The following is a 57,671-nucleotide window of genomic DNA, read 5'->3' as shown; positions in this document are numbered from 1 at the left end:
GCGGCGGCCGTCGGTGACGAGGTCCTCGCGCTGCTGTTCGCCACCTGCCACCCCGCTGTGGCGCGCGAGTCCCGGGTGGCGCTGACCCTGCGGCTGTTCGGCGGCCTGACCACCGACGAGATCGCCCACGCGTTCCTCGTCCCGTCGCCGACGATTGGGCAGCGCATCTCCCGCGCCAAGAAGCGCCTGGCCGGGGTGGGCCCGGAGGCCCTCGCGGTCCCGGTCGGCGACGAGCTGACCGCGCGCCTCGGCGCCGTGCTCGAGGTGATCTACCTCGTGTTCAACGAGGGCTACGCGGCGACGACCGGCGTCGACTGGACCCGCCCGACCCTGTGTGTGGAGGCGATGCGGCTCGGGCGGGTGCTCGCCGCGCGCAGCCCCGGCGAGGCCGAGGTGCACGGCCTCGTCGCGCTGATGGAGCTGCAGGCCTCGCGGCTGCGGGCGCGCGTCGGCCCGTCGGGCGAGCCGGTGCTGCTCGGCGACCAGGACCGCGCGCAGTGGGACCGGATGCTCATCGGCCGGGGGCTCGCCGCGCTCGCGCGGGCCGAGGAGACGATGCCGCGCGGCCGGTACACGCTGCAGGCCGCGATCGCCGCGTGCCACGCTCGCGCGCGGTCCACCGACGACACCGACTGGGCCGCGATCGCCGGGCTCTACGCCGAGCTCGCGGCGCTGGCCCCGTCGCCGGTGGTGGAGCTGAACCGGGCGGTGGCGGTGGCGCGCGCCGAGGGGCCGGAGGCGGGGCTCGCGGTGCTGGCGCCGCTGGCGGACGAGCCGGCGCTCGCGGGCTACCACCTGCTGCCCGCGGTGCGCGCCGACATGCTCACGACCCTGGGTCGCGTCGACGAGGCCGTCGCCGAGCTGGACCGGGCCCTCGAGCTCGTCCGGACGGTGGCCGAGCGGGAGCTGCTGGAGCGGCGGCGCTCGGCGCTCGCGGGCACCTGAGCGGCCACGGCTACGATCGCGCGCCGTGACCATCGACCTGCTCCCTGCCGTGGACGTCGTGGACGGCCAGGCGGTCCGCCTCGTCCAGGGCGTGGCCGGCACCGAGACCGGCTACGGCGACCCCCTCGACGCGGCGCGCGCCTGGGCCGCCGAGGGTGCGCAGTGGCTGCACCTCGTCGACCTCGACGCCGCGTTCGGCCGCGGCTCGAACGCCGAGCTGTTGGCCTCGGTGGTCGAGCAGGTCGACATCAAGGTCGAGCTCTCCGGCGGCATCCGGGACGACGCCTCGCTGCGCCGGGCGCTCGACACCGGCTGCGAGCGCGTGAACATCGGCACCGCGGCGCTCGAGGACCCGGCGTGGTGCGCGCGGGCGATCGCCGAGTTCTCCGACCGCGTGGCGGTCGGGCTCGACGTCAAGATCACCGAGGGGCGGCACCGGCTCGCGGCGCGCGGGTGGGTGTCCGACGGCGGCGACCTGTGGAGCGTGCTCGCCCGCCTCGACGCCGAGGGCTGCGCGCGCTACGTCGTCACCGACGTCGGGCGCGACGGCACGCTGACGGGCCCGAACATCGAGCTGCTCGAGGCCGTGTGCGCCCGCACCGACCGTCCCGTGGTGGCATCGGGCGGGGTGTCGTCGCTCGACGACCTGCGCGCGCTCGACGCCCTGGCCCCGATCGGTGTCGAGGGCGCGATCGTCGGCAAGGCCCTCTACCACGGCAACTTCACCCTCGCCGACGCCCTGGCCCTGACCCGTACGTGAGTACTTTCGTCGGCTATAGGCGACGAAAGTACTCACACAGGACGCGGTTAGGCTGGATGCCATGGGTGTGGCCGTCCGCGTGATCCCCTGCCTGGACGTCGACGCCGGCAGGGTCGTCAAGGGCGTCAACTTCGTGGACCTGCGCGATGCCGGCGACCCCGTCGAGATGGCGCGGCTCTACGACGCCGAGGGCGCCGACGAGCTGACCTTCCTCGACGTCAGCGCCTCGTCCGGGGAGCGCGAGACCACCTACGACGTCGTCCGGCGCACCGCCGAGCAGGTCTTCATCCCGCTCACGGTCGGCGGCGGGGTGCGCACCAACGACGACATCGACAAGCTGCTGCGCGCCGGCGCGGACAAGGTCGGCATCAACACCGCCGCCATCGCCCGCCCCGAGTTCCTCGGCGAGGCCAGCCGCCGGTACGGCTCGCAGTGCATCGTCCTGTCCGTCGACGCCCGCCGCGTGCCCGCCGATGCTCTCCCGCCCTCCCGGCCGACGCCGTCGGGCTTCGAGGTCACCACCCACGGCGGGCGGCGCGGCACCGGCATCGACGCCCTCGAGTGGGCCCAGCGCGGCCAGGAGCTCGGGGTCGGGGAGATCCTGCTCAACTCCATGGACGCCGACGGCACGAAGGCCGGCTTCGACCTGGAGATGCTCGCGAAGGTGCGCGCGCTCGTCGACGTCCCGGTGATCGCCAGCGGCGGTGCGGGCGCGGTCGAGCACTTCGCGCCGGCGGTCGCGGCGGGGGCGGACGCGGTGCTCGCGGCCAGTGTGTTCCACTTCGGGATCATGCGGATCGGCGAGGTCAAGGACGCGCTGCGCGCCGACGGGGTGGAGGTCCGGTGACGCTCGACCCGGCCGTGGCCGACCGTCTCAAGCGCACCCCCGACGGCCTGGTCTGCGCCGTGGTCCAGCAGTACGACACCCGCGAGGTCCTCATGGTCGCGTGGATGTCCGACGAGGCCCTGGCCCGCACGATCGCCACGCGGGAGGGCACGTACTGGTCGCGGTCCCGCGGCGAGCTCTGGATCAAGGGCGCGACGTCGGGGCACGTGCAGAAGGTCGTCGAGGTCCGCCTGGACTGCGACGGCGACACGGTGCTGGTGCTCGTGGACCAGTCCGGCGCCGCCTGCCACACCGGCGACCACACCTGCTTCGACGCCGACGTGCTGCTGCCCGCCGAGGCCTGACTCCTCGCCGTCGGCCCGGGCCTCACGTCGTGAGGGCCCGCCTCCCGCCGTGACGGACGAGGGGCCGACGGGCCTCGGGAGTCCCACGGAGGCAGCACATGAACGGCACACTCACGACCGTGCCTCGCGCACCCATCGCCGTGTCCCGCGCCCGGGCCGCGCCGGACTGGCGGGCGGCGGCCGTGCTGCTCGACGAGTACCGGCGGTGGCTGGCGGACGCCGTCGCCATCGACCTGACGGTCGCGCAGCCGCGGGCGAGCACGGAGTTCTCCGACCTGGAGCGGTACTACCGGCCACCGGAGGGCGTGCTGGTCGTGGCGTCCGTCGGCGGACGGCCGGCGGGGATGGCCGGCGTGCACCGGCTCGCCGGTGCCGTCGGTGAGCTCAAGCGGATGTACGTCCGGCCCAGCGCGCGGGGCCGGGGCGTCGGACGGGCCCTGCTCGTCGAGGCGATCGCCGCAGCGCGTGATCTCGGCTTCGTCGAGCTCCGGCTGCAGACCAAGCCGACGGTCATGGCCGTTGCGGACCGGCTGTACCGCGAGCACGGTTTCGTCGACATCGAGCCGTACGCGGACCTCGGCGTCGAGGGCGTGGCGGACCTCGCCCTCGCCCTGCGTGCCGACGCCACGGGTCGGTGACCACCCCCCGCCTCGCGCGGCGGGCGGTGCAGGGCACGTCGTGGTTGCTCGTCGGCGTGGCCTCGCTCGCGACGGCTTCGGCACTGGGGACGGTCACCGCTCTCGGCGCCCTGGCCGGAGGGATCACCGCCGGGTTCGGATCGGCCGCGGGCACAGGTCACGCGGTGTTCGCCCTCGCCGTCTCGACGTCGTTGCTGGCGGGCGCCGTGACGGGGCCACTCGCCCAGCGGCGCGGGGCACGTCCGTTGCTCGCCGCCGGCGCGGTGCTGCTCCCGGCCGGCCTCCTCGCCGTCGCCGCCGCACCCACGCTGCCGGTCGCCGTCGTGGCGGCCGTCCTGGGCGTCGGCGGCGGCGCCGGCTGCGTGCTCGTGCCGATGCTGACCGTCGTCGGGATCGGACCCGCCCCCGGCCGGGCGTCCGCGATCGCCCTGGTGTCCGCGGGCGGCGCGGCCGGCAGCGCGGTGCTCGTGCCGGCCGCGACGTGGGTGGCCGACGGGTACGGGCCGACGGCCGGCCTGCTGGCGTTGGGCGGTGTCACGGCGGCGGTGCTCGGCGCCGGGGCGGCCGTCGTGCCCGCGACCGGGTCCACCCGAGCCGCACGGCCGGCGGTGGTGACGGCGCTGGTGGCGGCGGTGGAGCCGGCGGCGGCGCCGGCCGGTGCCATCCGCTGGTACCTCAGCAGCGCGGCGGTCTCGGCGGCGGTGTTCGTCCCCTTCGCACACCTGCCCGCGTACGCGTCGGCGCACGGCTCGGGGCTCTCGTCCGCCGCGGCGATGGTCTCGGTGATGAGCGTGGCGAGCCTGGCGGGACGGCTGCTCTTCGCCGCTGTCGCGCTCCGGGTCGGCACCTCCGCGGCCCTGCGAGCGAGCGCGCTCGGGTTGGGCGCGGCGCTGGCCTGGTGGCTGGTGGCCGGACCGCGGCCGCTCGCCGTCCTCGTGTTCGCGGCCGCCTTCGGGACGTGCCACGGCGGGTACGTCGCGTCGCTCCCCGCGGCCCTCGCCGAGCGGTACGGCCCGGCCGGGCTCGGCGGCCGGTTCGGCGCGCTCTACACCGCGACGGCCGTGGGCGCGCTGCTCGGCCCCGGCCTCGCCGGGGCCGTGACGGTGTGGACCGGGCACCCGGCGCCGGCCATCGCGGTCGCCGCCGGTGCGGCGCTCGGCGGGTGCGCCCTGCTGCCCGGGACCCATCAGCCCACGCGCCAGGCGACGTCGTCCTCGGGGGCGTAGCAGCACCACGTCCCGGTGCGGACCGCGCTGCGCAGGTGGCGGCCGAGCTGCGGGTGCACCTCCTCGAGCCGTCGCAGCGCGGCCCGGATCCGCCAGGTCACCGCCGAGCGCGCCCGCTCGCCGGTCCCGCCCGGTCGCCGGGCACGCCCGTGCAGGCCGGTCGCGGCGGTCAGCTGGTCGACGAGCAGGTCGAGCTCCAGCCGCGCCGCCTCGGCCCGCCCGCGGTCGCCGGCGTGCTCGGCCTCGTCGAGGTCGTCCTGCAGCCGGCGGATGCGCGCCTCGTAATCGCGGCGGGCCCGGGCGTCGAGGACCTCGCCGCCGGCGGGCTGCTCGACCGCGGCGCCGATGAGCTCGGTGCTGTGCACCTCCCGGCCCGGGCGGGCGAGCAGGGCCGCCAGGTCGTGCATCCCCTTCGCGTCGGGGAGACGGACGGTCTGCCCGGCGTACGACACCGTCCAGACCGCGCCGTCGAGCCGGAAGCGGTTCGGTCCCCGCGGCGGCGTCGCGTCGCCCTCCGGCGGGACGTCGGCGGTCTCCGGCGCCGCCGGGCCGCGCAGCGCGTCGAGCTCCCGCCTGGCCAGGGCGACGGCCTCGCGGAGAGGCGGCGCCACGACGTCGCCCTCCGTCGGCTCCTCGGCGACGAGATCGGACCACGGCCACTCGTAGAGGGTGAGCGTGTGGGCGTCGCCGGCGGCGGCGCGCAGGGCCGCGGCCGCCTCGGCGCGCCCGGCCGTGCCGACCAGCACGGCCACCCACCGCAGCGTCACCCGCAACGGGAGGGTGTGCCCGATGCGCACGAACAGCTCCAGCGCCGCGGCCAGCCGGTCCGCGGCCTGCGCCGGGCCGTCGTCCCGCAGCGCGATGCGGGCCAGCGACCAGGAGCACGGTCCCTCCACCAGCGGGTGGCCGCCGTCGCGCGACCGCTGGGCCACCCCGAGCAGCAGCTTCCGGGCGAGCGCGGGCTCGGTGGGCACGAGGAGGTTGGCGCGGATCAGCGCCGCGAGGACCTCCGGGAACCCGCCGCCGGCGGCCACGGCCTGCGCGTGGGCCTCGTCGGCCTGCCGCGCCGCGTCCCCGAACCGGCCCAGGGCGACGAGGGCACTCGCCCGGTAGGTCCGCATCTCGCTCGCCCACGCGGGGGCGCCGCGGGTGTCGGCGGCGGCGACCGCGCGATCGGTCCAGGCGAGGGCCCGCTCGGGCCGGCCGGCCACCACCTCGTGGAACGACAGGGTGCGCAGCGCGAGGACCTCGGCGAACGGGCTCGGGTCGGCGGACAGGGCCGCCCCGGCGACCTCGGCGGCGCGGTCGGTGCTGCGGACGGCCATGTGAGCGAACGCGGTCACCGCGGCGAACTCCGCCCACGCCGGGACCCGCCGATCGCGCCAGCGCTCGAGCAGGGCCTCGCCGAGCTCGGCGACGGGCTCCGGCCGCGCGCGGTACACGACCCGCACGAGCTGGCGGACCAGGACGACGGCGCGGGCCGGCCCGTCGTCACGGTCGAGGCACCAGCGCACCGCGTTCAGCACGTCGGTCGGGGTCCCGAGCCCGTGAGGGCCGAGCGGTGCCGCGTCCGGGCCCCCGGACAGTGCCTCGTCCCACCGCGTCGCCCCGGCCGGCTCGACCAGCCGGTCGACCCGGCGGTCCCGGACGGCCTCGAGCTCCCCGCGCTCGGCCAGCCGCGCGCGGGCGAAGGCGCGCAGCGTGTCGAGCAGGCCGTACCAGCTGCGGTCGGCCTGCTGGCGCACGGTCAGCATCGACCGGGAGACGAGGTGGTCGAGCTGCTCGACGACCTCCAGGACGTCCGCCCCCGGAGCCCCGGCCACCGCGCGGGCCTCCTGCGCGGTGAAGCGGCCGTCGAACACCCCGAGCCGGTCGAAGAACCGGGCGGTGGGGCCGGGCAGGCGGGCGTAGGACCAGGCGATCGCGGTCTCCAGGCTCCGGTGCCGTGACGGGCCCCGGTCGCGGGACCGGCTCAGCAGGTCCAGCCGCTCGTCGAGGTGGGTGAGGATCTCGGCGGGCGTGAGGCTGCGGGTCCGGGCCGCGGCCAGCTCCAACGCGAGCGGGAGGCCGTCGAGCCGTCGGCACAGCGCCGCGACCGCCGGCGCGGAGTCGATGTCGAGGGTGACGTCACTGCCCGCGTCGCGCGCCCGCGACAGCAGCAGCGCCGCCGCGGGCGAGTCCCGCAGGTGCTCGGGGTCGTCGTCGTCCGGCAGGGCCAGGGGCGACAACGGGACCACCCGCTCGCCGGGCAGTTCCAAGGGCTCGCGGCTGGTGGCCAGTACCGAGATCCCCGGGGACGTCGCCAGCAACCGGCGGGCGGCGTCCGCGGCCGCGTCGAGCACGTGCTCGGCGTTGTCCAGCACGACGAGCATGCGGACGCCGCTGAGCCCGACGACCGCGGCGTCCAGCGACGGGAAGCCGAGGGCCTCGCCGACGGCGACGGCGACGTCCTCGGCGCGCGTGACGGCCGCGAGCTCGCACACCGCCGTGCGTCCCGACCCCTCGGCTGCGACCGCCAGCGCGAGCGCCGTCTTGCCGACCCCGCCGACGCCGGTCACCGTCACCAGGCGGGACGCCGCCAGGTGCGCGCGCAGCGCCGCCAGGTCGGCGTCACGCCCCAGCAGCACCCGTGCATCGTGGCGCGGGGCGCCGCCGGACCGGTAGGTCCGCGGCGGCTGCCACTCAGCCGCCCGGTGGCGGGGACCTGCGGTCCCACACGGCGATGCACCACAGCTCCGCGCCGTCGTGGTAGCTGCTGATCACCTCGAACCCCGCTCTCCGGTGGGCCTTCAGCGACACCGCGTTGCGCGCGGCGATCTCGGTGACGCACAGCTCGACGCCGCGCGGCGCCCGGTCCACGGTCTCCCGGTAGAGCCGCCCGAGCAGGCCCCGTCCGCGGAAGGCGCGGTCCACGCAGACCTGGCCACCCACCACGAACTCGTACGTCGACAGCGGTCGGCCCCGGTAGACCGTCCGGTCGAACTCGTCGAACATCGGCACCAGCTGGGGCATGGTGTCGCGCAGGGCGACCGACATCGCCAGGTTGTAGCCCACGACGACGCCGCCGCTCGTGGCGATCACCTGCGGCAGCGCGGCCGCCATCGTCCGCAGGAGCGGGACCGTGTGCTCGGCGAAGACGAACCCGTGCGTCGCCTGCTCGTCGGCAGCGACCCGGTCGCGCAGGTTGCGCCGCTGCAGCTCCACGATCTGCTCGAGGTGGCGGTCGCTCGACGCGACGTCGACGGCGATCGTCGCGAGCGGTCCCGCACCCGGGTGACGGTCCACGGTCATCTCGTCCTCCTCGTCCCGCGGGCGCTCCGCCCGCACCCCTGCCCGCGTGGGGAACGCCCTCCCGCCGCGAGGCGGCACCTCACCCGGCCTCCGGCAGCCCGTCCCGCTCGGCCGCGACGGCACGGAACGCGTCGACGGCCGCGCGGACGGCCGCGGTGCCGCGGTCGGTGCGCCAGACGGCGTCGATGCTGCGGCGCAGGCACGGGTCGGTGGCGACGACGGCGACGCTCGCCGGCAGCGGCGGTCGCGCGAGGCGGGGGACCAGTGCCGCGACGCCGATGCCCGCGACGAGCTCGATGTGCATCCCGAAGCCCCGCACGCGGCACGTCACCCGCGGCTCGAGCCCGGCCGCGCGCAGCGTGTGCACCAGCCAGGCGCCGGCGCGGTTGTCGTCGCCGTCGGCCACCCAGTCGAGGTCGTCGACGTCGCCGAGGTCCACCGGTCCCCGGCCCGCCAGCCGGTGGTCGGCGGGCAGCAGCAGGTCGATGACGTCCTCGCACAGGCGCGCCCGCGAGGTGCCGGGCGGGATCGGCGCGGGCAGGCCCTCCCAGTTCTCGACGACCGCGAGGTCCAGGTCGCCGGCGAGCACCGCCGGCAGCGTCTCCTCGGCCTCCCCGTCGGCGAGGGCCACGCGCAGGTCCGGGTGCGCCGCGCGCAGCCGGGAGAGCGTGGGCGGGGCGAGCGCGTGCACCGAGGTCGGGATCGCGCCGATCCGCAGCTCGCCGACCACCTCGTCGCGCAGCCGGTCGAGGTCGAGCCGGGCGGCGGCGACCCGGGCGAGGATCTCCGTGGCGTGCTCGGCGAGCATCCGCCCGGCGGGCGTGAGCCGCAGTCCCCGCCCGGCGGGCTCGGTCAGCGGCGCGCCGGCGTCGCGCTCGAGCTTGGCGAGCTGCTGGGACACCGCCGACGGCGTGAGGTGCAGCGCGCCCGCGGCGCCGGCGATCGAGCCGTGACGCGCCAGCGCGTCGAGGGCGCGGAGACGGTCGAGCGCGAACACATCAGCGAACGTAACGGGTCGGGGCCAGGAAACCTCGCTGGTCGGCAACGGTCGCGCCCCCGACCATCGAGGACGTGACCCGCTCCCTCGCCCGCCCCGACGCCCACCCCGTCCCCGCCCCGCGGGTCGACGCGCGGCTCGTCGCGGTGGCCGGGAGCCTCTGCATCGCGTTCTCGCCGATCTTCATCGCGCTCGCGGGCACGAGCCCGGGGACCGCCACCTTCTTCCGCTGCGCGCTGGCCCTGCCGCTGCTCGTGCCCCTGGCGGTCCTGGAGCGGCGCCGCCGGCGGCGCCGCGCGGCGTCGACCGGGAACCGCCCGTTCGTGCTGCTGCTCGGCGGGGTGCTCCTCGGGCTGGACATGACGCTGTGGGCGGAGTCGGTGCGCACGGTCGGCGCCGGGGTGTCGACGGTCGTCGTCAACGCGCAGGTCGTGATCCTGCCGCTGCTCGCGTTCCTGGTCCTCGGCGAGCGGGTGCGGCGCACGTTCGTGCTCGCGGTGCCCGTGATGCTCGTCGGCGTCGCGCTCGCGGGCGGGCTGGTCGGCGGGAGCGAGGCGGTGGTGGGGTCCGCGCCGGTCCGCGGCACGGTCACCGCGCTCGTCGCCGCCGTCGCGTACGCCGGCTACCTGCTGTTCGTGCGGCTCGGGGCCGGGCCGGGCCAGCGCTTCACCCCGGTCGCGATCGCCACCGTCGGCGCGGGCGCCACGTCCTTCGTCGTCGGCTCGTTCTGGCAGGGCGTCGACCTCGCCCCCGGCTGGCCCGCGATCGGGTGGCTCGTCGCGCTCGCGGTCGTCGGGCAGGTGACCGGCTGGGTGCTCATCGCGTCCGCGCTGCCCCGGCTGCCGTCCTCGACCGGCGCCTCGATCCTGCTGCTCCAGCCCGTCGGCGCGGTCCTGCTCGGCGCCGTGATCCTCGGCGAGCGCCCCGGCGTGCTGCAGCTGCTGGGCTGCGCGGTGGTGCTCGGCGCGGTGGCCGTCGCCGCCCGGGTCCGCGCGGCGCCGCCGCCGGAGCCCGCGGGGGAGCCGGCGGTGGAGGCGACCGGAGAGGCGGGGCGCGCCTGATCAGGGGCGACCTGGTGCCCGTGGTGGGCGGTCCCGGGGTGCGTGGTGTGCTCGTGATCTCCGGGGGCCCCCGATCGGCACGTCCGGCAGGCGACGGAGCCCGATGACCACGCGCGTGGCGCCGGACCCGGTTGCCGGGGGCTGTCGGGGGAGGGGGCCACAATGAGGTCCGTGTCCGCGTCCGCCCCCTCCGCCGCCCCTCTCGGCGTGGTCGCGCCCGACCGGGCGGGGTTCCACGCGCTGGCCGCGCACCACCGCGTCATCCCGGTGACGCGGCGGCTCCTGGCCGACGGGGAGACGCCGGTCGGGCTCTACCGCAAGCTCGCCGGGCGGCGCCCCGGCACGTTCCTGCTCGAGTCGGCGGCCCACGGCGAGTCGTGGTCGCGGTGGAGCTTCGTCGGCGCCCGCAGCGCCGCGACGCTCACCGAGACCGACGGGCGGGCCACCTGGACCGGCCAGGTGCCGGTGGGCCTGCCCGGCGGCCCGGACGACGAGGAGGGATGGGACGACCCGCTGGCCGTCCTGCGCGAGACGCTGCAGCGCCTGCGCACCGACCCGCTGCCCGGGCTGCCGCCGCTCACCGGCGGGCTCGTCGGCTACGTCGGTTACGACGCGGTGCGCCGCCTCGAGCGGGTGCCGGAGCACGCGCAGGACGATCTGCACATCCCCGAGACGGTCATGCTGCTCGCCACCGACGTGGCCGCGCTCGACCACCACGAGGGCACGGTCACGCTCATCGCCAACGCGGTGAACTGGGACGACAGCCCCGAGCGTGCCGACGCGGCGTACGACGACGCGATCGCCCGGCTCGACCGCATGGCCGCCGAGCTCGCCGCGCCCGCCCCGTCGACGGTGGCGACGGTGTCCGCGGCCGCGCGCCCGGGCCCCGACGTCGTGCGCCGCCGCCGCTCGCCGGAGGAGCACCACGCGGCCATCGAGGTCGCCAAGGAGCGCATCCGCGCCGGCGACGCGTTCCAGGTGGTCCTCTCCCAGCGCTTCGAGGCCGACACGGCGGCCGACGCGCTGGAGATCTACCGGGTGCTGCGGATGACCAACCCCAGCCCGTACATGTACCTGCTGCGCCTCGAGGACGGCCAGGGCCGGCCGTTCGAGATCGTCGGGTCGAGCCCCGAGGCGCTGGTGACGGTCCGGGACGGCGTCGCCACCACCCACCCCATCGCCGGCACGCGCTGGCGCGGCGTCGACGCCGAGGAGGACACCCTCCTCGCGAAGGACCTCCTCGCCGACGAGAAGGAGCGCGCCGAGCACCTCATGCTCGTCGACCTCGGGCGCAACGACCTCGGTCGCGTCTGCGTGCCGGGCACGGTGACGGTGCGCCGGTTCTTCGAGATCGAGCGCTACAGCCACGTGATGCACCTGGTCAGCACGGTCACCGGGCGGCTCGCGCCGGGGCGCACGGCGTTCGACGCGGTGGCCGCCTGCTTCCCGGCCGGCACGCTGTCCGGCGCGCCGAAGCCCAAGGCCCTCGAGATCATCGAGGAGCTCGAGCCCACGCGCCGCGGTCTCTACGGCGGCATCGTCGGTTACCTCGACTTCGCCGGCGACGCCGACACCGCCATCGCGATCCGCACCGGCCTGCTGCGCGACGGCGTGGCCTACGTGCAGTCGGGCGGGGGCATCGTCGCCGACTCCGACCCGGTGGCCGAGGACGCCGAGTGCGTCAACAAGGCCCGCGCGGTGCTCGCCGCCGTCGCGGCGGCCGGCACCGTCGCCGCGCCGCAGACCGCCGCCTCGGCCACGGCGGAGGCCGGTGCCGGTGACGGCGCCGGTGCTCCTGCCGACCGCGTCGGCGATCCCGAGCCGGCCGTGCCGTGACCGTCCCGCGCCGCCCCTCCGCCCCGCCCGGGCGCCTGCTCGGGATGCTCGCGGTGCTGCTCGCCGTGGCCGCGGCGGTGCTGTGGGGGGCGTCGCGGCTGACGTGGGTCAGCCAGGTCGTCGAGGGCGTCCCGGGGCCGCGCACCAGCACGGCCGACGGCGCGACCGCCGAGCCGATCCTCGTGCCCTGGGCGCTGCTGTGCCTGGCCGCCGTCGGCGGGCTCGTCGCGACGGCGGGCTGGGGGCGCCGGGTCGTCGGCACGCTCGTGGCCGTCGCCGGGCTCTGGGCGGTGCTGCGCGCCGCCACCGGGCTGGTCGCCCCCGCGACCGAGGCGCTGCCCGTCGGTGTGCGCCCGGGTGACCGGCCGCTGCCGGCCGAGGCCGTCGTCGGCGGCCCGCTGCTCGCGCTGCTCGGGGGGCTGCTCATGCTCGCCGCGGGCCTGCTGACGATCCGCTGGGCCGCGGTCCTGCCGCGGATGGGCGCGCAGTACGACGCGCCCGGCGCGGCGGGCGGGCGGCCCCGTCCCGCCGACCCGGACCGCGCGCTGTGGGAGGCCCTCGACGAGGGACGTGACCCCACCGGGGAGCCCACGCACGGACCGACGAGCCACCCCACCCACGAGGCGGAGTCACCGCCGCCGGACGGCACGCGATCCGGACGCTCCGACGGGGTGGCAGGACCTCCGGGAGGGGCGGGTTAACATGGAGCGAACTCGGACGGGGGAAAGGGGCAGACCCGGCGTGAGCGTCCTGGAGCAGATCCTCGAAGGGGTCCGAGCCGACCTCGCCGCCCGGGAAGCCGCCGTCCCCTTCGACGTCATCAAGGACAAGGCGGCCTCCGCGCCGCCCGCGCGCGACGCGCTCGCCGCCCTCCAGGGCCCCGGCATCGGGGTCATCGCGGAGGTCAAGCGCGCGAGCCCCTCCAAGGGTCACATGGCCGACATCCCGGACCCGGCGTGGCTCGCCGGCCGCTACGTCGACGGCGGCGCGCGGGTCATCAGCGTGCTCACCGAGCAGCGGTTCTTCGGCGGCTCGCTCGACGACCTCGACGCGGTGCGCGCGACGGTCGACGTCCCGGTGCTGCGCAAGGACTTCGTGGTCGGCACCTACCAGGTGCACGAGGCGCGGGCCCACGGCGCGGACCTCGTGCTGCTCATGTGCTCGGTGCTCGAGCAGAACGCCCTCGACGCGCTCGTCGACCGGGTCGAGTCCCTCGGGATGACGGCCCTGGTCGAGGTGCACAACGAGGAGGAGGCCGACATGGCGCTGCGGGCCGGCGCCAAGCTCGTCGGCATCAACGCCCGCGACCTCCACACCCTCGAGGTCGACCGCTCGGTGTTCAGCCGCATCGCCCCGGGCCTGCCCGGCGAGGTGATCCGGGTGGCCGAGTCCGGCGTCCGCGGGCCGGGCGACCTCATGACCTACGCCGGCCACGGCGCCGACGCGGTCCTGGTCGGCGAGTCGATGGCGACGGCCGAGGACCCGCGCGCCGCGGTGCGTCAGCTGGTCACCGCCGGGTCGCACCCGGCGTGCCCGAAGCCCGCGCGCTGACGCTGCGCCGTATCCCCCTCGCCGGCCCTCGTAGCATCACCGGCGTCCCCTCCGCCGCGCAGGAAGAAGCACCACGATGACGTCGGCCAGCTCGGGTCTCGCCGGGACCACGCACGAACCCGACGAGGCGGGGCACTTCGGCCCCTACGGCGGCCGGTACATGCCCGAGGCCCTCATCGCCGCGGTCGACGAGGTCGCCGCGGAGTACGAGAAGGCGCGCCGCGACCCCGAGTTCCTCGCCGAGCTCGACCGCCTCCAGCGCGACTACGCCGGGCGCCCGTCCCCGGTCACCGACGCGCGGCGCCTCTCGGAGCACGCGGGCGGAGCGCGCATCCTGCTCAAGCGCGAGGACCTCAACCACACCGGCTCGCACAAGATCAACAACGTGCTGGGCCAGGCCCTGCTGACCCGGCGCATGGGCAAGACCCGCGTCATCGCCGAGACCGGCGCCGGCCAGCACGGGGTGGCGACGGCGACGGCCGCGGCGCTCATGGGCCTGGAGTGCGTGGTCTACATGGGCGAGGTCGACACCGAGCGCCAGGCGCTCAACGTCGCGCGGATGCGGCTGCTCGGCGCCGAGGTCGTCCCGGTGACCACCGGCTCGCGCACCCTCAAGGACGCGCTCAACGAGGCGTACCGCGACTGGGTGGCGAGCGTCGAGCACACCCACTACATCCTCGGCACCGCCGCCGGCCCGCACCCGTTCCCGCGGATGGTCCGCGACTTCCACCGCGTCATCGGCCTCGAGGCCCGCGAGCAGGTGCTCGCCGCGTACGGCCGGCTGCCCGACGCCGTCGCGGCGTGCGTGGGCGGCGGCTCCAACGCCATCGGGATCTTCCACCCGTTCCTCGACGACGAGGGCGTCCGGCTCGTCGGCTTCGAGGCCGCGGGCGACGGCGTGGAGACCGGCCGGCACGCCGCGTCGATCACCGGCGGCTCGCCCGGCGCGCTGCACGGGGCGATGTCCTACCTGCTGCAGGACGAGGACGGGCAGACGCTCGAGACGCACTCGATCTCGGCGGGCCTCGACTACCCGGGCGTCGGCCCCGAGCACGCCTTCCTCGCCGACTCCGGCCGCGCGACCTACGAGCCGGTCACCGACGCCGAGGCCATGGAGGCCTTCCGCCTGCTGTGCCGCACCGAGGGCATCATCCCGGCGATCGAGTCCGCCCACGCGATCGCGGGCGCGCTGCGCCTCGGTCCGCAGCTGGTCGCGGAACTCGGTCCCGACGCGACGATCCTCGTCAACCTCTCCGGCCGCGGCGACAAGGACGTCGACACCGCCGCGCGGTGGTTCGGCGTCGTCGACCCGGAGTCGCTGCCGACCGAGCCCCCGCCCGGGCCCGTCGACGCCGACGGCGCCGTGGCGAGCGGGGAGCGGGAGCTGTGACCGCCTCGCTCACCGGTGTCGACCGCCTCGGCGAGGTCTTCGCCGCCGCGAAGGCCGAGGACCGCGCCGCCCTCATCGGCTACCTGCCCGCCGGCTACCCGACGGTGAAGGGCTCGCTGGGCCTGCTCACGCAGGTGCTGGACGCCGGCGCGGACCTCGTCGAGGTCGGGCTGCCGTACTCCGACCCGGTGCTCGACGGCCCCGTGGTCCAGCACGCCGTGGAGACCGCGCTGCGGGCCGGGGTCCGGGTGCGCGACACGCTCGGGGTCGTGGAGCAGCTCGCCGCCCGCGGTGGCCGCGCGGTGGTCATGACGTACTGGAACCCGGTGCTGCGCTACGGCAGCGGGCGGGAGGGCGGGGGAGGCCCGGCCGCCTTCGCCCGCGACCTGGCGAACGCCGGCGGGCTCGGCGTCATCACCCCGGACCTCGTGCCCGACGAGGCCTCGGGACCGACGGGCTGGCTCGCCGCCGCCGACCGCGAGGGCATCGCCCCGATCTTCCTCGTCGCGCCGTCGTCCACCGACGAGCGCATCGCCGCCACCACCGCGGCCACGCGGGGCTTCCTCTACGCCGCCTCGACGATGGGCGTGACGGGCGCCCGCGACGCGGTGTCCGGCACGGCGTCCACCCTCGTCGCCCGCGCCCGCGCGCACACGGACCTCCCGATCGGCGTCGGTCTCGGTGTGCGCAACGGCGCCCAGGCCGGCGAGGTGGCGGGCTTCGCCGACGGCGTCATCGTCGGCTCGGCGCTCGTCAGCGCGGCCGAGCACGGGCGCGCGGCCGTCGCGCGGCTGACCACCGAGCTCGCCGCCGGGGTGCGGGGCCAGCACACGGGGCGCTGACCGTCGGGCGATAGCGTGGCGGCCGTGCTCCCAGCGGTGCAGACAGCGGCCACGGCTCTGCCCATGTCTCTGCCCACGTCTCTGCCCACCTACCTGCCCACCTACCTGCCCAGCCCGCCCCAGGGCGTCTGGCAGCTCGGGCCGGTGCCGCTGCGCGCGTACGCGCTCTGCATCATCGTCGGGATCGTCGTGGCGATCCTCTGGACCGAGCGCCGCTTCGTCGCCCGCGGCGGCGAGCCCGGCACCGTCACCGACATCGCCGTGTTCGCGGTGCCGTTCGGGCTGACCGGTGGGCGGCTCTACCACGTCGCCACCGACTGGCCGACCTACTTCGGGCCTGGCGGCGACCCGGTGGCCGCGCTGTACATCTGGCAGGGCGGGCTCGGCATCTGGGGCGCGATCGCGCTGGGCGGCGTGGGCGCCTGGATCGGGTGCCGGCGCCGCGGGGTGCCGCTGACGGCGTTCGCGGACGCCGCCGCGCCCGGCATCGTCACCGCGCAGGCCATCGGCCGGCTGGGCAACTGGTTCAACCAGGAGCTCTACGGCGCCCCGACGACGCTGCCGTGGGGCCTCGAGCTCTACCGCCGCGTCGACCCCTCGACGGGCCTGCCCGACAACCTCGCCGGCGTCGCGCTCGACACGACGCCCGTGGCGGTCGTGCACCCGACGTTCCTCTACGAGCTGCTCTGGAACCTCGCCGTCGCCGCCCTCGTGGTGTGGGCCGACCGGCGCTTCCGGCTCTCCCACGGCCGCGCGTTCGCGCTCTACGTCGCGGGCTACACGGCCGGCCGCTTCGTCATCGAGCTGATGCGCACCGACCCCGCGACCCGCGTGTTCGGCGACGTCCGGATCAACGTCGTGGTCTCCGCGCTGGTGTTCGCGGGGGCGGTGGCCTACCTCGTGTGGATGCGCGGCCGTCCGCGGGAGGTCTTCGGGCGCGCGGCGGACCAGGGCCCCGACCCGCACGGCACCGGCGAGGCCCCCGGCGACACCACCTCCGATGCCGGTTCGGGCGACGACGGCCCGGGTACGTCGAATCCCGTGACACGCAACGGAAGTACCGGGGACCCGGACGAGGACCAGCGCTCCGAGAACGAGGCGCAGGTGCGGTACTCGGAGCGGACGCCCGCGGCGGCGCCCGGCGGCAAGGGCGGGTCGGCCGACAGCAGCAGCGTCGACGCGGAGCCCGCCGACCCGGAGCAGGAGGAGGACGCGCCGGCGGAGCCCCCGTCGGCCGCCAAGAGCTAGCCGCATCACACGGGCGCCGGCCGTTCACCGGCGCGCCACACGGTCGTCCACGGACTACCATCGATCGCGCACCGCGCAGGACGTCGGGGTCCCGCGCCGCCGGTCCGTGCCCGTCCCCGGACGACGACCTCCGTCGAATTCTCCGGGACCTCCACGGACCCGCTGCGCATCCGTCCTGGGCCATCGTCGTCCCCGGGTCACCCACCACCCGTCCCGTGACGACGAGGAGGCACCGATGGCCGTACTGCCTGGCGCATCGACACCGGGTCGGCAGGGGCTGTACGACCCGGCCCACGAGCACGACGCCTGCGGTGTCGGCGCGGTCGCGCACGCCCGCGGCGTGGCGAGTCACGACATCGTGCGCGACGCCCTGACGGTGCTGCACAACCTCGACCACCGCGGCGCGGCCGGCAGCGAGCCGACCAGCGGCGACGGCGCCGGGATCATGATCCAGGTGCCGGACGGGCTGCTGCGCGCCACCGTCGACTTCGACCTGCCCGAGCCCCAGCCCTCGCCCGACGGCGGGGCGCCCGTCCTCGCCTACGCCACCGGGCTCGCGTTCCTGCCCGCGGACGCGGACGACCGGGTCAAGGCGGTGTCGCTGCTCGAGCGCATCGCCGCCGAGGAGGGGCTCGACGTCCTGGGTTGGCGGGACGTGCCCGTCGACCCCGAGGGCGCCGACGTCGGGTCGGTGGCGCGCGGGGCGATGCCGCACTTCGCGCAGCTGGTCGTCGCGACGCCCGATCGGTCGGCGAGCGGCCTCGCGCTCGACCGCCTCGCCTGGATCCTGCGCAAGCGCGTCGAGCGCCAGTCGCAGGAGGAGGGCTGCGGGGTCTACATCGCCTCGCTGTCGAGCCGCACCATGACCTACAAGGGCATGCTGACCACCGACCAGCTGCCCCTGTTCTTCCCCGACCTGCGCGACGACCGGCTGGTCAGCGCCATCGCCGTCGTGCACAGCCGGTTCTCGACCAACACCTTCCCGAGCTGGCCGCTGGCGCACCCGTACCGGTGCATGGCGCACAACGGTGAGATCAACACCATCCGCGGCAACCGCAACCGCATGCGGGCCCGCGAGGCGCTGCTCGCGACCGACCTCTTCCCGGGCGACCTGCAGCGCGCGATGCCGGTGTCACCGGAGGCGGTGTCCGACTCGGCGAGCTTCGACGAGGTGCTCGAGCTCCTCGTGCTCGGCGGCCGTGCGATGCCGCACGCGGTGATGATGATGATCCCCGAGGCGTGGGAGAACCACGCCGAGATGCCCGCCGACCAGCGCGACTTCTACCGGTTCCACGCCACGCTGATGGAGCCGTGGGACGGTCCGGCGGCCGTCGTGTTCACCGACGGCACGCTGATGGGGGCCACCCTCGACCGCAACGGCCTGCGTCCGGCGCGCTGGTGGCACCTCGACGACGACCGGGTCGTGCTCGCGAGCGAGTCCGGCGTCCTGGAGGTCGACCCGGAGCACGTGCTGGCCAAGGGCCGGCTGCGGCCGGGGCGGATGTTCCTGGTGGACACCCGCTCCGGGGCGAGCGCAGCGACGGGGGAACAGGGCGTGGGGATCGTCGACGACGACGCCTACAAGAGCGCGCTGGCCGCCGAGGCGCCGTACGGCGAGTGGCTGCACGCGGGCCTCATCCGGCTCGACGAGCTGCCGGCGCGCGAGCACGTCGTGCACACCCACGAGTCCGTGATGCGCCGTCAGCAGACGTTCGGTTACACCGAGGAGGAGCAGCGCATCCTCCTCGCGCCGATGGCGACGACGGGCGCCGAGCCGCTGGGGTCGATGGGCACGGACACGCCCACCGCGGCCCTCTCGTCACGGGCCCGGATGCTCTACGACTACTTCGTCCAGCTGTTCGCCCAGGTCACCAACCCGCCGTTGGACGCCATCCGCGAGGAGCTCGTGACCTCGATGGCGCGAGCGATCGGTCCCGAGCAGAACCTCTTCCACCCGGGGCCCGCGTCCTGCCGCCAGGTCGTGCTGCCCGACCCGGTCATCGACAACGACGACCTGGCCAAGCTCATCCACATCAACGACGACGGCGACATGCCCGGCTTCGCCGCCACCGTCATCAGCGGCCTCTACGAGGTGGACGGCGGCGAGCAGGCGCTGCGCGAGGCGCTGGACCGCGTGCGGCGCGAGTCGTCGGAGGCCATCGCCGCCGGCAAGCGCATCCTCGTGCTCTCCGACCGCGACTCCGACGCGCAGTGGGCGCCGATCCCGGCCCTGCTGCTGGTCTCCGCGGTGCACCACCACCTCGTCGGCACCCGGGAGCGCACCCAGGTGGCGCTCGTCGCCGAGTGCGGCGACGCCCGCGAGGTGCACCACGTCGCGCTGCTGCTGGGCTACGGCGCGGCGGCGGTCAACCCGTACCTGGCCTTCGAGTCCATCGAAGACATGATCAACAACGGGTGGCTGCAGGGCGTCGACTGCGAGCAGGCCGTCCGGAACTTCATCAACGCGCTGGTCAAGGGCGTGCGCAAGGTGATGTCGAAGATGGGCATCTCCACGGTCTCGGGCTACACCGCGGCGCAGGCGTTCGAGGCGCTCGGGCTCTCGCAGGAGTTCGTCGACGAGTTCTTCTGGGGCACGTCGTCGAAGCTCGGCGGCGGCGGGCTGGACCTCGTCGCCCGCGAGGCCGCCGAGCGCCACCGTCGCGCGTACCCGGACAACCCGGGGGAGCGCAAGCACCGCAAGCTCGAGGTCGGCGGCGAGTACGCCTACCGGCGCGAGGGCGAGCTGCACCTGTTCAGCCCCGAGACCGTCTTCCTGCTGCAGCACTCCACGCGCACCAGGCAGTGGGACGTGTTCAAGAAGTACACGGCCGAGGTCAACCGGCTGCTCGAGTCGGGCGGCGCGCTGCGCGGGATGTTCCGGCTGAAGACGGAGGAGCGGACGCCGATCCCGCTCGAGGAGGTCGAGCCGGCGACCGAGATCGTCAAGCGCTTCGCGACGGGCGCGATGTCCTACGGCTCGATCTCGGCCGAGGCGCACACCGACCTCGCGATCGCCATGAACAACATCGGCGGCAAGTCGAACACCGGCGAGGGCGGCGAGGACCCGGTCCGGCTCTACGACCCGTCGAAGCGGTCGTCGATCAAGCAGGTCGCGTCCGGCCGCTTCGGCGTGACCAGCGAGTACCTGGTGAACTGCACCGACATCCAGATCAAGATGGCGCAGGGGGCCAAGCCGGGGGAGGGCGGCCAGCTCGCGGGCCAGAAGGTCTACCCGTGGATCGCCGAGGTGCGGTACTCGACGCCGGGCGTCGGACTCATCTCACCGCCGCCGCACCACGACATCTACTCGATCGAGGACCTCAAGCAGCTCATCCACGACCTCAAGAACGCCAACGAGCACGCCCGCATCCACGTGAAGCTGGTGGCCTCGGTCGGCGTCGGCACGGTCGCGGCGGGGGTGGCCAAGGCGCACAGCGACGTCGTGCTGATCTCGGGCTACGAGGGCGGCACGGGCGCCGCGCCGCTGACCTCGCTCAAGCACGCCGGCGCGCCGTGGGAGATCGGCCTGGCCGACACCCAGCAGACGCTGATGATCAACGGTCTGCGCGATCGCATCACCGTGCAGGTCGACGGCCAGATGAAGACCGGCCGCGACGTCATCATCGGCGCGCTGCTCGGCGCCGAGGAGTACGGCTTCTCGACCGCCCCGCTCGTCGTCAACGGCTGCATCATGATGCGCGTCTGCCACCTCGACACCTGCCCGGTCGGCGTCGCGACCCAGAACCCGGAGCTGCGCAAGCGCTACACCGGCCGGCCGGAGTTCGTCGAGAACTTCTTCTGGTTCGTCGCCGAGGAGGTCCGCGAGCACCTCGCCGAGCTGGGCTTCCGCTCGCTCGACGAGGCCATCGGGCACGCCGAGCTGATCGACGGCCGCGAGGCGATCGACAACTGGAAGGCCCGCGGCATCGACCTGACGCCGCTGTTCACGGTGCCCGACGTGCCCGAGGGCGCGTCGACCGACCGTATCCGCACCCGGGAGCAGGACCACGGCCTGGACCGGGCGCTCGACCGCACGTTGATGCAGCTCGCCGAGGGCGCCCTGGCCGACGCGACGCCGGTGCGCCTGGAGATGCCGGTCCGCAACGTCAACCGCACCGTCGGCACCCTCACCGGCGCCGAGGTGACGCGCCGCCACGGCCGCGACGGGCTGCCCGACGACACGATCCACGTCGAGCTCCACGGGTCGGCGGGCCAGTCGTTCGGCGCGTTCCTGCCGCCGGGGATGACGCTCGACCTCGTCGGCGACGCCAACGACTACCTGGCCAAGGGGCTGTCCGGCGGGCGGGTGATCGTGCGGCCCGACGACCGGGCCCCGTTCGCGGGCACCGCCGAGGAGCGCCACGTCATCGCCGGCAACGTCATCGCCTACGGCGCGACCGGCGGCGAGGTGTTCCTGCGCGGGCAGGTCGGCGAGCGGTTCTGCGTGCGCAACTCCGGCGCGCTCGCCGTCGTCGAGGGCACCGGTGACCACGCCTGCGAGTACATGACGGGCGGGCGCGTCGTCGTGCTCGGCACCACGGGCCGCAACCTCGGCGCGGGCATGTCCGGGGGCATCGCCTACGTGCTCGACCTGCCCGAGAGCCGGGTGAACAGCGAGATGGTCTCGCTCGACGCGGTCGACGACGAGGACGCCGACTGGCTGCACGGCATCGTGGTGCGCCACCAGGAGCTCACCGGGTCGCCGCGGGCGGCGGCCCTGCTCGCCGCGTGGGACGACACCGTCCGCCGGTTCACCAAGGTGATGCCCGACGACTTCCGCCGCGTCCTCGACGCGACGCAGCGCGCCCAGGCCGAGGGGCGCGACCCCGACGAGGTGATCATGGAGGTGGCGGCCGGTGGCTGACCCGCGCGGGTTCCTCAAGTACGAGCGGCAGGACAACCCCAAGCGTCCGGTCGAGCAGCGCCGCACCGACTGGCACGAGCTCTACGCCCCGCTGACCGACCCGGAGGTCCGCGCGGGCACGCAGACGCAGGCCGCGCGCTGCATGGACTGCGGCATCCCGTTCTGCCACTCCGGCGGGGCGGGCTGTCCGCTCGGCAACCTCATCCCCGAGTGGAACGACCACGTGCGGCGGGGGGAGTGGGCGCGCGCGACCGAACGACTGCACGCGACGAACAACTTCCCCGAGTTCACGGGCGCGCTGTGCCCCGCGCCGTGCGAGGCGGCGTGCGTCCTGTCGATCACGAGCCAGCCCGGCGCGGTGGCGATCAAGCGCGTCGAGTGGTCGATCGCGGAGAACGGCTGGCTCGACGGCCACGTCACGCCGCAGCCGCCCGCGATCAGCACGGGCAAGCGGGTCGCCGTGGTCGGATCCGGGCCGGCGGGTCTCGCCGCGGCCCAGCAGCTCACGCGCGCCGGCCACGACGTCACCGTCTACGAGCGCGACGACCGCCTCGGCGGGCTCATGCGCTACGGCATCCCGGAGTTCAAGTTCGAGAAGTGGGAGGTCGACCGGCGCCTCGAGCAGATGCGCACCGAGGGCACCCGCTTCGTGACGAACTGCGAGGTCGGGGGCGACGACATGCCGGTCGAGCGCCTGCGCGCCGACCACGACGCGGTGGTGCTCGCGGTCGGGGCGCTGGCCGGGCGCGACGACCGGACGATCGAGGGCCGCGACCTCGAGGGCATCCACCTGGCGATGGAGTACCTGGTCCCGGCCAACCGCGAGTGCGAGGGCGACGGGCCCTCGCCGATCAACGCGCGCGGCAAGAACGTCGTCATCATCGGCGGCGGCGACACCGGCGCCGACTGCTACGGCACCGCCACCCGCCAGGGCGCGATCGGCGTGCACCAGCTCGACCAGTACCCGCCGCCGCCGAAGACCCGCGAGGAGTCGTCGTCGCCCTGGCCGACCTGGCCGTACGTGTTCCGCACCCCGCCGGCGCTCGAGGAGGGCGGCGAGCGCCTGTTCGCGACGGCCGTGCGCCGCTTCGTCGGCGACGACCGCGGCCACGTGCGGGCCGTCGAGCTGTCGTCGGTGGAGGTGCGCCGCGACGCCGACGGGCGCCGCGAGGTCGTGCCGACCAGCGAGGAGGTGCACGAGATGCCGTGCGACCTCGTGCTGTTCTCCATCGGCTTCACCGGCCCCGACGACATGCCGCTCATCCCGGGCCTCGGCCTCGAGCGGACGCCGAAGGGCTCGATCGGCTGCGGCTCGGACTGGCAGACCGACGCCCCGGGCGTGTTCGTCTGCGGCGACGCCCACCGCGGCGCCTCGCTCATCGTCTGGGCCATCGCCGAGGGCCGCTCCGCCGCCGCCGCCGTCGACCGCTACCTCGACCCCGACGGCGCCACCGACCTCCCCGCGCCCCTGCACCCCAACGCCGTCCCCCTGAGCCCCGCCGGCTGAGGTGGTGCCAGCGAAGTGCCGTCGCGGACACTCAACGTCCGTATCGGTACTTCGATCACTCCTGGACCGGCGTGATGTGCGTCAGCACGCACCGCCAGCCCGCGGGGCGTCGGACGAACACGTCGCTCGTCCACTCGTCGGCGGGGATGTCCTGTCCGCCGTACTGGGCGGTGGACAGGACCCGCACGCTCAGCACGGCGGTGTCGCCGTACACGCGCACCCGGCGCTCGCCGACCCCCTCCATGCGTGTGTGCCCGAGGGCCCCCGAGCGGACGAAGGACAAGAAGTCCTCGCGGCTCGTCACGCCCGTCCACGAGACGATGGCCCAGTCGTCGTCCATGAACGCGGCGATGCGGTCGGCGTCGTCGGAGCAGATCGCCGCGGCCCAGTCGTCGACGAGGGCGATCAGCTCCTGAGCGGTGGTGTCGGTCGTCGCCATGCACCGACGGTAGGGCCCGCCCGCACGAGGCGTCTTGGACGAACCGGACCTACGCCCGGACCGCCGCCACCTCGTCCACGAACGCCGCGACGGCGTCGTGCACGGCGTCGCGGTCGTGCTCGTTGAGGACGTCGTGGAGGTCGCCGGGGAACGTGACCACGCGGGCGTCGGGCAGCTGGTCCGCGGTCAGACGGGAGTGCTCGACCGGCACGACCGGGTCCGCCTCGCCGTGCACGAGCAGCACCGGTACTCCCGGCCGGCCGGCGGCCAGCCCGTCGGCGACCTCCGGCCAGGTGTCGGTGACCGCCTGCAACGTCTCCCGCCGGAAGCCGCCGTGGTGGGTCAGCGGGTCGTGGAGCAGGGCGTCGACGTACTCGGGGTGCGTGCTCAGCCCCTCGCGCGGGTCCTCGGCCGGGGTCTCCGGCTCGCCGAGCGCGAGCCACTCGTGGATCCAGTCCTGCGACCGCATCGGCGCCGCCGAGAGCACCACGGCGTCCGCCACCCCGGGCGAGCGCTGCGCCAGCAGGACCGCGGCGAGCGCCCCGCCGGAGTGGCCGACGAGCGTCAGCGGCACCTGCGGGTGGTCGGCACGGGCGATCTCGGCAAGGGTGCGGGCGTCGTCGACCAGCAGGTCCCACGACGCGATGAGCGCCCGCTCGCCCTCGCTGCGTCCGTGGCCGACCGCGTCGAGGGCGTACACGGCCTGGCCCTGCGCCGTGAGCCGCCGCGCCAGGGCGTCGTAGAGACCGAGGTGCTCGCCGTAGCCGTGCAGCAGCACCACGGTGCCGCGGACCGGGGTCTGCGGCGACCAGCGGTCGTGGAAGACGGTGCCGGCGGAGCCGGGGAACGTGGGCATGGCGGGTCCTCCCGTCGGGTCCCGCGCCGGGGGGTCCGGCGCGGTGTCCCGACGGTGGCGCCCCGCGCTGTCAGGACGCTGCCGGAACGCTGCCGGACTACGGCGCGGGCGGTGCCGCCACCACGGCGCGCTGGATCTGCACCGGGATGTTCGGTGCCCCGCCGCCCGCCTGGTTCGAGCCGTCGTCGCCGCCCGCGCCGACGCGGTCGAGCACGGCGAGCCCCTCGGTCGCGATCCGCCCGATCACCGAGTACTCCGGCGGCAGCGCCGAGTCGCCGTAGACGAGGAAGAACTGGCTCCCGGTCGAGCCGGGCTGGGAGCTCTTGGCCATGGCGACGAGGCCGCGGGCGTACGTCGACGCCTGGCCCTCGGCGCCCGGGTACGGCGGCAGGCCCTGCGGGGGCTCCTCGGCGTACTGGTACCCCGGCCCGCCCGCGCCGGAGCCGGTCGGGTCGCCGCACTGGAGCACCTGGAGACCCTGGCCGGTGACGAGGCGCGGGCACGGGGTGTCGTCGTAGAAGCCCTGCGACGCGAGGCTGACCACGGCGTTCACCGCGCACGGCGCCGACGCCCGGTCCAGTGTCAGCGGGATCGCACCCTGCGAGGTCTGCAGGTCGACGTTCACCGTGCCGGTGGCCGGCGGGTTCGGGTCCGGTGGGGTGTTGGGCTTGGCGGCCGGCTCCGAGGGGTTGTACTGGCAGGCCGGCGCGGCCACCGGCTCGGGCTCGCTCGGCCCCGACACCAGGAAGTAGATGCCCGCGGCGACCGCGACCACGGCCACGACCGCCACCACGGAGATCAGCGCCAGGCGCTGCCGACGGCGCTTCGCCCGCTCGGCCCGCCGTTCGATCTGGCGTTCCAGCTTGCGCTTGGCGGCCTTCCGGCGCTGCTCGTTCGTCGGCACGGCGGACATCGTAGGAACCGCGCCGACCGGTCCCCGTGAGGGTCTCGACTAGGCTGGTCGGGTCGCCGATCCCACCACCGTGCGAGCCGAGGAGGACGAGGACGTGCTGGTCGAGGCCTTCGCGGCCGGGGTGTTCCAGACCAACTGCTTCGTGGTCGCGCCCGGACCCGGGGAGTCCGCCGTGGTGGTCGATCCGGGCCAGGACGCCGAGGAGGGGCTGCGCGAGGTGCTCGCGCGCCACCGTCTGACCCCGGTGGCGGTGCTGCTCACGCACGGGCACATGGACCACATGTGGTCGGTCACGCCCGTCTGCGACGGCGACGACATCCCCGCCTGGATCCACCCCGAGGACCGGCACATGCTCGCCGACCCGCTCGGCTCCGTCGGGCCGATGGGCCAGCAGATCGCCGCGATGTACCCGGGGCTGGAGTTCCGCGAGCCGCGCTCGGTGGAGGTCCTCGCCGACGGCGCGGAGCTCGAGCTCGCCGGCCTGCGCCTGACCGTCGACCACACGCCGGGGCACACCCGCGGCTCGGTGGTGTTCCGGTCGGCCACCGAGGAGGGCCAGCCGTTCCTGCTGGCCGGCGACACGCTCTTCCAGGGCAGCATCGGGCGCACCGACCTGCCCGGCGGGAGCACCGAGGAGATGATGGCGTCGCTGCGCGACAAGATCCTCTCGCTGCCCGACGAGACCGCGGTGCTGCCCGGCCACGGCCCGATGACCACCGTCGGTCAGGAGCGCACCTCCAACCCGTTCGTGCAGGGCCTGACGAGCGCGCCCGGACGGCACCTGTGAGCGCGCAGGTCCCGCCCGGCGGGTTCGCCGCGCCCAAGGGCATCCCGGAGTACGTCGGGCCCGAGTTCACGACGGTGCGCGACACGCTCGTCCGCGAGGCCGACCGCGCCGGCTACGCGCACATCGAGCTGCCCGTCTTCGAGGACACCGCGCTCTACGCCCGCGGGGTCGGCGAGTCGACCGACGTCGTGTCCAAGGAGATGTACTCGTTCGACGACCGCGGCGGCCGCTCGGTGACCCTGCGCCCCGAGGGCACCGCGGGCGTCGTCCGGTCGGTCATCGAGCACGGCCTCGACAAGGGCGGGCTGCCGGTCAAGCTGCGCTACGCCGGGCCGTTCTTCCGCTACGAGCGCCCCCAGGCCGGGCGGTTCCGCCAGCTGCAGCAGGTGGGCGTCGAGGCGATCGGTGTCGACGACCCGGCCCTGGACGCCGAGGTCCTCGCCGTCGCCGACGCCGGCTTCCGCGCGCTGGGCCTGCGCGGCTACCGCCTCGAGATCACGAGCCTCGGCGACGCCACGACCCGCCCGCAGTACCGCGCCGAGCTGACCCGCTTCCTCGAGAAGCTCGACCTCGACGAGCCCACCCGCGAGCGCGCCCGCATCAACCCGCTGCGGGTGCTCGACGACAAGCGCCCCGAGGTCCGCGCGCAGCTCGAGGGCGCGCCGCTCATGGTCGACCACCTCTCCGACGAGGCCGCCGCGCACCACGCCGCGGTCAAGCGCTACCTCGACGACCTGGGCGTCGCCTACGTCGAGAACCCGTGGATGGTGCGCGGGCTCGACTACTACACGAAGACGACCTTCGAGTTCGTCCACGACGGTCTGGGCTCGCAGTCGGGCATCGGCGGCGGCGGGCGCTACGACGGGCTCATGGCCGAGCTCGGCGGGCCGGCGCTCCCGGGCGTCGGGTTCGGCCTCGGCGTCGACCGGGCGCTGCTCGCCTGCCGCGCCGAGGAGGCCGGGCACGACGTCGCGGGCCGCGTCGAGGTCTTCGGCGTGCCGCTGGGCGAGGCGGCCAAGGAGCGCCTGGTCGGCATCGTCGGCGCGCTGCGGCGGGCCGGCATCCGCGCCGACCTGGCCTACGGCAACCGCGGGCTCAAGGGCGCGATGAAGGCCGCCGACCGCTCCGGGGCCCGCTACGCGCTCGTGCTCGGCGACCGCGACCTCGAGGCCGGCGAGATCCAGCTCAAGGACCTCGCCGACGGCAGCCAGAGCGCGATCGCCCTCGACGGCGCCGCGGCGGCGGTGGACCGCGCGCTGCAGGACGGCTGATCAGGCCAGGCCCAGCACCCGCGCCGCGTTGTCCTTGAGGATCGCCGGGCGCACGCCGTCCGGGATGTCCAGGTCGGCGAACGCGGCGAGCCAGCGGTCCGGCGTGATCACCGGGAAGTCGGAGCCGAACAGCACCTTCTCGCGCAGCTGCCGCGACGCCGCGCGCACCAGCTGCGGCGGGAAGTACTTCGGCGACCAGCCCGAGAGGTCGATGTAGACGTTGGCCTTGTGGCCGGCGATCGAGATGGCCGCGTCCTGCCACGGCACCGACGGGTGGGCGAAGATCATGGTCAGCGACGGGAAGTCGGCGGCGACGTCGTCGAGCAGCATCGGGTCCGAGTACCGCAGCTTGAGCCCGGCGCCGCCGGGCAGGCCCGCGCCGATGCCCGTCTGGCCGGTGTGGAACAGGGCCGGCACGCCGGCCTCGGCGATCGCCTCGTAGAGCGGGTAGAAGACACGGTCGTTGGGCTCGAAGCCCTGCAGCGTCGGGTGGAACTTGAACCCCCGGGCCCCCTGCTCGACCAGCCGGCGCACCCGCGCCACCGACGCCCGCCCGCCGTGCGGGTCGACCGAGCCGAACGGGATGAGCACGTCCGGGAACGCCGCCGCCCGCTCGACGATCTCCTCGCTCGACAGCGGCGGGTGCCCGGTCTGCGCGGGGGCGTCGACGGTGAACACGACCGCGGCCATCGACCGCTCGCGGTAGTGCGCGGCGATCGCCTCGACGGTGGGCGTGCGGTCCTGGTCGCTGCGGAAGTACGCCGCCGAGGCGTCGAGCAGCTCGTCGGTCAGCGCGAAGCAGCCGTGCGCGTCCTGCTCCACGTGGGTGTGGACGTCGATGGCGGTGAGGGTCTGGAGGTCCATCGCGGGATCCATCAGTGCTCCCGTGCGGTCAGGACGGCGCGGATGACCGCGTCACGCCGGGCGAGCAGGGTGTCGGCGTCGGTGCCGTCGACGGCCTCGGTCACCTGGGTGACGAGGCGGTCGGCGAGCTCGGGGGTCATGGTCGGGGTGCCCAGGTCGGCCCACAGCGCCTCGGTGCCGGGGTGGAGGTGCTCGAGGACGTGCGCGAGCCCGCCGGCGCCGCCGGAGAGGTGCTGGCCGGTGATCGGTCCGACGGCGGCCCAGCGCAGCCCGGGGCCCTCGGTGATCGCGGTGTCGACGTCGGCGACGGTCGCCACCCCGCGATCGACCAGCGAGTACGCCTCGCGCCACAGCGCGGCCTGGAGCCGGTTGGCGAGGTGGCCGGGCAGCTCGGCGCGCAGGCGCAGCGGGGTGCGGCCGACGCCCGCGTAGAACGCCATCGCGGCCTCGACGGCCGCCTCCGACGTCGCCTCCCCGGGCACGACCTCGACGAGCGGGACGAGGTGCGGCGGGTTGAACGGGTGCCCGACGAGCACCCGCTCGGGGTGGCCGGGCACCCCGCGGGCGAGGTCGGTGGGCCGCAGCATCGACGAGCTGCTCGCGATGACGACCTCGGGGCGCGCCGCGGCGTCGAGCGTCGCGAGCAGCGCGTGCTTGACCTCTAGGCGCTCGGGGCCGTTCTCCTGGACGAAGTCGGCGCCGGCGACGGCCTCGGCCGGGTCGGGGGTGAAGGCCACGCCGTCGGGGAGCCGCTCCTCGGCCCCCGGCGCCGGGTCGGTGGCGACGACCTCGTGGCCGTGGGCGAGGAACAGGCGCGCCCAGCTCCCGCCGATCACGCCCGTCCCGACCACCGCGATCCTCACGGCGCGAGCCCCACGAACGCGTCCAGCGCCGAGGCGTCGGCCAGCGAGTCCCGCGAGGCGACGGCGTCCGGGTCGGCCCCGAGCAGGATCCGCTTGGCGGGCACCTCGAGCTTCTTGCCCGTGCGGGTCCGCGGCACGCTCGCGACGGCGTGGACGCGGTCGGGCACGTGGCGCGGCGAGAGGGCGGAGCGCAGCTCGGCGCGGACCTTGGCGACGAGCGCGTCGTCCACCACGTACCCGGGCGCCGGGACGAGGAACAGCAGCAGCTCGCCCGGCCCGCCGGCCGGGTCCTCGAGGTGCACGACGAGGCTGTCGGCGACCTCGGGCATCTCCTCGACCACGGCGTAGAACTCGGCGGTCCCGAGCCGCACGCCGCCCCGGTTGAGCGTCGCGTCCGAGCGCCCGGACACGACGACCGAGCCCGACGGGGCGAAGCGCACCCAGTCGCCGTGGCGCCAGACGCCGGGGTAGGTGTCGAAGTAGGCCGCGCGCAGCCGGGAGCCGTCCGGGTCGTTCCAGAAGCACAGCGGCATCGACGGCATCGGCGCCCGGATGACGAGCTCGCCGCGCTCGCCGACGACCTCGTTCCCGTCCGGGTCGAAGGCGGCGGCGTCGACCCCGAGCTCCGGGCCGGAGATCTCGCCCTCGACGACCTCCTGCCACGGCCCGCCCTGCACGATCCCCGTGCAGACGTCGGTGCCGCCGCTGCCGACGAGCAGCAGCACGTCCGGGCCGAACTCCTCGGCGACCCAGCGGTAGCCCTCGGGCGGCAGCGGGCTGCCGGCCACGCAGACCTGGCGCAGGGGCCCGAGGTCGTTCTCGACCGCGGGGTGGACGCCCTGGCCGCGGCAGGCCATGAGGAAGCCGGGGGAGGCGCCGAAGTGCGTCGCGCCCGCCCGGGCGGCCAGGCGCCACTGCCAGGACACGTCGGGGTGCAGCGGGTTCCCGTCGACGAGGATCAGCGTCGCACGGTGCAGCAGGCCGCTGACCAGGGCGTTCCACATCATCCAGGCCGTCGTCGTGAACCAGAGCATGCGGTCGCCGGGCTGCACGTCCCAGGCGAGGCCGTGGTTCTTGAGGTGCTCGACGGTGATCCCGCCGTGCCCGTGGACGATCGCCTTCGGCGGGCCGGTGGTGCCCGAGGAGAAGAGCACGACCAGCGGGTGGTCGAACGGGACCGGGTCGAAGGCGGGCTCGGCGGGGGTGCCGACGAGCTCGGCCCACGGCGTCGCGTCGGGGACGGTGCCCGGGCCGTAGGGGACCTCGACGACGTGGCGCACGGTCGGCAGGGCGGCGCGCACGGCGGCGACCTCGTCGGTGCGGTCGATCGGCTTGTCGCCGTAGACGTAGCCGCCGACGGCGAGCAGGACGGTCGGCTCGATCTGCGCGAACCGGTCGACCACGCTGCGCGCCCCGAACTCCGGCGCGCACGACGCCCACACGGCTCCGAGGCTCGCGGCGGCGAGGTGCGCGACGACCGTCTCGGGGATGTTCGGGGCGTAGGCGACGACCCGGTCGCCGCGGCGGACCCCGAGGCGCTGGAGACCGGCGCGGGCGCGGGCGACGGCGTCGCGGAGCTCCGCCCAGGTCCAGGTCTGGTCGTCGCGGGTCTGGGAGTGGGCGAGGAGAGCCGGACCCTGGGGATCGATACCGGCGTCGTGCGCGAGCGCCTGCTCCGCGTAGTTCAGCGTGGCGCCCGGGAACCATTGCGCGCCCGGCATCTCCCGGCGCGCGAGCACGGCGGTCGGGGCGTCGTGGAACCGCACGCCGAAGAACTCGGTGACCGCGGACCAGAAGCCGTCGAGGTCGGTGACCGACCAGCGGTGCAGGGCGGCGTAGTCGTCGAACCGCAGCCCGCGCTCGCGCGCGAGGTACGCGACGAAGCGGGCGGTGACGGTGCCCTCGGGCGGCTGACCCATCGGCGCCATCTAGCGCACCTTCCCGGCGCGGCCCGCGAGGAAGGCCGTCATGCGGTCCTGGGCCTCGCTGCTGCTCGAGGAGATCGCGGCCATGAGCGCCTCCATGAGGTAGCCCTCCTCGTCGCGCGCGGCGGCGATCCGGGGCAGGGCCTGGAGCACGGCGAACGTGCTGACCGGCGGGTTGGCGGCCACCCGGTGGGCCAGCTCGAGGGCCTGGGCGAAGCCGCCGCCGGGCTCGGTGCGGTAGGTGGCGACGCCGAGCGCGAGGGCCTCCTCGGCGTCGAGGACGCGGCCGGTGAGCATCATGTCGGTCATCCGCGGCACGCCGATGAGCTTGGGGATGCGCACCGACCCGCCGCCGCCGACGAACAGCCCGTGCCGGCCCTCGGGCAGCGCGAAGAAGGCGCTGGGCTCGGCGACCCGGATGTGCGTGGCCGCGGCGAGCTCCAGCCCGCCGCCGACGACGGCGCCCTTGAGCACGGTGACGACCGGCAGGCGCCCGTGCTCGATGCGGTCGAAGACGCGGTGCCAGAACCGGGAGTGCTCGACGCCGGTGACGGCGTCGGTGGCGCCGAGCTCGGCGAGGTCGAGGCCCGCGCAGAAGTGGTCGCCCTCGGCGTCGAGGACGACGGCGCGCACGTCGGCGGGCGGTGCGGTGAAGAAGGTCTCGAGGCCGCGCACCGTGGTGTCGTCGAGCGCGTTGCGCTTGGCGGGGCGCGCGAGCCGCAGGACCGCGACCGGCCCGTCGCGGTGGAGCGTCAGGGACCGGGGCAGCAGGGACGCCACGGTGTCGTCCGGTTCGGGGGCGGTGCTCATCGGACTCCTCCCGCCGCGGGGACCGCACGTCCCCGCAGCTCCACACGGCGGATCTTGCCGGTCGCGTTGCGGGGCAGCGCGTCGACGGCGACCAGGTACTTCGGGATCTTGTAGCGGGCCAGGTGCGCCTCGAGGTGGGCGCGCAGGGCGTCCTCGTCGAGCGCCCGACCCGGCCGGAGCTGCACGTACGCCGCGCCGACCTCGCCCCAGCGCTCGTCGGGCACCCCGACGACGGCGGCGTCGGCGACCTCGTCGCGCGCGACGAGCACGGCCTCGACCTCGGCGGGGTAGATGTTCTCCCCGCCGGAGATGATCACGTCCTTGACCCGGTCGACGACGTCGGCCCAGCCGTCGTCGTCGACGCGCAGGACGTCGCCGGTGCGGAACCAGTCGCCGTCGACGAACGCGGCCGCGGACTCCGCGGGACGCTCCCAGTAGCCGCCGAAGACGTGCGGGCCGCGCACGAGGAGCTCGGCGGGCTCGCCGGGCAGCCCGTCGCGGACGCCGTCGCGCAGCATCGCGGTGTCGGTGAAGAAGTGCGGGACGCCGACCGAGACGGGCCGGCCGGGGTCGCCCTCGCGGGGCACCATGCACACGCCGGGCGAGGCCTCGGTCATGCCGTAGCCCTGTTGCAGGCGCACGCCGCGCTCGAGCCAGGCGCGGGCGACGCGTTCCTGCACCGGCGAGCCGCCGTAGAGCACCGTGTGCAGCGTGCCGAGCTCCGCGGCCTCCCAGCCCGGGTCCTCGACCATCATCTGCAACATCGTGGGCACCGCGGAGAAGCTCGTGATGCCGGCCTCGCCGATGCGGGCGAGCACCGCGCCCGGGTCGAAGCGGGGGAGCGGCTCGACCGAGCCGCCCTTGAGCAGGGTCGGCAGGGTGATCTGACCGAGGCCCACGCAGTGGAAGAGCGGGGCGATGCACAGGGCGCGGTCGGTGCTCGCGACGTCGGTGTCGGCGAGCTGGTTGACGGTGTTCCAGGTGAGGTTGCCGTGGCTGAGCACCGCGGCCTTCGGTCGCCCGGTGGTGCCCGAGGTGTAGAGGAGGATCGCCGGGTTCTCGGGGCCGACGTCGGGCGCGTCGTCGAGCGTCGGGCCGTTGGTCGCGACATCCTCGAAGCCGGCGTCGGTCCAGGTCACCGGGCAGGGCGGGGCGGCCGCGGCCACGAGCGCCGCGGCGTCCTCGCCCGCCACGAGGAGCGCGGCGCCGGAGTCGGCGAGCATGTAGGCGATCTCGGCGGGGGCGAGACGGTGGTTGAGCGGGACGACGATCGCGCCGAGGCGCCAGACCGCGAAGAAGGTCTCGAGCACGCTGACGGCGTTGACGCCGACCTGGGCGACCCGGTCGCCGGCGCCGACGCCCCGGGCGCGCAGGTCGGCGGCGAGGCGGTCGACGCGCGCCGCGAGCTCGCCGTAGGTCAGCGTCCGGCCGGGACCGACCAGCGCCGGGCGGTGCGCAGCGGCCCGGGCCCGGCGAGCCGGCCACGTCCCCAATCCGGGGACGAGGGCAGCGCGCGGCGTCGCGCTCATGGCACACTCCTTGAAGTATCAGGAATCTTGATACTAGAGCGCGTCGCGCGGGAGCGGAAGTGGACGAGGGGGGACGACGGTGGCGGCACCGGGAGCGGAGCCGGGGGTGGCGGCGTCCGGGCCGTCGCTGCTCTACGCGGTCAAGCAGGTCGAGCTGGCGGTGCGCGCGCGCCTCGACGACCTGCTGCGCAGCACCGGCGTCACGGTCCCGCAGTGGACCGCCCTGACGGTCCTCGCGCGCCGTGAGGGGCAGACGGGGGCGGAGCTCGCCCGCAACGCGTTCGTGAGCCCGCAGGCGATGGGGGACCTGCTCGCCGCCCTCGAGCGCGGGCACTGGATCACGCGCACCCCCGACCCCACCCACGGGCGGCGCGTGCTCATCGGGCTCTCCGACGAGGGTCGCGCGCTGCTGGCCCGCGTCGAGCCCGGCGCCGCCGACGTCGAGGAGCGCATGCTGACCGGCCTCGCCTCCGACGAGCGCGCCGCCCTGCGCACTCTGCTGAACCGCTGCCGGACGAACCTCATGTGAGCGGAATTCCGAGCTATAGCTCGGAATTCCGCTCACGGAGGTCGGTCGGTCGCCTCCTCGTCGGGGATGACGTCGAGGGCGGCGGCGCCGGTGCGGGCGCCCGGCTCGAAGGTCGTGTACAGGTCGCGGAACAGGGCGTGGGCGGGCTCGGCGGGCCAGTCGGGCGGCAGGTGGCGCCGGGGCAGCCGGGGGTCGCGGCGGATCGCCTGCAGCCAGTCGGTCTGCAGGACGAGCTGGGCCGCGAGCGGGTCGGGCAGGTGCGGGCGCGACGCGGCGTCGCCCCAGCGGGCCCGGAACGCCTGGTAGCGCGCGGCGAGGGCGGGCAGGTCCCAGGCGTCGCGGACGAGGGCGTCGACGTCGGTCCCGTCGAGCGCGCGGGCCCCGAACGCGCGCAGCCTCCCCTCCAGCCCCAGTCCGTCGGCGAGCGCCCGGACGTCGACGTCGCCCGGCGCGATCCACAGCCCGCCCTGCAGGGGCCCGAACCCGGCCCACGACAGGCGCGCCCGCAGCAGGTGCCGCTCGCGGGCCCAGGCGTCGGGCAGCGAGAACGACAGCAGCGTCCAGGACCCGTCCCAGTGGGTGTTGACGACGTCGGTGCGCCAGATGCGCGCGTCGCCGTCGCGCAGGACCTCGCGGGTCGCCGGGGTCGGGCCGACGTAGACCTGCCGCCCGCGGCGTACGCGGTGGATCTGGTCGCGGCGCGCCATGCGGCTCACCGTCGAGCGGGTCGCGTGCTCGGAGACGCCGGCGCGGCCGAGGACGTCGACGAGGCTGCTCGTCGCCACGTGCACGCCGCGGCCGAGCAGGTAGCCGCCGAGGAAGGTCAGCAGCATCGCCTGGGGTCGGGGTGCGTCGGCGTCCGGCTCGACGTCGGGCTCGACCTCGACGTCGTGCTGGGGCTCGACGTCGTGCTCGGACACGCGGGGCAGCGTAGCGCTCATGATGTTGGGCACATCGTTGACGGCCGTCGGCGAGATGCCTACATTGACCCCGCGATCCCGTGACCGCGACCACACACGACGAGGAGGTCCGGCGTGGCCGAGGCCGACGCCCGCTCGCGGACCCAGCTCCGGCGGGCGGTGCTGTCCAGCTACCTGGGCAGTGTCATCGAGTACTACGACTTCCTGCTCTACGCCACGGCGTCGGCGGTCGTGTTCGCCAAGGTCTTCTTCTCGACGCTCGACCCCCTGGTGGGCACCGTCGCGAGCTTCGGGACGCTGGCCACCGGCTACCTCGCGCGGCCGCTCGGCGGCATCCTGTTCGGGCACTTCGGTGACCGCGTCGGGCGCAAGAAGATGCTGGTCGTGACCATGACGCTGATGGGCGTCGTCAGCGTGCTCATCGGGGTGCTGCCCACCTACGCCCAGATCGGCGTCTGGGCCCCGATCCTGCTGGTCCTGCTGCGCGTGCTGCAGGGTGTCGCGGTCGGCGGCGAGTGGGGCGGGGCGGTCCTCATGTCCGCCGAGCACGCGACGTCGCGCCGCGGGCTCTGGGCGAGCTTCACCAACGCGGGCGCGCCGAGCGGCATGGTGCTCTCCACGGCCGCGCTCGCCGGGGCGGCGGCCGTCGCGGGCGAGCAGGGCTTCCTCTCCTGGGGCTGGCGCATCCCGTTCCTGCTCTCCGCGGTGCTGCTCGCCGTCGGGCTGTTCGTGCGGGCCCGCGTCGAGGAGACGCCGGTGTTCGCCCGCGCGAGCAGCGACGCCGCGCCCTCGGCACCGCCGCTGCTCGAGGTGCTGCGCCGCCACCCGCGCAACCTGCTGCTCTCGATCGGTATCGGGTTCGGCGCCTTCGTCGCGCAGGGCGTGCTCACCACGTTCGTCATCGCCTACGCCGTGCAGGCCGGCTTCGCCCGCCAGACCGTGCTCAACGCCCTGACGGTGTCCTCGATCGCCGCGATCGTCGGCATCATCGGCTTCGCGGCGCTGTCGGACCGGGTGGGCCGGCGCCCGGTGGTGCTCGTCGGGGCCCTCGCGATGACGGTGTGGGCGTTCCTGCTCTTCCCGCTGGTCGACTCGGGCTCGACCGCGCTGCTCGTGCTCGGCGTCGTCGTCGGCCAGGGCGTCGTGCACGCGGCGATGTACGGGCCGCTGGCGGCGCTCTACACCGAGCTGTTCTCCACCCGCGCCCGCTACACCGGGGCCTCGCTGGGCTACCAGGTCGCGGGCATCGGGGCCGGGCTCGGGCCGGTCGTGTTCGCGAGCCTGCTGCAGGGCTCGGGCAGCGCGCTGCTCGTGTCGGTGGTCATCGCGGCCTGCTGCGTGCTCACCGTGGTCTGCGTCCTCGCGGCGGGGGAGACGAGCCGTCGCGGCCTCGACGACACCGACGACACCGACGCGCAGCCGGCCACCGTCCGCCCCCGGAGCGACACGACGACCGCCTGAGGATCCGCCGGGTCCGGCGTCGAGCTCGGGACGAGCGGGTCACGACAGCACCGCGGTCGTGGTGCCCGGGGCGTCGGTGCCGAGCCACTCGCGGCCGAGGCGGGCGAGGGTGCCGTCGCCGCGCAGCTCGTCGAGGACACCGTCGAGCCGATCGGCCAGCTCGGCGTCGTCGCGGCGGACGGCCACGCCGATCTCCTCCTGCGTGATGCCGGTCTGGACGACGGCGAGGCCGGGGCGGTCGCGGGTGAGCCAGCGCATGACCGGCTCGAGCTTCATGAAGCCGTCGACCCGGCCCGCGGCGACGTCGTCCAGCGCGATCAGGATGTCGTGGTAGGCGTAGTGCCGGACGGCCGCGACCCGGCCGGCGCGGGCGAGCTCCTCGGCCACCGGCTCGGAGGTGTTGCCCCGCTGCACCCCGAGGATGCCGCCGGCGAGGTCGTCGACGGTGCGGACGTCGGGGTGGCGGCGGCGGTCGACGACGAGGCTCTGGCCGGAGCGCACGTGCGGGCGGCAGAACCGGGCCAGCGTGCGCCGGTGCGCGGTGATCGTCGCCCCGGAGGCCACGACGTCGTACGAGCCCTGGTCGAGGCCGGCGAAGATGCCGTCGAAGTCGTCGGCCTCGTAGCGCACGAGGACGTACTCCCGCCCGAGGCGCCGGCACACCTCCTGCATGACGGCCGGGTCGAAGCCGATCGCGCCGCCCGCCTGCGCCGTGCCGTCGAGCTCGAACGGGGGATCGGGCAGCGCCGACCCGACCCGTAGCGGGGCGCTCTCGTCCACGCGCGACAGCGTGCCGCACGGGTGCGTCCGTGGGGAGGTGTCCGGTGGGCGAGGGCGCTGGTCGGCGATCGCAACCCGATCGTCACCCACGGACTTCACGCCTGCCTCACGCTGTGCGCTCCGGGGGCGAGGAGAAGGGGACACGGATGGCGGAACAGGTCGAGTCGACTCCGGGATCGGGCACGGGGAGCAGCGACTACCTCGCCGCGCGCCAGCTGCGGGCCGGCTCGGCGAGCTGGGTGCTGCTGGCGGGGCTCGGCGTCGCGTACGTGATCTCCGGCGACTACGCCGGCTGGCACTTCGGTCTCGCCCAGGGCGGCTGGGGCGGGCTCGCGGTCGCCGCGGTGCTCATGGCCGTCATGTACACGTGCATGGTGCTGGGCCTGGCCGAGATGTCCTCGGCGCTCCCGGCGGCCGGCGGCGGCTACACCTTCGCCCGCGTCGCCATGGGTCCCTGGGGCGGCTTCGCCACGGGCGCGGCGATCCTCCTCGAGTACGCCGTCGCCCCTGCGGCCATCGCGACCTTCATCGGCGGCTACGTGGAGTCGCTCGGCCTGTTCGGGATCACCGACGGCTGGTGGGTCTACCTCGCCTGCTACGTGGTCTTCGTCGGCGTGCACCTGCTCGGCGTCGGCGAGGCCCTCAAGGCCACGTTCGTCATCGCCGCGATCGCCGTCGTCGGCCTGGTGCTCTTCGCGGTCGGCGGCATCCTGTCGTTCGACGCCGCGAACCTCACCGACATCCCCGTCACCGACGCCGCCGGCGCCTCGCCGCTGCTGCCGTTCGGCCTGGTCGGGGTGTGGGCGAGCTTCCCGTTCGCGATCTGGTTCTTCCTCGCCGTCGAGGGCGTCCCGCTCGCCGCCGAGGAGGCGCGCGACCCCGTGCGCGCGGTGCCGCGCGGCATCATCGTCGCGATGGCCGTGCTCGTCGTCGCCGCGGCCGCGGTGCTGCTGCTCGCACCCGGCGCCCAGGGCGCCCAGGCGCTGTCGGAGAGCGAGAACCCGCTGGTCAGCGCCCTGGAGACCGGGCTCGGCGGCCCGTCCTGGCTCTCGACCACCGTCAACTACATCGGCCTGCTCGGGCTGATCGCGAGCTTCTTCTCGATCATCTACGCCTACTCGCGGCAGACCTTCGCCCTCTCGCGCGCGGGCTACCTGCCCCGCGTGCTGTCGAGGACCAACAGCCGCAAGGCCCCGACGCTGGCGCTCGTCATCCCGGCGGCGATCGGCTTCGTCCTCGCCGCGTTCGGCAACGGCGACATCCTCATCAACCTCGCCGTGTTCGGGGCGACCCTGTCGTACGTGCTGATGATGGTCGCCCACCAGGTGCTGCGGGTCCGGAACCCCGAGCTGCCGCGGCCGTACCGGACGCCGGGCGGGCGCATCACCACCGGCGTCGCGCTCGTCCTCGCCCTCGCCGCGGTGGTCGCCACGTTCCTCGTCGACGTCGTCGCCGCCCTCTGCGCGCTGGGCGCGTTCGCCGTCCTCATGGCCTACTTCGGGCTGTACTCGCGTCACCACCTCGTCGCGGCCGCGCCCGACGAGGAGTTCGCGGCACTGGCGAAGGCGGAGGAGGAGCTGGAATGAGCATGCCGGGGCGAGCGCAGCGACGGGGGACGTTCCAGACCACGCTCGGGGGCCACTCGTACTCGTTCGCCGACCTGCGCGATCTGCTCGCCAAGGCCACCCCGCTGCGCTCCGGCGACGTGCTCGCCGGCGTGGCCGCGGAGTCGGCCGCCGAGCGCGTCGCCGCCCAGACGGTGCTCGCCGATGTGCCGCTCGCGCACTTCCTCGACGAGGCCGTCGTGCCCTACGAGGACGACGACGTCACCCGGCTGATCATGGACTCGCACGACGCCGAGGCGTTCGCGCCGGTGCGCTCGCTGACCGTCGGCGGGTTCCGGGACTGGCTGCTGAGCTGGGAGGCCGACACCGCGGCGCTCACGGCGCTGGCCCCCGGCCTCACCCCGGAGATGGTGGCGGCGACGAGCAAGCTCATGCGCGTCGGCGACCTCGTCGCCGTCGCCCGCAAGACCCGCGTCGTCACCGCCCTGCGCACCACGATCGGGCTCGAGGGGCGGCTCGCGACGCGGCTGCAGCCCAACCACCCCACCGACGACGCCGTCGGCATCACCGCCTCGCTCGTCGACGGGCTGCTGCACGGTGCCGGGGACGCGGTGGTCGGGATCAACCCGGCGACCGACCGGCCCTCGACGGTCCGCGCGCTGCTCGAGCTCGTCGACGACGCCCGCCGCCGCCTCGACGCCCCGATCCAGTCGTGCGTGCTGACCCACGTCACGACGACGCTCGAGCTGCTCGAGCAGGGGGCGCCGGTCGACCTGGTGTTCCAGTCGGTCGCCGGCACCCAGGCGGCCAACCGGGGCTTCGGCGTGACGCTCGACCAGCTCCGCGAGGCCCATGCCGCAGCCTCCGAGCTGCACCGCGGCACGGTCGGCGACAACGTCACCTACTTCGAGACCGGGCAGGGCTCCGCGCTCTCCGCGGACGCCCACCACGGCGTCGACGAGCAGACCCTCGAGGCCCGCGCGTACGCGGTGTGCCGGGCGTTCGACCCGCTGCTGGTCAACACCGTCGTCGGCTTCATCGGGCCGGAGTACCTCTACGACGGCAAGCAGATCCTGCGCGCCGGGCTCGAGGACCACCTCTGCGGCAAGCTGCTCGGCGTCCCCATGGGCGTCGACGTCTGCTACACCAACCACGCCGAGGCCGACGCCGACGACACCGACACGCTGCTGCTCACGCTCGGGGCGGCGGGGTGCGGGTTCGTCATCACCGTGCCGGGCGGCGACGACATCATGCTCAACTACCAGTCGCTGTCGTTCCAGGACGTGCTGCAGGTCCGCCAGACGCTCGGGCTGCGCCCGGCGCCGGAGTTCGAGGCGTGGCTGGGCTCGGTGGGGCTGCTCGACGACGCCGGGCGCGTGCCGCAGCTCGTGCCCGAGCCGATCCGGGCGCTGATGGCATGACGACGACCGATCCGTGGGAGACCCTGCGCGCCGCCACCCGGGCGCGCGTCGGGCTCGGCCGCGCCGGCGACGGGCTGTCGACCGCCGAGAACCTCCGCCTCGCCGCCGCCCACGCCCAGGCCCGCGACGCCGTGCACACCGCGCTGGACGTCGACGCGGTCGTCGCGGCGCTGGGGGATCGGGCCGGGCCGGTGGTGCGCTCGCAGGTCGCCGACCGGACGGAGTACCTGCAGCGTCCCGACCTGGGGCGGCGGTTGGCTCCCGACCACGGGCTCACGGAGGGCGAGTACGACCTCTCCGTGGTGATCGCCGACGGGCTCTCGGCGCGCGCGGTCGCCGACCACGCCGTCGCCGTCGTCGACGCCCTGCTGCCGCGGCTCGAGGGCTGGTCGGTGGCGCCGGTCGTCGTCGCCCTGCAGTCCCGGGTGGCGCTCGGGGACGAGATCGCCGCGGCGCTCGGGGCGCGGATGGTGCTCGTGCTCATCGGCGAGCGGCCCGGGATGTCGTCGCCGGACTCGCTCGGCGCCTACCTGACCTGGGAGCCCCGTGCCGGGCGCGTCGACTCCGAGCGCAACTGCGTGTCCAACATCCGCCCGCCCGACGGGCTCGGCTACGACGCCGCGGCCGAGGTGCTCGCGGCCCTGATGCACGAGGCCTTCCGCCGGCAGCTGACGGGCGTGGAGCTCAAGGACACCGGCGCGGCCCTGCCGCCGGCGGCCGGCTGAGGTCTCCGTCCCCCGGCGCGGCGAGTACGTCGCCCGGAGGTTGCGCGACGTGCCATCGGCTGATCTTGATCCCCCATGCGGATGAACGATTCCGTCACCCCTCCGTGTCCTCGTCGTTACTCGGTGCGTGGTGGCCGACGGCGACCACGTCATCCAAGGGGCGGAAGGACACCACACGCATGGGTCTTCACAGGGCGAAACTCGGTCGTCGGGGGATGGTCGCGCTGGCGGCCACCGGGGCCCTGATCGTCGGCGGCGGAGCCGCGACGATGGTCGGAGCGGGCAACGCCGCACCGCTCCCGGAACTGCCCGGCGTGCCGGCGCTCCCGGGCGTCGGCACGACGTACGTGACGCCGGAGGACGAGCTGGCGCCGTTCACGACGCTCGACACGCGTCCTCCCGGGACCGCCGCGGTCGACGACGAGTTCGGCGCGCCGACGGGCGGGGGCGAGGCATCCCTGCACCTGGAGACGCCCGACGACGCGGCGAAGGCGTCGATCGTCAGCCGCGAGGACGCGGGCACGCCGCTCGCGGAGTGGATCCCGACGGCGGCCTACTCGGCCTACCAGGGTGCCGCCGAGAGCGCGGTCCAGTTCCCGAGCCTGCAGCTCATCGTCGACTTCAACGGGGCGGCCGAGGGCGGCTTCTCGACGCTGACCTACGAGCCCGCCTACAACGCGGTCAGCACGGCGCCCGGTCAGTGGAACCGCTACCAGGCCGGTGCGGGCGACTGGTGCTCCACGCGCGCCATCCCCGGCGTGATCGAGGAGTCCCAGCGGTCCTGCTCGGGCGGGGGCGACAAGCCGCTCGCGGAGTACATCACCGCCCAGCCCGACATCATCGTCAACGGCGTGGTCGTCAACCAGGGCAGCGGCAACCCCGGCCTCGACGCGGCCGTCGACCTCGTCTCGACGCCGAGCACGACCTACGACTTCGAGCTCACCGAGCCCGAGGTGCCCGGCACCGACCCGTGCGAGGAGCCGACCGTCCCCGGACTGCCCGGTGAGGGCGGGGAGAACGGCGGCGGGAACGGCGGCGGGACCGGTGGCGCGAACGACGGCCACGAGGACGGCGGCAAGGACGAGCCCGAGGGCCACGCGCCGAACGCCGGCCACGAGAAGCCCGACAACGGTCACGGGGAGGGCGGCCAGGAGCAGCCCGGCCACGAGCAGCCCGGCGACGGCGGCCACGAGCCGCCGATGTGCGCCGGGTCGTAGTCACGGCCGCTGACCCCGGCCGGTCCTTCACGGCCGGACCGCTGACGCGGACGACGCCCTCGCTGCTCCCGGAGCAGCGAGGGCGTCGTTCGTCGCGGGGGAGGAGGTGGCGCGCCGGAGGTCAGGAGTACGTCACGCACCCCGCCGCGCTCGGCCGGGTGCGTGCGGCGCTCCGGATCTCGGGCGGCGCCCTCCTACTCGCCCGAGCGCCCCCGGCGTCCGGAGGGCAGGCGGTCCACGAGGCGTCCGAGGCGCTCGGTGGTGCCCTGCAGCGGGGCGAGGGCGTCGGCGAGGACCTTGATCTGCTCGTCGAGGTCGTCGATGCGCCCGGCGAGGGTGCGCAGGTCCGGACTGACCTTCTGCAGCTCGCCGGCCGCGGTCGTCAGCGACGTGTCGAGGTGCTCGAGGCGCGGCGGCACGTCGGGGAACGTGGTGTCGGCGTGCCGGGCGAGGGTCTCGACGTGCTCGACCGCGGCGCTGAGCTTGCGGACCTCGTCCACCGCGCTGGCCATCTGCTGCAGCGACGGCGCGGCCTCGGCGAGGGCGTGGAGGTCGTCGACGGCGGCGGTGAGGGCGTGCAGGTCGTCGACCGCCCCGGCCAGCGACGACAGCGTCGGGACGGCCTCGGCCAGCCGGGCGATCGTCGGGACCGCGTCGGCGAGGGCGGCGACGGTCGGGACGGCGTCGGCGAGCCGGCCGACCGAGGGCACCCCGTGCGCGATCTGCGCGACGGAGCCGGTGGCCCCCGCGATCGTGCGCAGGTCGCTCGTGGCGCCGGCCAGCGTGCCGAGGTCGTCGACGGCCCCGGCGATCTGCTGCAGGGTCGGGACGGCGCCCGCGAGCTCGGCGAGGTGCGGCACGGCGGCGCCGAGCTCCTGCAGCGCCGGGGCCACCTCCGCGAGCCGGTCGAGCACCGGCGCGGCCTCGCCCAGCTGCTGCAGCGCCGGCACGGCCCCGGCCAGCGCCGCGATGTCGCCGCGGGCCTCGCCGATCTGCTGGAGGGCGGGCACGGCCGAGGCCAGGGTGGCGATGTCGCCGCGGGCCTCGCCGATCTGCTGGAGCGCGGGCACGGCCCCGGCCAGCGCCGCGATGTCGCCGCGGGCGTCGCCGATCTGCTGGAGGGCGGGCACGGCCGAGGCCAGGGTGGCGATGTCGCCGCGGGCGTCGCCGATCTGCTGGAGCGCGGGCACGGCCTGGGCGAGCGTGGCGATGTCGCCCCGGGCGTCGCCGATCTGCTGGAGCGCCGGCACGGCCTCGGTGAGTGCGCGGATGTCCGGCACCGCGCCGGCGATCGCCTGCAGGGCCGGGGCGGCCTCGGCGAGGGCGTGCAGGTCGTCGGTGGCCTGCCCGAGGCGGGTGAGCGCGGGCGCGGCGTCGGCGAGCCGGTCGAGCGACGGGACCGCACCCGCGATCCGCTCGAGGATCGGGACGGCGCGGGCGATGGCGTGCAGGTCGTCGACGGCGCCGGCGAGCCGGTCGAGGGCGTCGGTGGCGTACGACAGGCGGGTCAGGTCGGGGGCGAGCTCGTCGAGGGTGCTGCGCAGCCCCGAGGCGACGGGCAGGAGCTGCTCGAGCATCGACACGAGCCGCGGCACGGCGCGCAGGGCGTCGGCGACGAGCGGGCTGAGGTCGGCGGTGGTGCGGGCGCCGGAAGTGGCGATGTCGGCGATGCCGCGCACGATGGAGGGCCCGTTCAGCGTGAGCTCGACGGCCGTGCGGGTGGAGGCCACGACGAGGGCGCGGGCGGTGTCGAGGATGCCGCTGGGGGCGGACTCGACGGCGCGCGGCAGCGCCCGGGGGGCGGGACGGCTCATGCGGGCTCACTCCGGGGGCTGGTGCTGACGGCGCGGACGACGACGGCGGCGAGGAGCGTGGTCAGCGGGACGGAGGCCACCAGCCCGATGCTGCCGACCAGGGTCCGCACGATCTCCTGCGCCACGTCCTCCGCCGTGAGCAGGTCGCCGAGACCCCGCCCCGCCAGCCCGAACAGCAGCAGCAGGGGCAGCGCCGCCCCGGCGTAGGCGAGCACCAGCGTGTTCACCGCGGAGGCGACGTGGTCCCGACCGACACGCATGGCGGAACCATAGAGGTCGTTCAGCCGAGTGGCCGGGTCTGCGCGGTGCAGCTCCCAGACGGCGCTGGTCTGGGTGACGGTGACGTCGTCGAGCACCCCCAGCGCGCCGATGATCACGCCGGCGAGCAGCAGGCCGCGCAGGTCCAGCCCCGGTCCGAGCACCCCGGCGAGCTCCGAGGCCTCCTCGCCGAGCCCGGTCAGGCGGGACAGCGCGGCGAAGACCACGGCGAGGACGCCGATCAGCCCGAGGCTCGCGAGCGTCCCGAGGGCGGCCGTCGCGGTGCGTGCCGAGACGCCGTGGGTCAGCGGCAGCACGACGCCGACGATGAGCCCCGACGCCGTGAGCGCCACCGGGACCGGCGACGACCCCGTGGCCAGCGCCGGGAGCACGAACAGCGCGAGCACCCCGAGCGTCACCCCGAGCGCCACCAGCGCCGCGAGCCCCTGCCAGCGCCCCAGGAGGACGACCGCCAGCGCGAAGGCGGCACCGAGGACGAGCAGCGGGGTGCCGCGCTGGAAGTCGACGATCGTGTAGGTCAGCGGGTCGGCGGGGTCGCCGCCCGCCCAGCCGAGGACGACCGGGTCGCCGACCGCGAACCGCGGCGAGCCCGGGGTGGCCGGGACGAGGGTGAGGATCGAGGTGCCGGGCGCCGGGCCGTCGGTGAGGCGGACGGTGACGGCCACGCAGCCCTCGCCCGGGGCGGGGGCGGGCAGGTTGGGGTCGGTGCAGTCGGACTCGCCCGCGGCGCGCAGGACCTCGCCGTCGACCGGGGTCTGCGAGCCGAGGCCCGGGGCGCCCTGACCAGTCGCGGCGCGCTGGGCGACCGCGGCGTACTCACCCGGCGAGGGCGCGAGCGTCACCAACCCGACGAGGACCGCCAGCGCGCAGGGGACGAGGAGCGCGGCGAGCAGGACGCGCACCCGCCGCGCCGAGGCCCCCTCGAGCCCCCCGCCCTCGTGGCCGTGGCCGTGGCCGTGGCCGTGGCCGTGGCCAGGGCCCGCGCCCTCGACCGGCCGCCGTTTCCCCGACCGGGACGTCGCACGGGGTGTGCCAGCCTGGCGGCCACGCTGGCGTTCAACACCAGGATCTCCCCCAGCTCGACCGCCATCGGCACGCCGCCGACGCGGGGCCTCGGTCTCCGACGCGACCGGCTCGCCGTCGACCCGGATCGGTCCGGTCGGCGCGTCGTCGTCCCCGTCACGCAGAGCCGCCGCCGCGCGGGTGCGGCGTGCCGGTGGCAGCGGGGAGGTCACCGCGCCATCATCGCCGGGCCCGCGGTGCTGTCTGAGATGGGGGCTTTCCTCGCGTTGAGTGCCAGCGTGGACGCCAGGCTGGCACCTCAGGTGCCGGGAGAGGCCAGCTTGCCGCCGAGGCGCAGGACGGGCTCGGGTGCCTTGGTGGCGAGCTTCATGAACACCTCGCCGGCCCGGGCGCGCGTCAGCGACCCGTGGCCGAACTTCCGCGACAGGCCGCGCTTGTCGCCGGGCAGGCGGTGGTGCACGGGCTCGGCGGTGGAGTCGGGGTCGGACAGCGTCCGCCCGATGACCATCCGCTGGATCTCGCTCGTGCCCTCGAAGATCGTGTAGAGCTTGGCGTCGCGGTACCACTTCTCGACGGGCAGGTCGTCGACGTAGCCCCAGCCCCCGCAGGTCTGCACGGCCTGCTCGGCGGCGCGCACGGCGACCTCCGAGGCCTTGAGCTTGGACATCGAACCCTCGCCGACCTGGAACGGCACGCCGTTCGCGGCCATCCACGACGCCCGCCAGGTGAGCAGGCGCGCGGCGTCGATGTCGGCGGCCAGGTCGGCGAGCGGGAACGACACGCCCTGGTTGGCGATGATCGGCCCGCCGAACGCCTCGCGGTCGCGGGCGTAGGCGCAGGCGTACTCGAACGCCGCGCGCGCCACGCCCAGCGCCATCGCCGCGACCATCGGGCGGGTCTGCTCGAACGTGCCCAGGGCCGCGGCCTTGCCCTCGCCCCGGCGCGCCTTCTCCAGCTTGTGCTCGAGCTTGTCCTCGCCGCCGAGGAGCTGGTCGGCGGGGATGCGACAGCCCTCGAACTTGAGCTCGGCGGTGTGCGAGGCGCGGTGCCCGAGCTTGCGCAGCCGCCGGACCTGCTCCATGCCCGGTGTGTCCTTGGGCACGACGAACATCGCCTGGCCCTTGGTCCCCAGCTCGGGGTCGACGACGGCGTTGACGATGGTGACGTCGGCGATCCCGCCGTTGCCGATCCAGATCTTCTCGCCGTCGAGCACCCAGGAGTCGCCGTCCTTGCGCGCCCGGGTCTGCAGGTTCGCGACGTCGCTGCCGCCCTGCGGCTCGGAGACGGCGAGGGCGGCGAGCTTGATGTCGCCGGGCTCACCGAACATCTCCGGGGCCCAGCGGGCGAGCTGCTCGGGCGTCCCGGCCTGGTTGAGCGCCGAGAGGGCGAGGGCGGGCAGGACGACGGTCAACCCGATGCCGGCGCAGCCCCAGAAGATCTCCTCGAGGAACAGCGGCAACGACAGGCCGGTCGGGTCGGCGATGAGGTCGGCGTAGAAGAGCGGGCTGTAGAAGCCCTCGCGCGCCGCGCGGTCGACGATGTCCCAGGGGCACTCCTCGGCGGCGTCGTACTTGGGCGCCGCGGGCCGGATGACGTCCTCGGCGAAGGCGTGCGCGCGCCGCACCAGCTCGTGGTGGGCCGGGGTCAGCTCGAGGGTGAAGGCACTCATGGCCGGGCCTCCCGCTGCGTCGTCTCCACCACCGGACGCCACCTCCTGGTCCCGGAGCTCTGCTCCATCCTGCTGTTACCACCCAGTACCGCGTACCGACGGTACCGAAACGTGGCTCAGGAGCGGACGAGGCCGACCGGATTGCCGGGCGGGAAGGCGTGGCCGGCGACGACGGCGTCGGAGAGCGGCGTGAGGAGCTCGGCGAGCCGGTCGGTGCCCTCCCGCCCCAGCGCCGCCCAGGGGCGGGCCGCCAGGCGGTCGGTGGCCGACTCGATCTCGTCGTGGCCCGCGCGTCCCGCGTCGGTGAGCCGGCCCGCGTCGTCCAGCCAGCCGCGCCCCCGGAGCTCCGCCGCGCCGGCGGCCCAGTCGTCCTCGTCGAAGCGACGCGCCTGCCGGGTGGTCGAGCCGTTGAGCTCCCCGGCGGCCTCCTTGAGCCGGTGCGCCGCGACCGGTCCGAGCCCGGACGCGACGAGCACCGCCACGTGGCCGTCGCCCCGGTGCTCGCGCAGCGTCGTCATCGCCTGCCACAGCGCGCGGACGGGCTCCTCGGGGCGGGGGAGCGCCTGGTTCGCGGCGCCGAGCACCCGGCCCTCGACGTCGGCGGCGTCCGCGGCCGCGCCGGCCAGCTCGGCGGCCTCGGCGATCTCCGGCCGGTGCGCCGTCTCCTCGCCGAGCAGCCGGTGCAGCGCGGCGCCCGCACCGATCGAGCGCGCGGTCAGGCAGCGCTCCGGGTCGGCGAGCTCCCAGGCGTCGGGCAGCGCCCGCTCGAGGCGCAGGCGGTGGAAGCCGTGGAAGGCGGCGTACGCGACCTCCGGACCGACCGCGCCGAGCGGCGCCGAGCGCTGGGCGACGTAGGCCATCCAGAACCCGCGCAGCCCCACGGCGTCGGCCGCGGTGCGGGCCTCCACGGTGAAGTAGGTGACCGCGTGCAGCGGCTCGAACAAGGTCCAGAGGCGTCGGGCGTCGTCCACCCCCATGATGGTCCTCGCTGTCGGTGGCTTGCCGCACCCTCGAACACGTGTTCGAATGGTTCGGTGCGGTGGGACGAGCAGAAGGTCGCGGGCGGGCCCCAGGAGCTCCCGGGCATGCCCGCGCTCAAGGGGCTGGTGCGCAGCGTCCGGACGCCGGAGTTCGCCGACATCACCTTCCACGAGGTGCGGGCGCGCTCGGTGCTCAACCGGGTGCCCGGGGCGTCGCCGATGCCCTTCTCCTGGACGGTGAACCCGTACCGGGGGTGCAGCCACGCGTGCACCTACTGCCTCGCGCCGGACACGCCCGTCCTGATGGTCGACGGCACGAGCGTGCGGCTGGCCGACGTCCGGGTCGGCGACCTCGTGGTGGGCACGGCGATGCGTGGCGGCGTGCGCAGCCTCGTCCCGACGCCGGTCCACGACGCGTGGACGACGACGAAGCCCGCCTGGCGGGTGCGCCTCGTCGACGGCACGACGCTCGTGGCGAGCGCGGACCACCGGTTCCTCACGCCGCGGGGCTGGGTGCACGTCCGGCCGGAGGGGTGCGCGGGGACGGAGCGGCCGCACCTGCGGGTCGGCGACGTGCTCGTCGGCGCCGAGACCCTCGCCGACGAGGCCTTCCGCCGTCCCGGCTCGCCGCCGGTGGCGCCACCGCCGCCGAATGATGCCCCCGGCGGGCGGGCGGTGGTGGCGGTCGAGGACCTCGGCGGTGAGCGCCCGCTGGCCGACCTCACCACCGGCACCGGCGACTTCGTGGCCGACGGCGTCATCAGCCACAACTGCTTCGCCCGCAACACCCACACCTACCTCGACCTCGACGCGGGCGACGACTTCGACCGCCAGGTCGTCGTGAAGCTCAACGCGCCCGAGGTGCTCGCCCGCGAGCTCCGCTCGCCGCGCTGGGCTCGCGAGCACGTCGCGATGGGCACCAACACCGACCCCTACCAGCGGGCCGAGGGCCGCTACGCGCTCATGCCGGGCATCATCCGGGCGCTCGGCGGCACGGGGACGCCGTTCTCGATCCTCACCAAGGGCACGCTGCTGGCCCGCGACCTGCCCGAGCTCACCGCGGCGGCGCGCGACGTCCCGGTCGGCGTGGGCGTCTCGCTCGCCCTGCTCGACCCCGAGCTCCACCGCCGCGTCGAGCCGGGCACGCCCACGCCCCGGGCGCGCCTCGACCTCGTGCGCCGCATCCGCGACGCCGGGTTGCCGTGCGGGGTGTTCGTCGCCCCGGTGCTGCCCGGGCTCACCGACACCGACGAGCACCTCGAGGCGCTGCTCGGCGAGATCGCCGCCGCGGGCGCGAGCGGGGCCAGCGTGCTCGCCCTGCACCTGCGGCCGGGCACGCGCGAGTGGTTCCACGCCTGGCTCGCCCGCGAGCACCCCGAGCTGCTCGAGCGCTACGCCGCGCTCTACCGCCGGGGCGCCTACGTCGACGCCGCCTACCGGACGGACCTCGCCGCCCGGGTCCGGCCGCTGCTCGAGCGCCACGGACTCACCGGCGGCGGGCACGCGATGGGTGGGCGGCAGGGGTACGGCGAGGGCATCGACGGGCGCGAGGGCAAGGGCGGCTGGCCCGACGGGTCGATGCCGCCGCCCGCGGTGCCGGAGGAGGTCGTCACGGCGCCCCCCGAGCAGCTCTCCTTGCTCTGATGGCTGATGTGGCGGACGCCAGACCGGTGTCGGGGGCAGCCGCTACCATCGAACACGGGTTCGACGACGGCTACCAGGTGGTGCCGGCGGAGCTCGAGGAGACGCCCGCCGGCGCCGCGCTGGCCGCCGTCCTGGAGCGGCTCGATCCGCGGCGGGTGTCGCCGTCCGAGACGGTGCGCCTGGTGGCCGCCCAGCGCCGCCAGCTCGCGCACCAGCAGGCGTGCTTCCACGCGTGCGCCCGGGAGGCCGCGCTGGCGGATCCCGACGCGCCGGGTGGGCGGGCCGAGCGGGACGTCGCCGAGTCCGGTGACGAGCTGCGGGCGGTCCTCTCGGCGTCCCGGACGGCGGTGGCGCGGTTGCTCGACCTCGCGGACGCCGCCCAGCGCCATCCTCGCCTGGGCGCGGCATGGCGGGCGGGGGAGGTCGATGAGCAGCGGGTGGCGATCCTGGTGCGCTGGACCGCGGCCCTCTCGGTGGAGCACGCCGCCGCGGTGATCGCGGAGCTGATCGACCAGGCCGGTGCGATGACGCCGTCGCGCTTGATCGACCGGATCCAGGCGCTGGCCAAGGCGCTCGACCCGGCGTGGGCGGAGAAGCTCTACCGGCAGGCTCGCCGTCAGCGTCGGGTCCGGGCTCGGTGCACCGACGCCGGCACGGTCAACCTCTCGGCGTTGGACCTGCCGATGCCCGGCGGGGTGCGATCGGTGCGGCGGATCAACGCCCTCGCCGCCCGGTCGCAGGCGGCCGGACGTCCCGGGCTGATCGACACCATCCGCGCCGACGTCGTGCTCGCGCTGTTCCATCCCGACAACGCCGGCGCCGACGACGCCGCGATCGTGGCCGCGGTGCTCGCCATGGGCCACGACGACGACCCCCGCCCGCGCCGCGTCCCCGATCCCGCCCAGGCCCCGCCCGACGACCCCACACCGCCGGCCGACCCGACTCCGACCGACGCCCCGACCCCGACCTCGACCCCGACCTCGACCCCGACCGGCGACCCGACCCCGCCCGGCAGCGCGCCTCCTCACGCAGCCGACCCGGCCGTCGGCACCGACGACGCGCTGGGCGCCACGGGCGGGCGCCGACCGACCCGGCAGTCCCGGTTCGAGCTGCGGGTGGGGCTGAACACGCTGCTCGAGCTCGACGAGCGGCCGGCGCGGTTGCCCGGCTTGGGCGTGATCACCGCGGGCCTGGCGCGCGAGCTCGCGGCCGCCCACGCCGACGCGGAGTGGCGGGTGGCGGTCACCGACGACAGCGGAGTGCTCATCGCCGCACTGCTCGCCGGTCGCCGACCGGCACACACGACGACGACCCCGCAGCAGCCACCCCTCGCCGGGGCACCGCGCCCGGTGGTCGAGCTGCACGTCTCCGAGGCGGGGCTCGCGCGGCTGCGACCACGCGAGCACGACGGCTGGGCGCCCTTCCTCATCGACCTGCAGCAGCAGCTGAGCCGTTGGCGTGCGGCCCACGACGAGGATCTCGCTGCCCAGGAGGCCGAACGTCGTGCCGCTGAGCCCGAGCGGCCGTGGGACGACCCCCTCGACGTCGAGGCCTGGGCCCGGATCGCCGCACGACGACGGGCACGGGCGCACGAGGCCCTCGCGCGCTTCCCGTCCGCGGCGCTGCGGCGCTGGATCACCATGCGCGACCGATCGTGCGTGTTCCCGCCCTGCGGGGCCTCCGCGCTCGCGGCCGAGATCGACCACACGCACGCCGTCACCGACCACGGACGGACACTGCCCGCCAACCTCGACCCGGCGTGCGGACACGACCACGACCTCAAGGACCGGGGATGGACCCTCACCCAACCCCGGCCCGGGTGGTTCCGCTGGACCAGCCCCACCGGTCACACCTAGAGCGCGGACCCCGGCCCGTGGTCGACGACCTCCCCGCCCCGCGACCTCCGACCACGCCGTCGAGCACCGAACCACGCGGGTACGCCGACGACGGACCGGCCTGGGACAGCCCGCCCCCGTCGGCGCCTGCGCAGCCACCCCCACCTCCGGCGATGGCTCCCGAGGAGGACCCGGATCCGCCGCCGTTCTGACCAGCCGCCGCCTCACTAACCTCTGGTCATGGACCTTGACGAGGCGCGGCAGGTGCTCCGCGAGCAGCACCACGCGGTACTGGCCACCCGGCGGGGCGACGGGGCGCCGCAGATGTCGCCGGTGGCGGTCGGCGTCGACGACGACGGCGCGGCGGTCGTCAGCACGCGGGAGACGGCGGTGAAGACGAAGAACCTGCGCCGCGAGCCCCGGGCGTGGCTCTGCGTGCTGCCCGACGGCTTCTTCGGACGGTGGATCCAGGTCGAGGGCAGCGTCGAGATCGTCGAGCAGCCCGAGGCCCTCGAGGGCCTGCGGGCGTACTACCGGCAGGTCGCGGGCGAGCACCCCGACTGGGAGGAGTACGACGAGGCCATGCGCCGGGAGCGCCGGGTGCTCCTGCGGGTGCACCTCGACCGGGCGGGTCCGACCGTGAGCGGCTGAGATCGCGGTGGAACCGGGTCGATAGCCTCGGGGGCGACGGATCCGTCCCGAACCGACCCAGGAGCACCACCCCTGATGATGCGCTCGCACCCCGCCGGCACGCTGCGCGCCGAGCACGTCGGCGCCACGGTCACCCTCGCCGGCTGGGTGGCCCGCCGGCGTGATCACGGCGGCGTCGTGTTCATCGACCTGCGCGACGCCTCGGGCGTCGTGCAGGTGGTGTTCCGGCTCGGCGACGTGGCCGAGGAGTCCCACCGGCTGCGCGCCGAGTTCTGCGTGCAGATCACCGGCGTCGTCGAGCAGCGCCCCGCGGGCAGCGAGAACCGCGAGCTGGCCACGGGCGAGGTCGAGGTGAGCGCCACCGCGCTCACCGTCCTGTCGGAGTCGGCGCCGCTGCCCTTCCAGCTCGACGAGCACGGCTCCGAATCGGGGAGCGTCGGCGAGGACACCCGCCTGCGCCACCGCTACCTCGACCTGCGCCGCGAGGGCCCGGCGTCCGCCCTGCGGCTGCGCAGCCGCGCCAACAAGATCGCCCGCGACGTGCTCTCCGACCGGGACTTCGTCGAGGTCGAGACCCCCACCCTCACCCGGTCGACGCCCGAGGGCGCGCGCGACTTCCTCGTCCCGGCGCGCCTCCGGCCCGGCAGCTGGTACGCGCTGCCGCAGTCGCCGCAGCTGTTCAAGCAGCTGCTCATGGTCGGCGGGCTCGAGCGCTACTTCCAGATCGCGCGCTGCTACCGCGACGAGGACTTCCGTGCGGACCGCCAGCCCGAGTTCACGCAGCTCGACATCGAGGCGAGCTTCGTCGACCAGGACGACGTCATCGCCCTCGGCGAGGCGGTCATCACCGCGCTGTGGTCGGAGCTCGCCGGGTACGAGATCCCCACGCCCATCCCGCGGATGCCCTACCTCGAGGCGATGGCGCGCTTCGGCTCCGACAAGCCCGACCTGCGCTTCGACATCGAGCTCGTCGAGCTGACCGACTACTTCGCCGACACGCCGTTCCGCGTGTTCCAGGCTCCCTACGTCGGCGCGGTCGTCATGCCCGGCGGGGCGTCGCAGCCGCGGCGCACGCTCGACGGCTGGCAGGAGTGGGCCAAGCAGCGCGGCGCCAAGGGCCTCGCCTACGTGCTCGTCGGCGAGGACGGGACGCTCTCCGGACCGGTCGCGAAGAACATCACCGACGCCGAGCGCGAGGGCCTGGCCAAGGCCGCGGGCGCGAACCCCGGCGACTGCATCTTCTTCGGCGCCGGCACGCCGGCGGAGGGCCGCGCCCTGCTCGGCGCCACCCGCAACGAGATCGCCCGGCGCCTCGACCTCATCCCCGAGGGCTCCTGGTCGTTCGTGTGGGTCGTCGACGCGCCCCTGTTCGAGGCGGCCGGCTCGACCGACGACGTCGCGGTCGGGGAGGGGCAGTGGACGGCGGTGCACCACGCGTTCACCTCGCCCACCCCGGACTGGATCGACCGGTTCGAGGAGGACCCGGAGCACGCCCTGGCGTACGCCTACGACCTCGTCTGCAACGGCAACGAGATCGGCGGGGGGTCCATCCGTATCCACCGCCGCGACGTCCAGGAGCGGGTCTTCGCGCTGATGGGGCTGAGCCCCGAGCAGCAGCAGGAGAAGTTCGGGTTCCTGCTCGACGCCTTCGCGTACGGCCCGCCCCCGCACGGCGGCATCGCGTTCGGCTGGGACCGCATCTGCGCGCTGCTCGCCGGGGTCGACTCGATCCGTGAGGTCATCGCCTTCCCGAAGACCGGCGGCGGCTACGACCCGCTGACCGCCGCGCCGGCCCCGATCACGGCCCTGCAGCGCAAGGAGGCGGGGGTGGACGCCCCGACCAAGCCGGCCGCGCCGGTCAAGCCGCCGGAGCGGCCGGTCCAGTGAGGGAGCCGGAGCGCGGCGGAGCTCGACCCGGGCGTGGTGAGACCCGTCCGGGTCGGGTGACGTGAACCGGCTGCGGGTCCTCTGCCCGGACACCGAGGCCGGGCTCGTCGACCGCGTCCTGGGCGTGCTGCACGACGAGCCCGGTGCCGTGCACGTCGTGCGGGTGCGCGGGGCCGCGGTGGACCCGCGCGGGGACGTCGTCGAGGCCGACGTCGCGCGGGAGGCCATCGACGACGTGCTCGACGCGCTGCGCGAGCTGGGCTGCGCCGAGCGCGGCGGGATCGTCCTCGAGACGCTCGACACCGTCGTCTCCGACGCCGCCGACCGGGCCGAGGCGGCGGTCCCCGGCGAGGGCGTCGACGCCGTCGTGTGGGCCGAGCTCCTCGGCCGCACCGGGCAGTCGGCACGGTTGTCGGTGACGTTCGTGGTCATGCTGACCATCGCCTGCCTGCTCGGGGCGATCGGCGTCGTCACCAATTCCCCGGTCACCGTCGTCGGCGCGATGGTCCTCGGTCCGGAGTTCGGGCCGCTGGCCGCGCTCGCGGTCGCCACGGTGCGCCGCGACGGCCCGCTGGCCCGCACCGCGGCGCTCGCCCTCGGCGCGGGCTTCGCCATCGCCGTCACCGTGACCGCCCTCGCCTCGGCGGGGGCGGAGGCGATCGAGCTCATCCCCGAGGACGCGCTGACGAACCTGTCGGGCGTCGAGTTCGTCTACCAGGTGGGCCCGTTCTCCCTGGTCGTGGCGCTGCTCGCCGGGATCGCGGGCATGGTGGCGCTCATCGCGGGGGAGGGCTCCGGCGTGCTCGTCGGGGTGTTCATCTCGGTGACGACGGTGCCCGCCGCGGGGTTCGCGGCGGTCGCGGTCACGCTCGCCGACTGGCCTCGCGCGGCCAGCTCGCTGCTGCAGCTCGTCGTCAACGTGGCCGGGATCGTCGTCGCGGGAGTGATCGTCCTGCTGATCGTCCGGGCGTTCCGGCGACGCCGCGGTGTCCCCGAATCCCTCCCGACGCGCTCACGGTCGGGGTAGAGTCCTCCGGCTGATGGCTCCCCTGACGACGGACGACGCGGACACCTCCGACGGTCACGCGGCCGGCGCTCCCGGCTCGGCCGATCGGACGGCGGAGGCCGTCGCGCTGGCCGAGGAGCTGCTCACCCGGCGCCACGGGGCGACCGTGCGGCTCGCCGAGCCCGTCGATCTGGGCGGCAGCTCCCGCTCGCTCGTGGTCCGGGTGCGGGTGGCCGAGAACCCGTTCTCGCTGCCGCGCACGCTCGTCCTGAAGCACTACCTCGACGAGCAGGGGGGTCCGGCACAGTCCGGCGAGCAGAGCACCGTGCGCTTCCGCTACGAGGCCGCCTCCTGCCAGCTGCTCACGGCCATGCCCAGCGAGGAGCGCGCGAGCCCGATGCTCGTGGCGAACGACCCGGTGCACCGCCTGCTCGTGCTCGAGGACCTCGGGCGCTGCTCGACGCTGGCCGACCGGCTCGAGGAGCGCGACGCCAAGGCCGCCGAGCGGGCGCTGCTCGGCTGGGCCCGGGCGCTCGGGCGCATGCAGGCGGCCACCGCAGGCCGCGAGGACGACTTCGGGGCGCTGCTCCGCCGCTTCGGCGAGCGCACGTGGCGCGACCCGCTGGCCGACGACGCCCGCGCGGCGCTCGCCGAGGTGCCCGACCAGCTGGCCCATCTCCTGCGCGTCGAGGCCGCGCCGGCCGCGGTGGCCGAGGCGCGCAGTGCCGCGAGGCTCCTCGGTGGGTCGGGCTACCGCGCGTTCAGTCCCGCCGAGGTCCGCCCCGACAACTGCCTGCTCACCGGCAGCGGCTCGCGGTTCCTCGACTTCGAGTGGGCCTGCTTCCGCGACGTCGCCCTCACCGCGGCGTCGCTGCGCCTGCCGCTGCCCAGCGGCGGGCCCGCACGGGCGCAGCCGCCGGGCATGGCCGAGGCGATGGTGGCGGCGTGGCAGGCGGAGATCAGCCCGGTGTGGCCCGACCTCGCCGACGCCGACGTCCTGCGCGACCGTCTCCTGCAGGCCGAGGTGCTGTGGGTCTGGCTCTCCACCCGCGCGCTGCTGCCCGCGGTCCTCGGCACCGTCGACACCGGGCGGGCGGCGCGGGTCGTCGTCGCCGACCCGGGGGAGGACACACCCGCGGTGCTCAGCGCGCTGTGGCGCCGCGTCGGCACCGACGCCGAGCGCGCGGGCCGGGTGGCGACGGCCGAGCTCGCGGCCGCGGTCGTCGCGGCCCTGGGCCGGCACGGCGGCGAGGCGGGGCTGCCGCCCTACCCGGCGTTCGCGCGGCGCTGAGCTCGCGCCGGCTGGCCGCTCAGGCTGCCAGCGGCGCCCGGTGCACGAGGGCGTCCGCGGCGGGTCCCGACCACGCCGCCGCCCCGTCCGCGGCGAGCGCCTCGGCGGGCCGACGCCCGGCGAGCAGGAGCAGCAGGGCGTCCGCGTCGACGTCGACGACGTCCGGAGGCGTGTCGCGGTCCGGCGCGGCGGGGTGCCCGTCGACGACGTGCACGGTGCGGTCGAGCACCGCCGCGTCGTCGCCCGGCGCCCGCACGACGAGCCGGACCGACGCCGCCCGAGGCCCGACCGCGGCGACGAGGAGCCGGGGCGCGAGGTCGACCACGAGACGCGCGGCCGCGAGGACCGCCGGTGCGTGCTCGGCGAGGTCGACGGGCAGACCGAGCGCGGTGCGCAGGTCGTGGGCGTGCAGGCAGAGGTCGAGGCAGGAGGCGCCGAGCACGGGGTCGCCCGCGTCGAGGCCCGCCATCCGCAGCGCCTCGCGGTGCCGGGCGCCCGCCAGCGAGGAGCGCAGGCGCGCGGGCGCGGCGTAGTGCACGCCGCCGTGCTCGCCCGCGAGGTGCGCGACGAGGTCGCCGACCGTGGGCTCCGGGCCCGGGGCGTCGCGCGTCCAGTCGTCCGCGGCCATGCCGTCCACCGCGTCCTCGGCCGACTCCCACAGGCCGAGCACCGCCGCCGCCGTGTCCATGCTGATCGCCCGCCCCGTCGTCGGTCCGCGCCCCGCCCGACGGTATGTGATCCACGACACAGGAACAAGGAGCGACGGCCCCGCGCTTCGGATGACCATGAGCACCGTCGAGAAGGCCCGAGAGCTCCAGCGCCTGCACAGCGACCCCGAGCTGCTCGTCGTCGTCAACGTGTGGGACGCGATCACGGCCAGGACCGTCGCGAACACCCCCGGCACCAAGGCCCTCGCCACGGCGAGCCACGGCATCGCGGCGTCGCGCGGCTACCCCGACGGCGAGGTCATCCCGCGCGACGAGATGATCGCGGAGGTCGGGCTCATCGCCCGGCAGACCGAGCTGCCCGTCACCGCCGACCTCGAGGGCGGCTACGGCGACCCGGGCGGCACGATCGCCCGCGCCATCGACGTCGGGGTCGTCGGGGCGAACCTCGAGGACCAGCTCAAGCCGCTGTCCGAGTCGGTCCGGGCCGTCGAGGCGGCCGTCGCCGCGGCGGAGAAGGCCGGCGTGCCGTTCGCGCTCAATGCCCGCACCGACGCGTGGGTGCGCGGCGGCGACCGTGACCCGGAGGTCATCCTCGACGACGCGATCGAGCGCGGCCGCGCCTATCTCGAGGCGGGCGCCACGAACTTCTTCGTGCCCGGCAAGCTCGACGAGGAGACGATCCGGGCGCTGGTCGACGCGCTG

General features: G+C 75.4%; 48 protein-coding genes (2 of these 48 running past the window's edge). 30 read left to right on the top strand and 18 right to left on the bottom strand.

Going from position 1 to position 57,671, the window contains the following annotated elements:
• The 6 genes from PGB27_RS05560 to PGB27_RS05535 all read left to right on the top strand — a co-directional run.
• Nucleotides 1-945 carry the 3' portion of an RNA polymerase sigma factor gene (locus tag PGB27_RS05560; RefSeq protein WP_274199345.1) on the top strand. The gene continues 321 nt to the left of window position 1, outside the view, so only the last 945 of its 1,266 coding nucleotides appear in the window; its start codon lies beyond the left edge, outside the window; its stop codon occupies nt 943-945.
• A 25-nt stretch (nt 946-970) separates the two neighbouring features.
• Nucleotides 971-1,705 (top strand): bifunctional 1-(5-phosphoribosyl)-5-((5-phosphoribosylamino)methylideneamino)imidazole-4-carboxamide isomerase/phosphoribosylanthranilate isomerase PriA, encoded by a 735-nt coding sequence (gene priA, locus PGB27_RS05555; protein ID WP_274199344.1) that lies wholly within the window; start codon nt 971-973, stop codon nt 1,703-1,705.
• Nucleotides 1,706-1,766: 61 nt separating this feature from the next.
• Nucleotides 1,767-2,552 (top strand): imidazole glycerol phosphate synthase subunit HisF, encoded by a 786-nt coding sequence (gene hisF, locus PGB27_RS05550; protein WP_274199343.1) that lies wholly within the window; start codon nt 1,767-1,769, stop codon nt 2,550-2,552.
• Nucleotides 2,549-2,896, top strand: coding sequence for a phosphoribosyl-AMP cyclohydrolase (gene hisI / locus PGB27_RS05545; protein WP_274199342.1), 348 nt, complete (start codon nt 2,549-2,551; stop codon nt 2,894-2,896). The genes hisF and hisI overlap by 4 nt, the downstream gene beginning before the upstream one ends.
• 119 nt (nt 2,897-3,015) lie before the next feature.
• On the top strand, nt 3,016-3,534 hold the full coding sequence (locus tag PGB27_RS05540) for a GNAT family N-acetyltransferase (RefSeq protein WP_274199341.1): 519 nt from the start codon (nt 3,016-3,018) through the stop codon (nt 3,532-3,534).
• Complete coding sequence (locus PGB27_RS05535; protein ID WP_274199340.1) at nt 3,531-4,760, top strand: MFS transporter; 1,230 nt, start codon at nt 3,531-3,533, stop codon at nt 4,758-4,760. Before PGB27_RS05540 ends, PGB27_RS05535 begins: the two co-directional genes overlap by 4 nt.
• Here PGB27_RS05535 and PGB27_RS05530 read toward each other — a convergent pair.
• The 3 genes from PGB27_RS05530 to PGB27_RS05520 form a co-directional block, all read right to left on the bottom strand.
• Nucleotides 4,721-7,387, bottom strand: coding sequence for an ATP-binding protein (locus PGB27_RS05530; protein WP_274199339.1), 2,667 nt, complete (start codon nt 7,385-7,387; stop codon nt 4,721-4,723). The genes PGB27_RS05535 and PGB27_RS05530 overlap by 40 nt on opposite strands.
• Before the next feature lie 55 nt (nt 7,388-7,442).
• Entirely contained in the window at nt 7,443-8,051 is a 609-nt protein-coding gene (locus tag PGB27_RS05525; RefSeq protein WP_274199338.1) for a GNAT family N-acetyltransferase, read from the bottom strand.
• 79 nt (nt 8,052-8,130) lie between these two features.
• Complete coding sequence (locus tag PGB27_RS05520) at nt 8,131-9,048, bottom strand: LysR family transcriptional regulator (protein ID WP_274199337.1); 918 nt, start codon at nt 9,046-9,048, stop codon at nt 8,131-8,133.
• Nucleotides 9,049-9,122: 74 nt separating this feature from the next.
• Here PGB27_RS05520 and PGB27_RS05515 point away from each other — a divergent pair, with 74 nt between their 5' ends.
• The 9 genes from PGB27_RS05515 (at nt 9,123) to PGB27_RS05475 (ending at nt 23,347) form a co-directional block, all read left to right on the top strand.
• Nucleotides 9,123-10,109: a DMT family transporter gene (locus PGB27_RS05515; protein ID WP_274199336.1), complete on the top strand. Its 987-nt coding sequence runs from the start codon at nt 9,123-9,125 to the stop codon at nt 10,107-10,109.
• A 171-nt stretch (nt 10,110-10,280) separates the two neighbouring features.
• A complete protein-coding gene (locus tag PGB27_RS05510; RefSeq protein ID WP_274199335.1) occupies nt 10,281-11,945 on the top strand; it encodes an anthranilate synthase component I in 1,665 nt (554 codons plus the stop codon).
• Entirely contained in the window at nt 11,942-12,646 is a 705-nt protein-coding gene (locus tag PGB27_RS05505; protein WP_274199334.1) for a Trp biosynthesis-associated membrane protein, read from the top strand. The genes PGB27_RS05510 and PGB27_RS05505 overlap by 4 nt, the downstream gene beginning before the upstream one ends.
• A gap of 40 nt (nt 12,647-12,686) precedes the next feature.
• Nucleotides 12,687-13,496, top strand: coding sequence for an indole-3-glycerol phosphate synthase TrpC (trpC, locus tag PGB27_RS05500; RefSeq protein WP_274199333.1), 810 nt, complete (start codon nt 12,687-12,689; stop codon nt 13,494-13,496).
• 76 nt (nt 13,497-13,572) lie between these two features.
• Entirely contained in the window at nt 13,573-14,886 is a 1,314-nt protein-coding gene (trpB, locus tag PGB27_RS05495) for a tryptophan synthase subunit beta (RefSeq protein WP_274199332.1), read from the top strand.
• Nucleotides 14,883-15,728 (top strand): tryptophan synthase subunit alpha, encoded by an 846-nt coding sequence (gene trpA / locus PGB27_RS05490; RefSeq protein WP_274199331.1) that lies wholly within the window; start codon nt 14,883-14,885, stop codon nt 15,726-15,728. The genes trpB and trpA overlap by 4 nt, the downstream gene beginning before the upstream one ends.
• Nucleotides 15,729-15,791: 63 nt before the next feature.
• Entirely contained in the window at nt 15,792-16,976 is a 1,185-nt protein-coding gene (lgt, locus tag PGB27_RS05485; RefSeq protein WP_274199330.1) for a prolipoprotein diacylglyceryl transferase, read from the top strand.
• A gap of 235 nt (nt 16,977-17,211) precedes the next feature.
• Entirely contained in the window at nt 17,212-21,840 is a 4,629-nt protein-coding gene (gene gltB, locus PGB27_RS05480) for a glutamate synthase large subunit (RefSeq protein WP_408630011.1), read from the top strand.
• Complete coding sequence (locus PGB27_RS05475) at nt 21,833-23,347, top strand: glutamate synthase subunit beta (protein ID WP_274199329.1); 1,515 nt, start codon at nt 21,833-21,835, stop codon at nt 23,345-23,347. The genes gltB and PGB27_RS05475 overlap by 8 nt, the downstream gene beginning before the upstream one ends.
• A gap of 55 nt (nt 23,348-23,402) precedes the next feature.
• On the opposite strand, the gene PGB27_RS05470 is transcribed toward PGB27_RS05475, so the two are convergent.
• From PGB27_RS05470 to PGB27_RS05460, 3 genes are all read right to left on the bottom strand, one after another.
• A complete protein-coding gene (locus tag PGB27_RS05470; RefSeq protein ID WP_274199328.1) occupies nt 23,403-23,786 on the bottom strand; it encodes a nuclear transport factor 2 family protein in 384 nt (127 codons plus the stop codon).
• Nucleotides 23,787-23,835: 49 nt separating this feature from the next.
• Nucleotides 23,836-24,642 (bottom strand): alpha/beta fold hydrolase, encoded by an 807-nt coding sequence (locus PGB27_RS05465; RefSeq protein WP_274199327.1) that lies wholly within the window; start codon nt 24,640-24,642, stop codon nt 23,836-23,838.
• A gap of 97 nt (nt 24,643-24,739) precedes the next feature.
• Entirely contained in the window at nt 24,740-25,546 is an 807-nt protein-coding gene (locus tag PGB27_RS05460; protein ID WP_274199326.1) for a peptidylprolyl isomerase, read from the bottom strand.
• Between the two features lie 103 nt (nt 25,547-25,649).
• Here PGB27_RS05460 and PGB27_RS05455 point away from each other — a divergent pair, with 103 nt between their 5' ends.
• Nucleotides 25,650-26,342, top strand: a complete 693-nt coding sequence (locus PGB27_RS05455; RefSeq protein WP_274199620.1) for an MBL fold metallo-hydrolase — start codon at nt 25,650-25,652, stop codon at nt 26,340-26,342.
• Entirely contained in the window at nt 26,339-27,613 is a 1,275-nt protein-coding gene (gene hisS / locus PGB27_RS05450) for a histidine--tRNA ligase (protein ID WP_274199325.1), read from the top strand. Before PGB27_RS05455 ends, hisS begins: the two co-directional genes overlap by 4 nt.
• Here the strand turns inward: hisS and PGB27_RS05445 are convergent, their stop codons facing one another.
• Genes PGB27_RS05445 through PGB27_RS05425 form a run of 5 tightly spaced genes read right to left on the bottom strand, consistent with a single transcriptional unit; the run spans nt 27,614 to nt 33,604 of the window.
• Nucleotides 27,614-28,477, bottom strand: coding sequence for an amidohydrolase family protein (locus PGB27_RS05445; protein WP_274199324.1), 864 nt, complete (start codon nt 28,475-28,477; stop codon nt 27,614-27,616).
• Nucleotides 28,478-28,488: 11 nt separating this feature from the next.
• Nucleotides 28,489-29,328 carry a 3-hydroxyacyl-CoA dehydrogenase NAD-binding domain-containing protein gene (locus PGB27_RS05440; RefSeq protein ID WP_274199323.1) on the bottom strand — a complete coding sequence of 280 codons (840 nt, stop codon included), beginning with the start codon at nt 29,326-29,328 and terminating at the stop codon, nt 28,489-28,491.
• A gap of 8 nt (nt 29,329-29,336) precedes the next feature.
• Nucleotides 29,337-31,268 (bottom strand): acetoacetate--CoA ligase, encoded by a 1,932-nt coding sequence (locus PGB27_RS05435; protein ID WP_274199322.1) that lies wholly within the window; start codon nt 31,266-31,268, stop codon nt 29,337-29,339.
• Nucleotides 31,269-32,075, bottom strand: coding sequence for a crotonase/enoyl-CoA hydratase family protein (locus PGB27_RS05430; protein WP_274199321.1), 807 nt, complete (start codon nt 32,073-32,075; stop codon nt 31,269-31,271).
• Nucleotides 32,072-33,604, bottom strand: coding sequence for an acyl-CoA synthetase (locus PGB27_RS05425; protein ID WP_274199320.1), 1,533 nt, complete (start codon nt 33,602-33,604; stop codon nt 32,072-32,074). Before PGB27_RS05425 ends, PGB27_RS05430 begins: the two co-directional genes overlap by 4 nt.
• A 106-nt stretch (nt 33,605-33,710) precedes the next feature.
• Here PGB27_RS05425 and PGB27_RS05420 point away from each other — a divergent pair, with 106 nt between their 5' ends.
• Nucleotides 33,711-34,133, top strand: a complete 423-nt coding sequence (locus tag PGB27_RS05420) for a MarR family winged helix-turn-helix transcriptional regulator (protein WP_274199319.1) — start codon at nt 33,711-33,713, stop codon at nt 34,131-34,133.
• A gap of 32 nt (nt 34,134-34,165) precedes the next feature.
• On the opposite strand, the gene PGB27_RS05415 is transcribed toward PGB27_RS05420, so the two are convergent.
• Nucleotides 34,166-35,053: a PaaX family transcriptional regulator gene (locus PGB27_RS05415; protein ID WP_274199318.1), complete on the bottom strand. Its 888-nt coding sequence runs from the start codon at nt 35,051-35,053 to the stop codon at nt 34,166-34,168.
• 114 nt (nt 35,054-35,167) lie between these two features.
• Between PGB27_RS05415 and PGB27_RS05410 the strand changes: the two genes are divergently transcribed.
• The gene (locus tag PGB27_RS05410) at nt 35,168-36,514 is read left to right on the top strand and encodes an MFS transporter (protein ID WP_274199317.1); all 1,347 of its coding nucleotides are present in this window, start codon (nt 35,168-35,170) and stop codon (nt 36,512-36,514) included.
• A gap of 39 nt (nt 36,515-36,553) precedes the next feature.
• On the opposite strand, the gene PGB27_RS05405 is transcribed toward PGB27_RS05410, so the two are convergent.
• Nucleotides 36,554-37,294 carry an ABC transporter substrate-binding protein gene (locus PGB27_RS05405; protein ID WP_274199316.1) on the bottom strand — a complete coding sequence of 247 codons (741 nt, stop codon included), beginning with the start codon at nt 37,292-37,294 and terminating at the stop codon, nt 36,554-36,556.
• Nucleotides 37,295-37,440: 146 nt separating this feature from the next.
• Between PGB27_RS05405 and eat the strand changes: the two genes are divergently transcribed.
• The 4 genes from eat to PGB27_RS05385 all read left to right on the top strand — a co-directional run bounded on the left by eat (nt 37,441) and on the right by PGB27_RS05385 (nt 42,222).
• Nucleotides 37,441-38,880, top strand: a complete 1,440-nt coding sequence (gene eat / locus PGB27_RS05400; RefSeq protein ID WP_274199315.1) for an ethanolamine permease — start codon at nt 37,441-37,443, stop codon at nt 38,878-38,880.
• Nucleotides 38,877-40,280 carry an ethanolamine ammonia-lyase subunit EutB gene (locus PGB27_RS05395; RefSeq protein WP_274199314.1) on the top strand — a complete coding sequence of 468 codons (1,404 nt, stop codon included), beginning with the start codon at nt 38,877-38,879 and terminating at the stop codon, nt 40,278-40,280. Before eat ends, PGB27_RS05395 begins: the two co-directional genes overlap by 4 nt.
• The gene (eutC, locus tag PGB27_RS05390; RefSeq protein ID WP_274199313.1) at nt 40,277-41,005 is read left to right on the top strand and encodes an ethanolamine ammonia-lyase subunit EutC; all 729 of its coding nucleotides are present in this window, start codon (nt 40,277-40,279) and stop codon (nt 41,003-41,005) included. The genes PGB27_RS05395 and eutC overlap by 4 nt, the downstream gene beginning before the upstream one ends.
• Nucleotides 41,006-41,220: 215 nt before the next feature.
• Nucleotides 41,221-42,222, top strand: a complete 1,002-nt coding sequence (locus PGB27_RS05385; RefSeq protein ID WP_274199312.1) for a hypothetical protein — start codon at nt 41,221-41,223, stop codon at nt 42,220-42,222.
• 194 nt (nt 42,223-42,416) lie between these two features.
• On the opposite strand, the gene PGB27_RS05380 is transcribed toward PGB27_RS05385, so the two are convergent.
• The 4 genes from PGB27_RS05380 to PGB27_RS05365 all read right to left on the bottom strand — a co-directional run bounded on the left by PGB27_RS05380 (nt 42,417) and on the right by PGB27_RS05365 (nt 47,978).
• Nucleotides 42,417-44,036: a hypothetical protein gene (locus tag PGB27_RS05380; RefSeq protein ID WP_274199311.1), complete on the bottom strand. Its 1,620-nt coding sequence runs from the start codon at nt 44,034-44,036 to the stop codon at nt 42,417-42,419.
• Entirely contained in the window at nt 44,033-45,217 is a 1,185-nt protein-coding gene (locus PGB27_RS05375) for a YibE/F family protein (RefSeq protein WP_274199310.1), read from the bottom strand. The genes PGB27_RS05380 and PGB27_RS05375 overlap by 4 nt, the downstream gene beginning before the upstream one ends.
• Nucleotides 45,218-45,636: 419 nt before the next feature.
• A complete protein-coding gene (locus tag PGB27_RS05370; protein ID WP_274199309.1) occupies nt 45,637-47,007 on the bottom strand; it encodes an acyl-CoA dehydrogenase family protein in 1,371 nt (456 codons plus the stop codon).
• 116 nt (nt 47,008-47,123) lie between these two features.
• Nucleotides 47,124-47,978, bottom strand: coding sequence for an SCO6745 family protein (locus PGB27_RS05365; RefSeq protein WP_274199308.1), 855 nt, complete (start codon nt 47,976-47,978; stop codon nt 47,124-47,126).
• Between the two features lie 63 nt (nt 47,979-48,041).
• Between PGB27_RS05365 and PGB27_RS05360 the strand changes: the two genes are divergently transcribed.
• The 6 genes from PGB27_RS05360 (at nt 48,042) to PGB27_RS05335 (ending at nt 56,301) form a co-directional block, all read left to right on the top strand.
• Nucleotides 48,042-49,631 (top strand): Rv2578c family radical SAM protein, encoded by a 1,590-nt coding sequence (locus PGB27_RS05360; protein ID WP_274199307.1) that lies wholly within the window; start codon nt 48,042-48,044, stop codon nt 49,629-49,631.
• Complete coding sequence (locus PGB27_RS05355) at nt 49,631-51,487, top strand: HNH endonuclease signature motif containing protein (RefSeq protein ID WP_274199306.1); 1,857 nt, start codon at nt 49,631-49,633, stop codon at nt 51,485-51,487. Before PGB27_RS05360 ends, PGB27_RS05355 begins: the two co-directional genes overlap by 1 nt.
• A 219-nt stretch (nt 51,488-51,706) precedes the next feature.
• Nucleotides 51,707-52,117 (top strand): PPOX class F420-dependent oxidoreductase, encoded by a 411-nt coding sequence (locus PGB27_RS05350; protein WP_274199305.1) that lies wholly within the window; start codon nt 51,707-51,709, stop codon nt 52,115-52,117.
• 75 nt (nt 52,118-52,192) lie between these two features.
• Entirely contained in the window at nt 52,193-54,004 is a 1,812-nt protein-coding gene (gene aspS, locus PGB27_RS05345; protein ID WP_274199304.1) for an aspartate--tRNA ligase, read from the top strand.
• Nucleotides 54,005-54,065: 61 nt separating this feature from the next.
• Nucleotides 54,066-55,031 carry a DUF389 domain-containing protein gene (locus tag PGB27_RS05340; RefSeq protein ID WP_274199303.1) on the top strand — a complete coding sequence of 322 codons (966 nt, stop codon included), beginning with the start codon at nt 54,066-54,068 and terminating at the stop codon, nt 55,029-55,031.
• 13 nt (nt 55,032-55,044) lie between these two features.
• Nucleotides 55,045-56,301: a hypothetical protein gene (locus PGB27_RS05335; RefSeq protein WP_274199302.1), complete on the top strand. Its 1,257-nt coding sequence runs from the start codon at nt 55,045-55,047 to the stop codon at nt 56,299-56,301.
• Between the two features lie 19 nt (nt 56,302-56,320).
• On the opposite strand, the gene PGB27_RS05330 is transcribed toward PGB27_RS05335, so the two are convergent.
• Nucleotides 56,321-56,989 (bottom strand): hypothetical protein, encoded by a 669-nt coding sequence (locus tag PGB27_RS05330; protein WP_274199301.1) that lies wholly within the window; start codon nt 56,987-56,989, stop codon nt 56,321-56,323.
• Nucleotides 56,990-57,086: 97 nt separating this feature from the next.
• Between PGB27_RS05330 and PGB27_RS05325 the strand changes: the two genes are divergently transcribed.
• Nucleotides 57,087-57,671: the 5' portion of an isocitrate lyase/PEP mutase family protein gene (locus tag PGB27_RS05325; protein ID WP_274199300.1), read on the top strand. 189 nt of this gene lie beyond the right edge of the window; the window shows 585 of its 774 coding nt (coding positions 1-585); it begins with the start codon at nt 57,087-57,089; its stop codon lies beyond the right edge, outside the window.

Origin of the sequence: Actinomycetospora lemnae (genome assembly GCF_028737315.1) — a bacterium.
Classification (GTDB): domain Bacteria; phylum Actinomycetota; class Actinomycetes; order Mycobacteriales; family Pseudonocardiaceae; genus Actinomycetospora; species Actinomycetospora lemnae.
Note: the sequence above shows the minus strand (reverse complement) of the source record. Positions and strands in the feature narration are given on the sequence as shown.

Coding starts and splice junctions, on each gene's coding strand:
- PGB27_RS05335 (WP_274199302.1), top strand. CDS start 55,045: ATGGCTCCCCTGACGACGGACGACGCGGACACCTCCGACGGTCACGCG.
- PGB27_RS05470 (WP_274199328.1), bottom strand. CDS start 23,786: ATGGCGACGACCGACACCACCGCTCAGGAGCTGATCGCCCTCGTCGAC.
- PGB27_RS05425 (WP_274199320.1), bottom strand. CDS start 33,604: ATGAGCGCGACGCCGCGCGCTGCCCTCGTCCCCGGATTGGGGACGTGG.
- PGB27_RS05355 (WP_274199306.1), top strand. CDS start 49,631: ATGGCTGATGTGGCGGACGCCAGACCGGTGTCGGGGGCAGCCGCTACC.
- PGB27_RS05525 (WP_274199338.1), bottom strand. CDS start 8,051: ATGACCGTGGACCGTCACCCGGGTGCGGGACCGCTCGCGACGATCGCC.
- eutC (WP_274199313.1), top strand. CDS start 40,277: ATGACGACGACCGATCCGTGGGAGACCCTGCGCGCCGCCACCCGGGCG.
- PGB27_RS05435 (WP_274199322.1), bottom strand. CDS start 31,268: ATGGCGCCGATGGGTCAGCCGCCCGAGGGCACCGTCACCGCCCGCTTC.
- PGB27_RS05350 (WP_274199305.1), top strand. CDS start 51,707: ATGGACCTTGACGAGGCGCGGCAGGTGCTCCGCGAGCAGCACCACGCG.
- PGB27_RS05330 (WP_274199301.1), bottom strand. CDS start 56,989: ATGGACACGGCGGCGGCGGTGCTCGGCCTGTGGGAGTCGGCCGAGGAC.
- PGB27_RS05430 (WP_274199321.1), bottom strand. CDS start 32,075: ATGAGCACCGCCCCCGAACCGGACGACACCGTGGCGTCCCTGCTGCCC.
- aspS (WP_274199304.1), top strand. CDS start 52,193: ATGATGCGCTCGCACCCCGCCGGCACGCTGCGCGCCGAGCACGTCGGC.
- trpB (WP_274199332.1), top strand. CDS start 13,573: ATGACGTCGGCCAGCTCGGGTCTCGCCGGGACCACGCACGAACCCGAC.
- PGB27_RS05370 (WP_274199309.1), bottom strand. CDS start 47,007: ATGAGTGCCTTCACCCTCGAGCTGACCCCGGCCCACCACGAGCTGGTG.
- eat (WP_274199315.1), top strand. CDS start 37,441: ATGGCGGAACAGGTCGAGTCGACTCCGGGATCGGGCACGGGGAGCAGC.
- gltB (WP_408630011.1), top strand. CDS start 17,212: ATGGCCGTACTGCCTGGCGCATCGACACCGGGTCGGCAGGGGCTGTAC.
- PGB27_RS05380 (WP_274199311.1), bottom strand. CDS start 44,036: ATGAGCCGTCCCGCCCCCCGGGCGCTGCCGCGCGCCGTCGAGTCCGCC.
- PGB27_RS05445 (WP_274199324.1), bottom strand. CDS start 28,477: ATGGACCTCCAGACCCTCACCGCCATCGACGTCCACACCCACGTGGAG.
- lgt (WP_274199330.1), top strand. CDS start 15,792: ATGTCTCTGCCCACGTCTCTGCCCACCTACCTGCCCACCTACCTGCCC.
- hisF (WP_274199343.1), top strand. CDS start 1,767: ATGGGTGTGGCCGTCCGCGTGATCCCCTGCCTGGACGTCGACGCCGGC.
- PGB27_RS05465 (WP_274199327.1), bottom strand. CDS start 24,642: ATGCCCACGTTCCCCGGCTCCGCCGGCACCGTCTTCCACGACCGCTGG.
- PGB27_RS05395 (WP_274199314.1), top strand. CDS start 38,877: ATGAGCATGCCGGGGCGAGCGCAGCGACGGGGGACGTTCCAGACCACG.
- PGB27_RS05385 (WP_274199312.1), top strand. CDS start 41,221: ATGGTCGCGCTGGCGGCCACCGGGGCCCTGATCGTCGGCGGCGGAGCC.